Origin of the sequence: Streptomyces bicolor (assembly GCF_000719285.1) — a bacterium.
Taxonomy (GTDB): Bacteria; Actinomycetota; Actinomycetes; order Streptomycetales; family Streptomycetaceae; genus Streptomyces; species Streptomyces bicolor.
The window spans coordinates 229,753-280,080 of sequence record NZ_JOFS01000003.1; the positions used below are offsets into that span (position 1 = coordinate 229,753).

At 70.7% G+C, this 50,328-nt stretch carries 50 protein-coding genes (1 of these 50 only partly in view); 25 read left to right on the forward strand and 25 right to left on the reverse strand.

What is annotated here, in order from left to right:
- From IF78_RS0104955 to IF78_RS0104970, 4 genes are all read right to left on the reverse strand, one after another.
- Nucleotides 1–1,342, reverse strand: partial view of a glycoside hydrolase family 15 protein gene (locus tag IF78_RS0104955; RefSeq protein WP_031477267.1) — the 5' portion only. 446 nt of this gene lie to the left of the window's left edge; the window shows 1,342 of its 1,788 coding nt (coding positions 1–1,342); it begins with the start codon at nucleotides 1,340–1,342; its stop codon lies off the left edge, out of view.
- A gap of 117 nt (nucleotides 1,343–1,459) precedes the next feature.
- Nucleotides 1,460–1,771: a hypothetical protein gene (locus IF78_RS0104960; protein WP_031477266.1), complete on the reverse strand. Its 312-nt coding sequence runs from the start codon at nucleotides 1,769–1,771 to the stop codon at nucleotides 1,460–1,462.
- Nucleotides 1,768–2,304, reverse strand: a complete 537-nt coding sequence (locus IF78_RS0104965; protein ID WP_234439731.1) for a sigma-70 family RNA polymerase sigma factor — start codon at nucleotides 2,302–2,304, stop codon at nucleotides 1,768–1,770. The genes IF78_RS0104960 and IF78_RS0104965 overlap by 4 nt, the downstream gene beginning before the upstream one ends.
- 35 nt (nucleotides 2,305–2,339) lie before the next feature.
- Nucleotides 2,340–3,878 carry a sodium:solute symporter family protein gene (locus IF78_RS0104970; RefSeq protein ID WP_031477264.1) on the reverse strand — a complete coding sequence of 513 codons (1,539 nt, stop codon included), beginning with the start codon at nucleotides 3,876–3,878 and terminating at the stop codon, nucleotides 2,340–2,342.
- A 171-nt stretch (nucleotides 3,879–4,049) separates the two neighbouring features.
- Here IF78_RS0104970 and IF78_RS0104975 point away from each other — a divergent pair, with 171 nt between their 5' ends.
- The 4 genes from IF78_RS0104975 to IF78_RS0104990 all read left to right on the forward strand — a co-directional run bounded on the left by IF78_RS0104975 (nucleotide 4,050) and on the right by IF78_RS0104990 (nucleotide 7,866).
- Nucleotides 4,050–4,280: a DUF3311 domain-containing protein gene (locus IF78_RS0104975; protein ID WP_031477263.1), complete on the forward strand. Its 231-nt coding sequence runs from the start codon at nucleotides 4,050–4,052 to the stop codon at nucleotides 4,278–4,280.
- Between the two features lie 59 nt (nucleotides 4,281–4,339).
- Nucleotides 4,340–6,496 (forward strand): carbon starvation CstA family protein, encoded by a 2,157-nt coding sequence (locus tag IF78_RS0104980; protein ID WP_031477262.1) that lies wholly within the window; start codon nucleotides 4,340–4,342, stop codon nucleotides 6,494–6,496.
- Nucleotides 6,493–6,684, forward strand: a complete 192-nt coding sequence (locus IF78_RS0104985; RefSeq protein ID WP_031477261.1) for a YbdD/YjiX family protein — start codon at nucleotides 6,493–6,495, stop codon at nucleotides 6,682–6,684. The genes IF78_RS0104980 and IF78_RS0104985 overlap by 4 nt, the downstream gene beginning before the upstream one ends.
- Before the next feature lie 234 nt (nucleotides 6,685–6,918).
- Nucleotides 6,919–7,866 carry a hypothetical protein gene (locus IF78_RS0104990; RefSeq protein WP_031477260.1) on the forward strand — a complete coding sequence of 316 codons (948 nt, stop codon included), beginning with the start codon at nucleotides 6,919–6,921 and terminating at the stop codon, nucleotides 7,864–7,866.
- Nucleotides 7,867–7,898: 32 nt separating this feature from the next.
- On the opposite strand, the gene IF78_RS0104995 is transcribed toward IF78_RS0104990, so the two are convergent.
- The 3 genes from IF78_RS0104995 to IF78_RS0105005 form a co-directional block, all read right to left on the reverse strand.
- Nucleotides 7,899–8,690, reverse strand: a complete 792-nt coding sequence (locus IF78_RS0104995; RefSeq protein ID WP_031477259.1) for an SURF1 family cytochrome oxidase biogenesis protein — start codon at nucleotides 8,688–8,690, stop codon at nucleotides 7,899–7,901.
- Between the two features lie 49 nt (nucleotides 8,691–8,739).
- Nucleotides 8,740–8,973, reverse strand: coding sequence for a hypothetical protein (locus IF78_RS0105000; RefSeq protein ID WP_078662307.1), 234 nt, complete (start codon nucleotides 8,971–8,973; stop codon nucleotides 8,740–8,742).
- Nucleotides 8,974–9,052: 79 nt separating this feature from the next.
- On the reverse strand, nucleotides 9,053–10,066 hold the full coding sequence (locus IF78_RS0105005) for a DEDDh family exonuclease (protein WP_031477257.1): 1,014 nt from the start codon (nucleotides 10,064–10,066) through the stop codon (nucleotides 9,053–9,055).
- 196 nt (nucleotides 10,067–10,262) lie between these two features.
- Between IF78_RS0105005 and IF78_RS0105010 the strand changes: the two genes are divergently transcribed.
- Nucleotides 10,263–10,973, forward strand: coding sequence for a VIT1/CCC1 transporter family protein (locus tag IF78_RS0105010; protein ID WP_031477256.1), 711 nt, complete (start codon nucleotides 10,263–10,265; stop codon nucleotides 10,971–10,973).
- Between the two features lie 170 nt (nucleotides 10,974–11,143).
- Nucleotides 11,144–12,208 carry a zinc-dependent alcohol dehydrogenase family protein gene (locus IF78_RS0105015; protein WP_031477255.1) on the forward strand — a complete coding sequence of 355 codons (1,065 nt, stop codon included), beginning with the start codon at nucleotides 11,144–11,146 and terminating at the stop codon, nucleotides 12,206–12,208.
- Between the two features lie 49 nt (nucleotides 12,209–12,257).
- Here the strand turns inward: IF78_RS0105015 and IF78_RS0105020 are convergent, their stop codons facing one another.
- From IF78_RS0105020 to IF78_RS0105030, 3 genes are all read right to left on the reverse strand, one after another.
- On the reverse strand, nucleotides 12,258–13,265 hold the full coding sequence (locus IF78_RS0105020) for a CopD family protein (RefSeq protein ID WP_031477254.1): 1,008 nt from the start codon (nucleotides 13,263–13,265) through the stop codon (nucleotides 12,258–12,260).
- 118 nt (nucleotides 13,266–13,383) lie between these two features.
- Complete coding sequence (locus IF78_RS0105025) at nucleotides 13,384–14,811, reverse strand: CoA transferase (protein ID WP_031477253.1); 1,428 nt, start codon at nucleotides 14,809–14,811, stop codon at nucleotides 13,384–13,386.
- Between the two features lie 147 nt (nucleotides 14,812–14,958).
- Nucleotides 14,959–16,497, reverse strand: coding sequence for a S8 family peptidase (locus tag IF78_RS0105030; protein WP_031477252.1), 1,539 nt, complete (start codon nucleotides 16,495–16,497; stop codon nucleotides 14,959–14,961).
- A gap of 372 nt (nucleotides 16,498–16,869) precedes the next feature.
- Between IF78_RS0105030 and IF78_RS0105035 the strand changes: the two genes are divergently transcribed.
- The 3 genes from IF78_RS0105035 to moaA all read left to right on the forward strand — a co-directional run bounded on the left by IF78_RS0105035 (nucleotide 16,870) and on the right by moaA (nucleotide 19,989).
- Nucleotides 16,870–17,226: a DUF485 domain-containing protein gene (locus IF78_RS0105035; RefSeq protein ID WP_031477251.1), complete on the forward strand. Its 357-nt coding sequence runs from the start codon at nucleotides 16,870–16,872 to the stop codon at nucleotides 17,224–17,226.
- On the forward strand, nucleotides 17,223–18,851 hold the full coding sequence (locus IF78_RS0105040; RefSeq protein ID WP_031477250.1) for a solute symporter family protein: 1,629 nt from the start codon (nucleotides 17,223–17,225) through the stop codon (nucleotides 18,849–18,851). The genes IF78_RS0105035 and IF78_RS0105040 overlap by 4 nt, the downstream gene beginning before the upstream one ends.
- Before the next feature lie 148 nt (nucleotides 18,852–18,999).
- The gene (gene moaA / locus IF78_RS0105045; protein WP_031477249.1) at nucleotides 19,000–19,989 is read left to right on the forward strand and encodes a GTP 3',8-cyclase MoaA; all 990 of its coding nucleotides are present in this window, start codon (nucleotides 19,000–19,002) and stop codon (nucleotides 19,987–19,989) included.
- A 98-nt stretch (nucleotides 19,990–20,087) separates the two neighbouring features.
- On the opposite strand, the gene IF78_RS0105050 is transcribed toward moaA, so the two are convergent.
- Together IF78_RS0105050 and IF78_RS0105055 are read right to left on the reverse strand one after the other, a co-directional pair.
- Nucleotides 20,088–20,300, reverse strand: a complete 213-nt coding sequence (locus IF78_RS0105050) for a hypothetical protein (RefSeq protein ID WP_031498045.1) — start codon at nucleotides 20,298–20,300, stop codon at nucleotides 20,088–20,090.
- A 238-nt stretch (nucleotides 20,301–20,538) separates the two neighbouring features.
- Nucleotides 20,539–20,937 (reverse strand): DUF3099 domain-containing protein, encoded by a 399-nt coding sequence (locus IF78_RS0105055; RefSeq protein ID WP_031477248.1) that lies wholly within the window; start codon nucleotides 20,935–20,937, stop codon nucleotides 20,539–20,541.
- A 245-nt stretch (nucleotides 20,938–21,182) separates the two neighbouring features.
- Between IF78_RS0105055 and IF78_RS0105060 the strand changes: the two genes are divergently transcribed.
- Nucleotides 21,183–21,461, forward strand: a complete 279-nt coding sequence (locus IF78_RS0105060; RefSeq protein WP_031477247.1) for a GlsB/YeaQ/YmgE family stress response membrane protein — start codon at nucleotides 21,183–21,185, stop codon at nucleotides 21,459–21,461.
- A gap of 66 nt (nucleotides 21,462–21,527) precedes the next feature.
- Here the strand turns inward: IF78_RS0105060 and tyrS are convergent, their stop codons facing one another.
- From tyrS to IF78_RS0105075, 3 genes are read right to left on the reverse strand one after another with little or no spacing between them, the layout of a single operon-like run.
- The gene (tyrS, locus tag IF78_RS0105065; RefSeq protein ID WP_031477246.1) at nucleotides 21,528–22,796 is read right to left on the reverse strand and encodes a tyrosine--tRNA ligase; all 1,269 of its coding nucleotides are present in this window, start codon (nucleotides 22,794–22,796) and stop codon (nucleotides 21,528–21,530) included.
- Between the two features lie 55 nt (nucleotides 22,797–22,851).
- Nucleotides 22,852–24,246, reverse strand: a complete 1,395-nt coding sequence (locus IF78_RS0105070) for a metallopeptidase TldD-related protein (RefSeq protein WP_031477245.1) — start codon at nucleotides 24,244–24,246, stop codon at nucleotides 22,852–22,854.
- Entirely contained in the window at nucleotides 24,243–25,766 is a 1,524-nt protein-coding gene (locus IF78_RS0105075; protein ID WP_031477244.1) for a TldD/PmbA family protein, read from the reverse strand. The genes IF78_RS0105070 and IF78_RS0105075 overlap by 4 nt, the downstream gene beginning before the upstream one ends.
- 240 nt (nucleotides 25,767–26,006) lie before the next feature.
- On the opposite strand from IF78_RS0105075, the gene fabG reads away from it, so the two are divergent.
- The 3 genes from fabG (at nucleotide 26,007) to IF78_RS0105090 (ending at nucleotide 28,005) form a co-directional block, all read left to right on the forward strand.
- Nucleotides 26,007–26,711, forward strand: coding sequence for a 3-oxoacyl-[acyl-carrier-protein] reductase (fabG, locus tag IF78_RS0105080; RefSeq protein ID WP_031477243.1), 705 nt, complete (start codon nucleotides 26,007–26,009; stop codon nucleotides 26,709–26,711).
- Nucleotides 26,712–26,716: 5 nt separating this feature from the next.
- Complete coding sequence (gene fabI / locus IF78_RS0105085; protein ID WP_031477242.1) at nucleotides 26,717–27,493, forward strand: enoyl-ACP reductase FabI; 777 nt, start codon at nucleotides 26,717–26,719, stop codon at nucleotides 27,491–27,493.
- Nucleotides 27,494–27,654: 161 nt separating this feature from the next.
- On the forward strand, nucleotides 27,655–28,005 hold the full coding sequence (locus tag IF78_RS0105090) for a hypothetical protein (RefSeq protein ID WP_031477241.1): 351 nt from the start codon (nucleotides 27,655–27,657) through the stop codon (nucleotides 28,003–28,005).
- Here IF78_RS0105090 and IF78_RS0105095 read toward each other — a convergent pair.
- Nucleotides 27,983–28,675 carry a FadR/GntR family transcriptional regulator gene (locus IF78_RS0105095; protein WP_031477240.1) on the reverse strand — a complete coding sequence of 231 codons (693 nt, stop codon included), beginning with the start codon at nucleotides 28,673–28,675 and terminating at the stop codon, nucleotides 27,983–27,985. The genes IF78_RS0105090 and IF78_RS0105095 overlap by 23 nt on opposite strands.
- Before the next feature lie 70 nt (nucleotides 28,676–28,745).
- Here IF78_RS0105095 and IF78_RS0105100 point away from each other — a divergent pair, with 70 nt between their 5' ends.
- The 4 genes from IF78_RS0105100 to IF78_RS0105115 all read left to right on the forward strand — a co-directional run bounded on the left by IF78_RS0105100 (nucleotide 28,746) and on the right by IF78_RS0105115 (nucleotide 31,255).
- A complete protein-coding gene (locus IF78_RS0105100; RefSeq protein ID WP_031477239.1) occupies nucleotides 28,746–30,041 on the forward strand; it encodes a CynX/NimT family MFS transporter in 1,296 nt (431 codons plus the stop codon).
- A 50-nt stretch (nucleotides 30,042–30,091) separates the two neighbouring features.
- Complete coding sequence (locus IF78_RS50365) at nucleotides 30,092–30,208, forward strand: SGM_5486 family transporter-associated protein (RefSeq protein WP_086021381.1); 117 nt, start codon at nucleotides 30,092–30,094, stop codon at nucleotides 30,206–30,208.
- Between the two features lie 235 nt (nucleotides 30,209–30,443).
- Complete coding sequence (locus IF78_RS0105110) at nucleotides 30,444–30,650, forward strand: hypothetical protein (protein WP_031477238.1); 207 nt, start codon at nucleotides 30,444–30,446, stop codon at nucleotides 30,648–30,650.
- A gap of 86 nt (nucleotides 30,651–30,736) precedes the next feature.
- Nucleotides 30,737–31,255: a SixA phosphatase family protein gene (locus IF78_RS0105115; protein WP_031477237.1), complete on the forward strand. Its 519-nt coding sequence runs from the start codon at nucleotides 30,737–30,739 to the stop codon at nucleotides 31,253–31,255.
- 144 nt (nucleotides 31,256–31,399) lie between these two features.
- On the opposite strand, the gene serB is transcribed toward IF78_RS0105115, so the two are convergent.
- Together serB and IF78_RS0105125 are read right to left on the reverse strand one after the other, a co-directional pair.
- Nucleotides 31,400–32,608 carry a phosphoserine phosphatase SerB gene (gene serB, locus IF78_RS0105120; protein WP_031477236.1) on the reverse strand — a complete coding sequence of 403 codons (1,209 nt, stop codon included), beginning with the start codon at nucleotides 32,606–32,608 and terminating at the stop codon, nucleotides 31,400–31,402.
- A gap of 399 nt (nucleotides 32,609–33,007) precedes the next feature.
- A complete protein-coding gene (locus IF78_RS0105125) occupies nucleotides 33,008–35,131 on the reverse strand; it encodes a streptophobe family protein (RefSeq protein ID WP_031477235.1) in 2,124 nt (707 codons plus the stop codon).
- A gap of 251 nt (nucleotides 35,132–35,382) precedes the next feature.
- Between IF78_RS0105125 and IF78_RS0105130 the strand changes: the two genes are divergently transcribed.
- On the forward strand, nucleotides 35,383–37,983 hold the full coding sequence (locus IF78_RS0105130) for an ABC transporter ATP-binding protein/permease (protein WP_031477234.1): 2,601 nt from the start codon (nucleotides 35,383–35,385) through the stop codon (nucleotides 37,981–37,983).
- A 91-nt stretch (nucleotides 37,984–38,074) separates the two neighbouring features.
- On the opposite strand, the gene IF78_RS0105135 is transcribed toward IF78_RS0105130, so the two are convergent.
- The 3 genes from IF78_RS0105135 to IF78_RS0105145 form a co-directional block, all read right to left on the reverse strand.
- Entirely contained in the window at nucleotides 38,075–38,875 is an 801-nt protein-coding gene (locus IF78_RS0105135) for a transglycosylase SLT domain-containing protein (RefSeq protein ID WP_031477233.1), read from the reverse strand.
- Between the two features lie 306 nt (nucleotides 38,876–39,181).
- Nucleotides 39,182–40,309, reverse strand: coding sequence for an S-adenosylmethionine:tRNA ribosyltransferase-isomerase (locus IF78_RS0105140; RefSeq protein WP_031477232.1), 1,128 nt, complete (start codon nucleotides 40,307–40,309; stop codon nucleotides 39,182–39,184).
- Nucleotides 40,306–41,004, reverse strand: a complete 699-nt coding sequence (locus IF78_RS0105145) for an SDR family NAD(P)-dependent oxidoreductase (RefSeq protein ID WP_031477231.1) — start codon at nucleotides 41,002–41,004, stop codon at nucleotides 40,306–40,308. The genes IF78_RS0105140 and IF78_RS0105145 overlap by 4 nt, the downstream gene beginning before the upstream one ends.
- 270 nt (nucleotides 41,005–41,274) lie before the next feature.
- Here IF78_RS0105145 and IF78_RS0105150 point away from each other — a divergent pair, with 270 nt between their 5' ends.
- The 3 genes from IF78_RS0105150 (at nucleotide 41,275) to IF78_RS0105160 (ending at nucleotide 43,468) form a co-directional block, all read left to right on the forward strand.
- Nucleotides 41,275–42,420, forward strand: a complete 1,146-nt coding sequence (locus tag IF78_RS0105150) for a GAF domain-containing sensor histidine kinase (protein WP_031477230.1) — start codon at nucleotides 41,275–41,277, stop codon at nucleotides 42,418–42,420.
- A complete protein-coding gene (locus tag IF78_RS0105155; RefSeq protein WP_031477229.1) occupies nucleotides 42,413–43,054 on the forward strand; it encodes a response regulator in 642 nt (213 codons plus the stop codon). Before IF78_RS0105150 ends, IF78_RS0105155 begins: the two co-directional genes overlap by 8 nt.
- A gap of 168 nt (nucleotides 43,055–43,222) precedes the next feature.
- Nucleotides 43,223–43,468, forward strand: a complete 246-nt coding sequence (locus IF78_RS0105160) for a chaplin (protein ID WP_031477228.1) — start codon at nucleotides 43,223–43,225, stop codon at nucleotides 43,466–43,468.
- Nucleotides 43,469–43,648: 180 nt separating this feature from the next.
- On the opposite strand, the gene IF78_RS0105165 is transcribed toward IF78_RS0105160, so the two are convergent.
- Nucleotides 43,649–44,437 carry a hypothetical protein gene (locus tag IF78_RS0105165; protein WP_078662308.1) on the reverse strand — a complete coding sequence of 263 codons (789 nt, stop codon included), beginning with the start codon at nucleotides 44,435–44,437 and terminating at the stop codon, nucleotides 43,649–43,651.
- A 154-nt stretch (nucleotides 44,438–44,591) separates the two neighbouring features.
- On the opposite strand from IF78_RS0105165, the gene IF78_RS0105170 reads away from it, so the two are divergent.
- From IF78_RS0105170 to IF78_RS0105180, 3 genes are all read left to right on the forward strand, one after another.
- Nucleotides 44,592–45,389 (forward strand): ABC transporter ATP-binding protein, encoded by a 798-nt coding sequence (locus tag IF78_RS0105170; protein ID WP_031477226.1) that lies wholly within the window; start codon nucleotides 44,592–44,594, stop codon nucleotides 45,387–45,389.
- A 105-nt stretch (nucleotides 45,390–45,494) separates the two neighbouring features.
- The gene (locus IF78_RS0105175) at nucleotides 45,495–45,926 is read left to right on the forward strand and encodes an NfeD family protein (RefSeq protein ID WP_031477225.1); all 432 of its coding nucleotides are present in this window, start codon (nucleotides 45,495–45,497) and stop codon (nucleotides 45,924–45,926) included.
- Nucleotides 45,927–46,059: 133 nt separating this feature from the next.
- Nucleotides 46,060–47,010 carry an SPFH domain-containing protein gene (locus tag IF78_RS0105180; RefSeq protein WP_031477224.1) on the forward strand — a complete coding sequence of 317 codons (951 nt, stop codon included), beginning with the start codon at nucleotides 46,060–46,062 and terminating at the stop codon, nucleotides 47,008–47,010.
- A gap of 140 nt (nucleotides 47,011–47,150) precedes the next feature.
- On the opposite strand, the gene IF78_RS0105185 is transcribed toward IF78_RS0105180, so the two are convergent.
- From IF78_RS0105185 to IF78_RS0105195, 3 genes are all read right to left on the reverse strand, one after another.
- Nucleotides 47,151–47,657, reverse strand: a complete 507-nt coding sequence (locus IF78_RS0105185; protein ID WP_031477223.1) for an HNH endonuclease — start codon at nucleotides 47,655–47,657, stop codon at nucleotides 47,151–47,153.
- Nucleotides 47,658–47,803: 146 nt separating this feature from the next.
- The gene (locus tag IF78_RS0105190; RefSeq protein WP_031477222.1) at nucleotides 47,804–48,343 is read right to left on the reverse strand and encodes a YbhB/YbcL family Raf kinase inhibitor-like protein; all 540 of its coding nucleotides are present in this window, start codon (nucleotides 48,341–48,343) and stop codon (nucleotides 47,804–47,806) included.
- A gap of 43 nt (nucleotides 48,344–48,386) precedes the next feature.
- On the reverse strand, nucleotides 48,387–49,169 hold the full coding sequence (locus IF78_RS0105195; protein ID WP_031477221.1) for a sporulation protein: 783 nt from the start codon (nucleotides 49,167–49,169) through the stop codon (nucleotides 48,387–48,389).
- 140 nt (nucleotides 49,170–49,309) lie between these two features.
- Here IF78_RS0105195 and IF78_RS0105200 point away from each other — a divergent pair, with 140 nt between their 5' ends.
- Entirely contained in the window at nucleotides 49,310–49,960 is a 651-nt protein-coding gene (locus IF78_RS0105200; protein ID WP_031477220.1) for a DNA-3-methyladenine glycosylase, read from the forward strand.
- Nucleotides 49,961–50,328: the final 368 nt, after the last annotated feature.

Below are 50,328 nucleotides of genomic sequence, written 5' to 3' on the forward strand. Positions count from 1 at the left end.
CGTAGCCCTTCTCGCACACCTCGCGGTGCACCTCGTCGCGGAACTCCCGCCAGCCGTCGAGGTCGCCCTCCAGCTGCGGGTTCTTCTCCAGGGTGCGCACCGCCCGGTCCGCGGCCACCCACACCATCACCTTCGAGTGCACGAACTGCCGTCGGCCGCCGCGCACCTCCCACAGGCCCTCGTCCGGCCGGCGCCACTGCGTGCGCAGCCACTCCATGAGTGAGGACTGGATCGCCCACATGTGCGGCTTGATGGGCAGTCCCGCTTCCCGGGCCAGTGCCAGCGTGTCCATGACCTCGCCGTACACGTCCAACTGCAGTTGTTTCACCGCCTCGTTGCCGATGCGTACGGGAACGGAGCCGGCGAAGCCGGACAGCCACGGCAACTCGAGCTCGGGCAGGCGCCGCTCGCCCGCCAGGCCGTACATGATCTGCAGGTCGGCCGGGTCACCGGCGACGGCGCGCACCAGCCAGTTGCGCCAGGCCTCGGCCTCCTCGCGGTAGCCCGCCGACAGTCCCACGTTCAGCAGGAGGGTGGAGTCGCGCAGCCAGCAGTGGCGGTAGTCCCAGTTGCGGACACCGCCCAGTTCCTCGGGGAGCGAGGTGGTGGGGGCGGCGACGATGCCGCCGGTCGGCCGGTAGGTGAGGGCCTTGAGGGTGATCAGGGAGCGGACGACGGCGTCGCGGTACGGGCCGTCGTAGTGACAGCGCCCCGCCCACTTCCGCCAGTCGCGGACGCTGGCGCGCAGCGCCTTGTACGGGTCGACGAGCGGCGGGCGCGGCTCGTGCGAGGGGTGCCAGGTGAGGACGAACGCGACCTGCTCGCCCTCTTCGACCGTGAACTCCGAGTGCGTGCCGAAGTTCTCGCCCCAGGTGTGCACCGGGGGTTCGCTGCGCAGCCAGACCGAGTCCGGGCCGGCGACGGCCACCCGGTGGCCGCGGGACTTGCGCACCCAGGGGACGACCGAGCCGTAGTCGAAGCGGATCCGCAGGCTGCTGCGCACCGTGACCCGGCCGCTCAGTCCCTGCACGATGCGCACCAGGTCGGGGGCGCGGTCGCGTTGGGGCATCAGGTCGGTGACGCGGATCGCGCCCTCGGCGGTCTCCCACTCGGTGTCCAGCACCAGGGTGTCCGGGCGGTAGGCGCGGCGGGTGCAGGGGCCTTTCGTGTGCTTGGGGGCGATGCGCCAGTGGCCATTGTCCTTGTCGCCGAGGAGTTTGGCGAAGCAGGCGGCCGAGTCGAAGCGGGGCAGACACAGCCAGTCGACGGAGCCGTCCCTGCCGACCAGGGCGGCCGTCTGCTCGTCGCCGATGAGGGCGTAGTCCTCGATGCGCGGGTGCACGCAAGTGCGGGTTCCCCCAGGGGCGGTGGGCCAATCCGGGGTTGGGGCAGGGGAGTGATGGGGGAGACGGTGGGTCCGCAAGAGCGATGTGTCTGGGGTGGACCGGAGGGCAGCGCGTCAGGGGTTGGGTCCGGGGAGTGGGTCGCCCGCCGCGGAACCGGGGCCGGAGAAGATGACGCCGGGATCCGCCGGGGCCTGGTTGAGGACCCACAGCCCGATCAGCGTGGCCAGGGCGAACACGACCATGACGAGGACGGCGAGGACGAGCCGGCGCCGGCGTTCCCGGCGCAGCCACTCGCCGCGTGCCGTGCGATAGGCGTCGGGCGCCGCCCGCACGCCGTCGGCGAGGGCGGAGAGCGCCTCGCGCAGCTCCCGCTCCGTGCGGTCCGGACCGGTGCCACGCGACCCGGTCACATCTCGATGCGTCATCGCCGGGCCTCCATCGCCTGGGTCAGGGCGGCCAGGCCGCGTGCCGTATGGGTCTTGACGGAGCCGCAGGAGATGCCCATCGCCGCGGCGATCTCGCTCTCCTTCAGCCCGAGCCAGTGCCGCAGCACCAGCGCCTCGCGCTGGCGGGCCGGCAGTTGCTGGAGCGCGTCGATCAGGACGCGCTGGTCGTCGCGGAGGAGCGCGGTGCTCTCGGCGGAGGCGACGAGTTCGTCCGGCGTCGGCTTCTCGACGTGCTTGCGGGCCACTTGGAGGTGCCGTATCCGCATCCGCGTCAGATTGCAGACGGTGGAGCGCAGATACGCCTCCGCCGCCTCGGCGTCCCGCAGTCGCCGCCACTTCCGGTAGATCTGGTAGTAGGCCTCGGCGACCACGTTCTCCGGGTCGTCGGCGCCGAGCAGGACGGCGAGGCGCAGCATCGAGGAGTAGTGCAGCTCGAACAGGCGGGCCAGACCGGCCTCGCGCTCCAGGTCCGCCGGGTCGCTCACCGCGGGGGTGAGCGCAGCGGCCGGCACCGCGGCAGCTCCGCTCTCGCGTCTCAGGTGCTGTCTCACGGGTTGTTCGCTCCCGTCTCGGGGCGCCGCCTGACGCTCAGGCGTGACGGCAGGTCGGTGAGGTCGGCGCCGCGTGGGACGCCGAGGCGTTCGAGCACCGCGGTCCCGGCCACGGCGACGGTCAGATTGAGGAGCAGGGCGGCGATCCCGGCGTAGATCTCCGGGCCGGAGCCGATCGGCACGATCGACGAGAACCCTTCCCGTACGACCATGAAGGTCCCCGCCACCATGCCCACGCCCCACCCGGCGAGCAGCGCCCGCGGATGCAGCCGCCCGGTGAACAGGCCCACCGCGACGGCCGGGAAGATCTGCAGGATCCAGACCCCGCCGAGCAGCTGGAGGTTGATGGCGTCCTGGTCGCGCAGCCCGAACACGAACGCCACCGCACCCACCTTCGCCGTCAGCGACACCGCTTTGGCGATGCGCACCTGCCGCTTGGGCGTGGCCGTCGGATGGACGTACTCGACGTACACATTGCGTACGAAGCTGGTGGCGGCCGCGATCGACATCACCGCCGCCGGGACCAGCGCCCCCACGGTGATCGCCCCGAACACCAGCCCGGCAAGCGGCGCCGGCATCAGCCGGTCGACCAGCATCGGTACGGCCGCCTCGGCGCCGCCGTCGGGCGCGCGGACGCCCGTCGCGAGGGCCGCGATGCCGAGGAAGCCGAACAGGGCGAGCAGCCCGGTCCAGGCGGGCAGCGCCACGGACACCTTGCGCAGCGTCTGCGGGCCGTCGGCGGCGAACCCGGCGGTGAGCACATGCGGGTACATCAGCAGGGCGAGCGCGGAGCCGAAGGCGAGGGTCGCGTAGGCGGGCTGCTGCTCGGGGGTGAGGAGCAGCGCCGGGCCGCCGAGGCGCTCGGCCGCTCCGTCGAAGACGGCACCGGGGCCGCCGAGCCGGTCGAGGACCAGCCAGGTCACCGCGGTCAGCGAGACGAAGACGGCGACGGCCTTGAGGGCGGAGATGACGGTGGGTGCGCGCAGCCCGTGCCGGTAGGTCGCGACGGCCAGCCCCGCGAACAGCGCCACCATCACCAGATCACCGGCGGCGCCCCGCGGATACACGCCCCCGGCCGCCAGCACCGCGCGTATGCCGAGCAGCTGCAGTGCGAGATACGGCATCGTCGCGAGGATCCCGGTCAGCGCGACCACGAGGGCCAGCGGCGCCGAGCCGTACCGGCCGCGCACGAAGTCGGCCGCCGTGACATAGCCGTGCCGACGGGCCACGGTCCACAGCCGGGTCAGCAGCACGAAGGCGAGCGGGCAGACGATCACCGTGTACGGCACCGCGAAGAAGGCGGGGGCGCCGTTGCCGTAGGCCAGTCCCGGTATGGCGGCGAAGGTGTACGCGGTGAAGATCGTGCCGCCGAGCAGCAGCCAGGTCCACACCGGGCCGAGGCTGCGGTCGGCCAGCGCCCAGCCCTCCAGGGACGGCAGCCGGTCGCTCGGGTGCAGACGCCGCGCGGTGACGGCGAGCAGCGACGCCCCACCGATCACGGCGAGGAACGTCGCGGTCATGGCGCCGTCGGCCATGGGTCACCGTCCTTGGTGTGCCTGTGCTGCCCTCGCGCGTAAGTTGCGCGAGCTGTCGGATCGGAGGACACGGAACCGGCGGGAAATTTCCTGGAAATTCGCTGTCAACCGGTCTCGGGGGGTGGGCAACTCTTGCACAGACCGACAGCGAGCGGGAGAGGAGAGCAGTTCATGGCACAGACCGGTCATCACCGGCTACGGCGCGTCGCGATCGCCGTACTGCTTCTCGCGCCCGCCGCGGGCCTGCTGTGGGTCCCCTGGTACGCCGGTGCCGAGCCGCGGCTGGCCGGGACGCCGTTCTTCTACTGGTACCAGCTCGCCTGGGTGCCGGGGTGCGGCCTCTGCCTGCTCGCGGCGTACGCGCTGACGGACCGACATCGACGTCGACATCGCGATCGCTGAGCCGTACTGCCCTTTCTGCTTCACCCCTGCTTGCCCACCTGTTCAGGTCAGGAGCCGCCATGCCCACATCAGCCATGCCCGAATCCGGTCGCTCGGCGCCGGAAAAATCACGAATGTCGGCGAAGTCGGTGGCGATATGGAGCGCCGTCGCCCTGGTAGGTGCCCTCGGCTGGGCCGTGCTCGCCCTGTCCCGGGGCGAGGAGATCTCGGCCGTCTGGCTGGTCGTGGCGGCCCTCGGCTCGTATGCGATCGCCTACCGCTTCTACTCGCGGTTCATCGCCCGGCGGGTCCTCCAGGTCGACGACAGCCGTGCCACCCCGGCCGAACGCCTCGAGGACGGCGTCGACTACCACCCCACCGACAAGCGGGTGCTGTTCGGCCACCACTTCGCGGCGATCGCCGGCGCGGGACCGCTGGTCGGCCCGGTCCTGGCCGCGCAGATGGGCTATCTGCCCGGCACGGTCTGGATCATCGCGGGCGTGATCTTCGCCGGCGCGGTGCAGGACATGATCGTCCTGTTCCTCTCCATGCGCCGGGACGGCAAGAGCCTGGGGCAGATGGCCCGGGACGAGATCGGCAAGGTGGGCGGTGCCGCCGCGCTGATCGGCGTCTTCGCGATCATGATCATCCTGCTCGCGGTTCTCGCGATGGTCGTCGTCAACGCGCTGGCGGAGTCCGCGTGGGGCACCTTCTCGGTCTCCATGACCATCCCGATCGCCCTCTTCATGGGCTTCTACATGCGCTATCTGCGCCCCGGCCGGGTCGTGGAAACGAGCCTCATCGGCGTCGCCCTGCTGCTGCTCGCCATCCTCGGCGGCGGCTGGATCCAGGACTCCTCGCTCGCCGAGTACTTCGTCTGGAGCCCGGAGACCCTGGTCTTCTGCCTGGTCGGCTATGGCTTCTTCGCCTCGGTGCTGCCGGTGTGGATGCTGCTGGCGCCCCGTGACTACCTCTCGACCTTCATGAAGGTCGGCACCATCGCCCTGATGGCCGTCGGCGTGGTCATCGCCGCCCCGAACCTCAAGGCCGAGTCGGTGACCGACTTCGCCTCGACCGGCGCCGGACCGGTGTTCGCCGGTTCCCTCTTCCCCTTCCTCTTCATCACCATCGCCTGCGGCGCCCTGTCCGGTTTCCACGCCCTGGTCTCCTCCGGTACGACCCCGAAGCTGATCCAGAAGGAGTCCCAGGTCCGCCTGATCGGCTACGGCTCCATGCTCACGGAGTCCTTCGTCGCCGTGATGGCCCTGATCGCCGCCTGCGTGCTCGAACCCGGCCTGTTCTACGCCATGAACTCCCCGGCCGCGCTGCTCGGCCCGACCGTGGACACCGCCGCCGAGGCGGTGAAGAACCTCGGCTTCACCATCACCCCGGACCAGCTCACGGCGGCGGCCAAGGCGGTCGAGGAGGAGACACTGGTGGGCCGCTCCGGCGGGGCGCCCACGCTGGCCGTCGGCATGTCGGAGATCTTCGCCGGGGTGTTCGGCGGCGCCGGGATGAAGGCCTTCTGGTACCACTTCGCGATCATGTTCGAGGCGCTGTTCATCCTCACCACGGTGGACGCCGGCACCCGCGTCGGCCGCTTCATGCTCCAGGACATGCTCGGTAACGTCTGGAAGCCGATCGGCCGCGTCACCTGGAAGCCGGGCATCTGGATCACCAGCGCCCTGGTCGTCGGCGCCTGGGGCTACTTCCTCTACGCCGGTGTCACCGACCCCCTGGGCGGCATCAAGCAGCTCTTCCCGCTGTTCGGCATCGCCAACCAGCTCCTGGCCGCCGTGGCGCTGGCCGTCACCACCACCGTGCTGATCAAGTCCGGCAGGCTGCGCTGGGCCTGGGTCACCGGCATCCCGCTGGCCTGGGACGTGGCCGTCACCTTCACCGCCGGCTGGCAGAAGATCTTCTCGGACAACCCGGCGATCGGCTTCTTCGCCCTGCGCGACAAGTACGCGCACGCCATCGAGGACGGCCAGCTGCTGCCGGGCGCCACGGACATGGACGACATGCACACCATCGTGCTCAACAACACGGTCGACGGTGTGCTCATGGCGATCTTCCTGCTGCTGGTCCTCACCGTCCTGGTCAACTGCGCGGTGGTGTGCGTCCGCGCCGTCCGGGCCGGGGCTCCGCTGCCGACGACCGAGGCGCCGTACGTCGAGTCGCGTATCGACGTGCCGGAGCAGCGCGACTCCGAGCCGCTGGTGGGGGCGGGTTCATGAGGACCGTCCGCAAGGTGCTCGGGGTGGTGCGCTGGTACGCCCGGGAGGTGACCGGCGAGGCCGAGTACGACCGCTACTGCGAGCGCCACCGGCGCCGTCACCCCCAGGCCCCCGTACCGACCCGGCGGGAGTACGACGTACTGCGCACCCTGCGCCAGGAGGAGCACCCGCAGAGCCGCTGCTGCTGACGCGGTTGACGTTCCGCACACCCAACTGCCACTCCATGCCAGAGGGCGGCTGCGGGTGGTTCGTGGTTGCTCGCGCAGTTCCCCGCGCAGTTCCCCGCGCCCCTCAGGTACGTGCAGCGGACGTACCCAAGGGGCGCGGGGCCGTATCGACATGCGGCTCCGCCGCGTGGGCGCGACCAGCCCCCGACCATCCGCACCCGCCCGAAGACAGAACCCACCCACGGCGAGACACAGATGCTGAGACGCAGCTCCCTCCTGATCCGCCCCGAACTCGACGACGACCCCCTGCACAGGACCCTGCGCGAACTCCGGCCCACCCAGCAGCTCCACGGCCTCGGCGCCGGCCGTTCCAGCCCCGCATGGGAACCCGTGGCCGCACTGCTGCACACCACAGGACGCGACTGGGACCGCCGTACCCACCGGGTCTCCGTCCTCGCCCGGGGCCTACCGGCCGCGGTCGCCGAGAGATGGGCCACCGACCGCCCCGACGACGGCGACGCGCTCGTCCTGCGCGCCTACGTTCAGTCGGCCCGCGCCCCGGCCGAGGGGCACGACGCGGTCCGCCGCGCCGAGCAGCTGTGTCTGCGCGCCGCCGCGGCCTGCCCGGAGGATCCGACCCCCTGGCTGGCGCTGCTGTCCCTGATGCACTCCTGCGCCGTGCCGGTGCAGGACGCCGTGCCCGTGTGGACCCAGGCCGTCAACCGCGCCCCCTGGCATCGGACGGCCTACCACCTGATGCTGCGCTACCTGTCCCCGCGCGGGCACGGCGCGGTTCCCGACATGATGGACTTCGCCTGGCAGGTCGCCTTCCAGGCACCGCACGGCTCACCGATCGCCCTGCTGCCGGTGGCGGCCCGCGTGGAACTCGTCGCCCACCGCCAGGAGCAGCACGGCCTCGCCGCACTCGGCGTGAGCGGTCACTGGACCGAACCCCGGGCGGTACGGGAGATCGACACGGCCCTCTCCCGCTGGTTCCACACGTCCGCCGCCCCGCACGCCGAAGCCGTCACCGACCTCAACGTCCTCGCCTTCGCCCTGACCCGCGCCCACCGCCCGGCCGAGGCGGCCCCGGCGTTCCGGCGCATCGGCCGCCACATGACCCGCCACCCCTGGGACCTGCTGCCCGAGCCGGAACGCACGTTCCGCTACTGGCGGGACCAGCTGACCGGCCGCCGGACGTGAGAGCGACCCCTTGGCCGGCCCCGCTATACCCGCTATACCGGAGCCGGCGTCGTCTCCGTCTCCTCCGGCGCAGCCGCCTGCGCCCGTTCCCGGGCCTCGCGGCGGGCCAGGATGAACCAGCCGACGGGGACGCCCGCCGCGAACAGCCACCACTGGATGGCGTACGCGTAGTTCAGCGGAGCGTTCTCGTCACCGGGCTTCCCGATCAGCTCAGGTGTGTCGCCCTTCGGCTCGGGCGCCGTCTGCACGACGTAGCCGCCCAGCACCTGGGCGTCCAGCCGCCGCGCCTCCTGCTCGCTGTTGATCAGCATGACCTGCCGGTCGGGAAGGCCCTCGAGGTTCTTGATGCCGCTGGCCTCGGTCGTCTCGTCGGGCATCAGCCGCCCGGTGACGCTGATCCGGCCGCTCGGCGGCCCGGGGATCTTCGGGAAGGCCGTCTGGCTCGGCCCGTCGGCGGGGATCCAGCCGCGGTTGACCAGCAGCACCTTGCCGTCCGTCAGGACGAAGGGGGTCAGGACGTGGAAGCCGACCTCCTCGTCCGCGTTGACGCGCCGCCGGACGACGACTTCCCGGTCGGTGTCGAACCGCCCCTCCGCGGTCACGGTGCGGTACCGCTGCTTCGAGGTGACGGTGTGTCCCGGGGACGTCAGCTCCTCCACGGGCACCGGCTTCGCGCCCAGCGCGTCGGCGACCAGCTGGTTGCGGGCGCTGCGCTCCTCGTAGCGGTGCATCTGCCAGATGCCCAGCCTGATCATCGTGGGGATGAGAAGCAGGGCGACCAGCGTGAGGATCACCCACTGCCGGGACAACAGGAAGCGGTACACCCCACGACCGTACAACTCGGTCGTGGGGTGCTTTCAGGCGGGTACCGGGTCACACCTTGTCGACGATCCCCACCTTTCCCTCCTGGCGGGCGCAGTGGGCGCCGCAGTACCAGTGGCCCTCGACCTCGACGCCCTGCCCGATGATCTGGACACGGCAGTGCTCGCAGATGGGTGCCATGCGGTGGATCGCACAGGAGAAGCAGTCGAAGACGTGCACCGCGCCCTGCGCGTGCACCTCGAAGGTCATGCCGTAGTCGTTTCCGCATACTTCACATGTCGCCATGCGCCACAGGGTGAGCCGTCACCGCGGCCCGGGCGAGAGGGCTCCGGGCGAGTCGCGCGGCAATCACCCGTCCGTACGGTCACTGCTCCGACGCGGGTTCCACATCCCTGAGGAGTTGCCCGAAGGCCGCCTCGTCGATCACCGGCGTACCGTACTGCCGGGCCTTGACCACCTTCGAGGTGCCCGCGTCCGGGTCGTTCGTGACGAGCAGGCTGGTCAGCCGGGACAGGCTCGTCGACACATGCAGCCCGGCCTCGACCGCGCGGTCCTCCAGCAGGTCCCGCTCGACCGACGTGTCTCCGGAGAAGGCGACCCGCATGCCCTGCTTGAGCCTTTTGCCCTCTTCGTAGCGGCCCGGGTTGGGATAGGGGCAGGCGGGCCTCTTGCGGGACGGCCGCCAACTGGTCGGGCGGTAGCCGCCGGAGCCGTTGTAGCCGGCGTATCCACCCGCCTGCTGCCCGATCCGGGGCGTGGCGGTGTCCCGCCACTCGGTCAGCGGCCGGCACTCCTGCAGCGGCAGCCGCACGCTGTCCGCCGCCGCGGCCCGCAGGCTCGGTCGGAACGCCTCCGCCAGCACGCGCGCGTCGTCGAGCGCGTGGTGCGCGCGCTGCTGTACGACGCCGAAGTGCGCGGCCAGCGACTCCAGCTTGTGGTTGGGCAGCGGCAGGCCCAGCTCCTTGGACAGCGCGATGGTGCACAGCCGCTGCCGTACCGGCGCCTGCCGCTCCGCGCGCGCGTACTCCCGCGCGATCATCTGCCAGTCGAAGACGGCGTTGTGCGCGACGAGCACCCGGCCGTCGAGGCGGGCCGAGAACTCCTCGGCGATGTCCGTGAAGAGGGGCGCCGACTCGAGCACCTCGCTCGTCAGACCGTGGATCCAGACCGGGCCCGGATCGCGCTCGGGGTTGACCAGCGTGTACCAGTGGTCCTCGACCTCGCCGCGTGCGTCCAGCCGGTAGACGGCCGCGGAGATTATCCGGTCCTCCCGGGCCAGGCCGGTGGTCTCCACGTCAACGACCGCGTATCCCTGGGGATACGCGGCCGGCCACACTGTCGGGGAGGACGCCGCGGTCGTCGTACGGTCTTCGAGCATGGTCACTGAGGATACGGGCCGCCACTGACAGTCCTGACCGTCAGGTGCCTTGCCACGCCCGCCCGTTCGAGCGCGGCGAACGCACACGCGTCAACCGGTCGTCGCCCACGCCGTGTTGCCGCACTCCGGTGACCGCGGTGCCCCAACGTGAGCGTCGGTACGTCCCGGATGTCCCCCGTGGTGCGATCCTCCGCATGTGACCGGACCAACGCATGACGAAGCCCACGGTGGTGCGCTGGGCGAGCGGCTGAACTGGCTGCGGGCGGCCGTCCTCGGGGCGAACGACGGCATCGTGTCGACCGCGGGACTCGTAGTCGGCGTGGCCGGCGCGACGGACGACCGCTCGGCGCTGCTCACGGCCGGGCTGGCCGGGCTGCTCGCCGGGTCGATGTCGATGGCGGCGGGGGAGTACGTCTCGGTGTCCACGCAGCGTGACTCGGAGAAGGCCGCGCTGGCCGTGGAGAGACGGGAGTTGCGGGAGCGGCCCGAGGCGGAACTGGAGGAGCTGACGGAACTGCTGGAGCGACGGGGGCTGTCCCGGGAGGTCGCCCGGGAGGCGGCCGTGCAGTTGACGGAACGGGACGCGCTGAAGGCACACGCGCGCGTGGAGCTCGGTATCGACCCGGACCGGCTGACCAACCCGTGGCACGCGGCGTGGGCGAGCTTCGTGGCGTTCACGGCCGGGGCGCTGCTGCCGCTGCTCGCGATGGTGCTGCCGCCCGCGGACCGGCGGCTGGCGGTCACCGTCGTCTCCGTGCTGGCCGCCCTCGCCCTGACCGGCTGGAGCAGCGCCCGCCTGGGCGCCGCCGCCCCGGCCCGCGCGGTGCTGCGCAATGTGGCGGGCGGCGCGCTGGCCATGGGGGTCACCTACGCGGCCGGGTCGCTGCTGGACGTGGCCGGGGTGTAGCGGCGGCCTGCCGCCGGTGGGCGCCGATATTGCCGCGCGGTTCTCCCAGGCCACTGGCACACTCGGAGCCCTCGAAGCGCGCCGGGCGCCGACAGCGACGTACGGTGGGGTGCGCGCTCGACCACCCCACTCCAGCGCACGTACGACAACAGACGAGAAGGACCCTCGCCATGCGCGCCACCACCATCCACGCCCCCTTCGACATGCGCGTGGAGGACGTGCCCGACCCGGTGGTGCGGCAGCCCACCGACGCCGTGATCCGGGTGCTGCGCGCCTGCATCTGCGGCAGCGACCTGTGGGCGTACCGGGGCGAGGCGGCCCGGGAGCCGGGTCAGCGGATCGGCCACGAGTTCCTCGGCGTCGTCGAGGAGACCGGCTCCGAGGTCACGGGCGTCGCGCGGGGTGACCTCGTGGTCGTGCCCTTCATGTGGTCGGACGGCGTCTGCGACTACTGTCGCGAGGGTCTCACCACCTCCTGCGAACACGGCGGCTTCTGGGGCACCGTCGGCTCGGACGGCGGCCAGGGCGAGGCAGTACGCGTTCCCTTCGCCGACGCCACCCTCGTCCGGCTTCCCAAGGACGCGGCCGGCGACGACCGCCTGCTGTCCGCCCTGCTGACCCTGTCCGACGTCATGGGCACCGGCCACCACGCCGCCCTCGGAGCCGGAGCCCGCCCGGGCGCCACGGTCGCCGTCGTCGGGGACGGTGCCGTCGGCCTGTGCGCGGTGCTCGCCGCCAAGCGGCTCGGCGCGGAGCGGATCATCGCGCTGGGCCGCCACCAGGTCCGTACGGACATCGCGCGCCGCTTCGGCGCCACCGACGTCGTCGCCGAGCGCGGGGACGCGGCCGTCGAGGCCGTACGCGAACTCACGCGCGGGCAGGGCGCCCACGCCGTCGTCGAGGCCGTCGGTACCGAGCAGTCGATGCGTACGGCGGTCGGGATCGCCCGCGACGGCGGCACCGTCGGCTGGGTCGGTGTGCCGCACGGCAGCGGCACGGGTCTCGACCTCGGCGTCCTGTTCGACCGCAACATCGCGCTGCGCGGAGGAGTCGCGCCGGTCCGCACGTACATCCCGGAGCTGCTGCCCGACGTCCTGGACGGCACCATCGACCCGTCGCCCGTCTTCGACATGACCGTCGGCCTGGAGGACGTCCCCGCCGGCTACAAGGCGATGGACGAGCGCACCGCGCTCAAGGTCCTGGTCACCAACCGAGGCCGGGGAGAAGCCGGCTGAGGGCCAGTCGACCGACGCCGGGGAGAAGCCGGCCACGGGACCGACGGGCTCACCAGCGGATCGGTACCGGCAGCGCCGTCAGCAGCCCCGACAGCGCGACCACCACTCCCAGGGCGACGACCTCCGCGCGTGCGGGAGAGCAGGCGGTCAGCGGGTCGGTCGCGCGGCGCAGCCGGGCCCGGGCCCACAGGGCGAGCGCGGCCACGGCCACCACCAGGAGCACCTTGGCCAGCAGTGCACGCCCGTACGCCGTGTCCGTCACCTGCCCGAGGACGGTGTCCGACGGCATCCTGCGCAGCGAACTCCCCACCCCCGTCGCCGTGATGGCGGCGAGCAGTACGGCCGCCACGCGCGCGTAAAGGCCGAGCAGGGCCGCACCCGCGCGCGCGGCACTCCATCCGCGCAGGGTTCGCAGCGCGTACAGCAGCCCGCCGACCCAGAGTGACGCGCAGGTGAGGTGCACGAGCGTCAGGCCGGAGCCCAGCAGCGGGCTGTGCTCGGTCGTGGGGTGGGCGCGCAGGGCCTCGGCGACCACGACCGCGGCCAGTGGCCAGACCTGGCCGGTCGGCCGGCGCGAGAGGGCGCACAGCCCGGCCACGGCGAAGGCGTTGACCTCCAGCAGCGCCAGCTTGCCGTCACGCGACGCGTACAGGCCGCCGATGTCGAGGTCGGCGGGGCTGTCCGGCACGAGGTTGCCCGTGGAGACGACCGAGGCGAGGCCGAGGGCGGCGACGAAACCGGCGGCGGCCGCGTACGGCGCCCAGCTGCTGGGCAGTGCGGGGGGAGCGCCGGGCACGGACCTGGCCAGCCGGCTCACGAACAGCTCGCCCAGCGGGACGCACAGCGCCGCGAACAGCACCGTGCGCAGCAGTGCGATCCCACCGGTGCCGGGCGCGGCGGCCTCCCCGGTGCCGTGCAGCGCGGCCGACGGTCCGAGCAGCGGGATCAGCGCCGCCAGCCCCACCAGGACGAGAACGGCGACGGCGGGGCCGACGCCGGGGCGCGGTCTCGGCGCACTCCCGTCGGACGCGGCGGGGGAGGGTTCGGTCAATGTCACCTCATGATCTTCACAAAACATCACAGATTCGGGCAAGTGCCGGAAAACAAGTGGTGGTGCGGCATTCCGCCTAGGGGTACGGCTCGGGCGGCTCAAGCCCGACACGAACCCCCGGTCCTCACCCGCCCCACCCCGCCGTATCCGCGCCCCAACCCCCCGGCGGCCGCGCCCAGTCGAGGGGACCGCCCGCGAACGACACCGGTGACCGGGCGTACCGCAGCCGCCCCAGTGCGCTGTCCCGTTCGGTGAGCCAGGCGTCGGGTGACTCGTACGTCGCGTCCCCCTCCGGGCCCGGCCGGATGCCGTTCGTCAGCCACTGTGCCGTGCGCGCCAGGGCCGACCGTACGCACTGGCCGTACCCCCGCTCCCGCCGCTCGGTCAGGGCCCGCAGTACGGCCGCCGCCAGCAGATACCCCGTCCCGTGGTCGAGGGCCTGCGCGGGCAGCGCGCCGGGACGTCCGGCAGGTCCGTCAGCCCCGGCTCCCTCGATCGCGGCGATCCCGGTGGCGACCTGGACGAGGCTGTCGAACCCGCGCCGCTCGCGCCACGGGCCGTACGCCCCCCATGCCGACAACTGCGCCACGACCAGACCGGGCCGCCGCTCGGCCAGCTCCCGTGCCGAGAGCCCGAGCCTGTCGAGGGCGCCCGGCCGGTACCCGGTGACGACGACGTCCGCCGACTCGAGCAGCTCCTCGAAGGCGCGCCGGTCGGCTGCCAGGTCCAGGGTCGCCGAGCGCTTCCCGAAGCCCGTGTCGGCGTGCTGGTCGGGCAGTTCGGGCAGCTGCGGGGCGTCCAGGCGCAGTACGTCCGCGCCGAGCAGCGCGAGCGTGCGGGTGGCGACGGGGCCCGCGATGACCCGTGTCAGGTCCAGGACGCGTACGCCGGCGGCGGGCAGCAGGGGAGTGCCGTCGAGAGGCGGGAGTACGCGCGCGGGTGCCGTGTCGAGTCGTTCGCGCTCGACCAGCGGCCGCAGGGCCACCGCGGCAGCCTGTTCGTGCGCCGACCACTCCTTGGGCGTACGCAGGGCCACGGCCAGCCCGCCGGCCGCGTACACGGACTCCTCGACCTCGTGCGAGGACCGCTCGGCGAGCGCCGCGGCCACCGCGTCCGGATCCTCCTCCGGCACACCCAGCGCGGCCAGCAGCCGGGCCCGGTGGTGCGGATAGTTCGCATGCGTCCGCACCCAGCCGTCCGCCGTCCGCCAGAACCGCGACAGCGGTGCGAAGTTGACCGGCGCTCGCCCGTCGACCAGCAGATGCCGTTCACTCACGAACGCCGTGGCGACCGCCCCGTCGTCCAGCCGCACCTCGGGCACCTCGGCGAGCCCGGCCCGCCGCGCCCCCAGCTCGGCCGCGGCCAGCGCGCACGCCCCCACGCACGCGCGTGCCAACTCCCGCACGGGCAGGCGCGCTTCGAGAGCACCACGCCGGGGGACGAGCGACACGCGCGCGAGGAGCGCGGGATCGCCGCCCAGGGCGGACCAGGCGTACTCCAGGCTTGTCGTAGGGGCACTGGCTGCGTCTGTCGTGGGGCCGTTGTGTGTCATGACGCCACTATGCGCCGGAAAGGATGCGCCGGGCTCCTGGAGCGTGCCGTAGGGGAAAGGCGCGTGACGCCCCGCCGGCCGCCCCGACCTCGGAAGCGGACGCGCCTTCCCTGACTCCGGCGAACGGGAACTCTCAGAACCGCGCCGTCACTCGACCGCCTCCAGCGCGTCGACGATGCCGAACCCGTAGAAGCCGTTGAACAGTTCGCCGCCCTCGCACACCGCGTCCTGCTTGCCGTCGCCGTCCTGGTCGTACGACTCGGGACAGCCCGGGTTGTCCGCCTGGGCCTTCAGCAGCCCCTGGAGCTGGGCCGGGGTCGCCTTCGGGTACCGCGACTTCAGCAGCGCGGCCACGCCCGCCGCGTGCGGGGAGGCCATCGACGTGCCCTGCAGGAAGCCGTACTGGCCGTCCGGGAGGGTGGACAGGATGCGGCCGTTCTTCGACGGGGTGTCGGGGATCTGGTAGCGGCGGTCGCCGCCCGGGGCCGCGATGTCGATGACGCCGTAACCGTAGGTGGAGTAGTAGGACTTGAGGTTCTGTACGCCTGTCGCGGCGACCGTCACGACGCCCGGCAGCTGCGTCGGCACGTCGAAGCACGCGTGCGGGTCGACCGTGCGCGTGACCGGGGTCGAGTCGTCGGGGCTGCTGGCGTCGACGATCGCGTCGGAGGCCAGGTCGTGGTTGGAGTTGCCGGCCGAGGCGAGGTTGAGGGTGCCCTTGTTCCGGGCGTACAGCTGGGCCCGGTTGACCGCGTCGACGATCGCCCGCTGGTCCGGGTCGTCCAGGCAGTTGTAGAGCCACGGGTCGACGTAGTAGCTGTTGTTCGTGATCTCGACGCCGTGGTCGGCGGCGAACACGAAGGCGCACACCACGCTTTCCGGGTAGTAGAGGCCGTTGACCGGGTCGCTCACCTTGATGGCGGAGACCTTGACGCCGGGCGCGACGCCCGCGATGCCGATCCCGTTGCGGGGCGCCGCGATCTCACCGGCCACGTGCGTGCCGTGGGCGTCGGCGGTGGTGTACGGCCGCCAGGCGCCCGCGCTGGTGTCCGCCCTGCCGCCGGCGCAGTTCGCCGACTGGGCGGCGGAGAAGTTCGGCGCGAGGTCCGGGTGGGTGTCGTCGACGCCGTTGTCGATGACGGCGACGGTCACCCTGGCACTGCCCGGCTCGATGTCCGCGGCCCGGTCGGCGCCGATCGCGCGCAGGTTCCACTGGTCGGCCTCGAGGGGCTCGCCGTCACCCACCGCCGCGGACGCGCTCGCGGTCCTCGCGGCCTGCCGCTTCGTGAGTGGCTGGACGGGGCCCTCGTCCGTCGCCCCGGCGGCGGTCAGGGGCGCCGTACGTGTGGCGCCCGCCGAGCGCACGCCGTGCACCGCTCGCATCGCCTTGGCGAAGTCGGGGTTCGCCGAGTGGACGACGATCACGCCGATCTTCTCGTACGCGATCACGACGGTGCCGCCCTTCGCGGCGATCTCCTTCTTCACGGACTCGATCGTGCGGCGGTCCGTCCGGGTGTTGACGACATACGCCAGGTTGGGCGCGCCCGTGGCATCCGTGGCCCGCACTCCGGGCTCCGCGAACGGCGCGGCGGAGGCCGCCGTCGGCAGGAAGCCGAGCGAGGCGGTCAGCGACAGGGCGAGCGATGCGGCGAGGCCGAGTCGGCGTCTGGACCGCAGATGAGTCATGGGATCTCCACATCATCCGGAACGGCAACCGCCCGGAGCGCGGATGGGCGCCCGGGCAGGTACATGACGAGTGGTGCAGGAGCGAAGCTAACCCCGAACCTCCTGGCCAGCAATCGCTGGCCCGGGTGACTTCGGAAAAGAGCCATCGGAGTTGAACCGGTCCTCGCGTGGCGCCGTGACCTTGTGAAGGGGGCGCGAGCAGGATCGAGCCCTCTGTCGGATCACGCGCCGGGGCCCTAACATCGCCACCCGGCTCAAGTGATCCACGTCACCGCTAGGAACAGAGCCGCCATGCCCGTACCCGATTCGTCCCCAACCCCCCAACCGTCCCCGTCCATCGTCGCAACAGCGCCCGCAACGCGAGGAGACTCCGTGGCTACCGACGCACCGCCCCCCTCGAAAGAGCAACACAAACTCCCCTCCACCGAGGAGTTCGCCGAGGTGCAGCAGAGTGCGGAGTTCGGTGAACTGCGCCGCTCCTACCGCTCCTTCGCCTTTCCGCTGACCGTCGCCTTCATCGTCTGGTACCTGCTGTACGTCCTGCTGTCCAACTACGCGGGCGACTTCATGGGCACCAAGCTGTTCGGCAACATCAACATCGCGTTCGTCTTCGGTATCGCCCAGTTCGTCACCACGTTCCTCATCGCCTGGTGGTACGCGCGTCACGCCGGCGCCAAGCTCGACCCCAAGGCCGAGGCCATCAAGACCCGTATGGAGGGCGGCGCATGAGCCCCGCGATTGCCCAGGTCCAGCTCGCGGCCAACGAGGCCAGCGAGCACCGGCCGTTGATCATCTCCCTGTTCGCCGCGTTCGTGATCGCGACGCTCTTCATCACCGTGTGGGCGGGCCGGCAGACCAAGGACGCCGCCGACTTCTACGCGGGCGGCCGGTCGTTCAGCGCCTTCCAGAACGGCCTCGCCGTCTCCGGCGACTACATGTCCGCCGCGTCGTTCCTCGGCATCGCGGGCGCCATCGCCCTCTTCGGCTACGACGGCTTCCTGTACTCCATCGGCTTCCTGGTCGCCTGGCTGGTCGCCCTGCTCCTGGTGGCCGAGCCGCTGCGGAACTCCGGCCGCTACACGATGGGTGACGTGCTCGCGTACCGCATGCGCCAGCGCCCGGTCCGCACCGCGGCCGGCACCTCCACGATCGTCGTGTCGATCTTCTACCTGCTCGCCCAGATGGCGGGCGCCGGCGTCCTCGTCTCGCTGCTGCTCGGCATCACCACCGACGCCGGCAAGATCCTCATCGTCGCCCTCGTCGGCGTCCTGATGATCGTGTACGTCTCCATCGGCGGCATGAAGGGCACCACCTGGGTCCAGATGGTCAAGGCCGTGCTGCTCATCGGCGGCACCCTCCTGATCACCTTCCTGGTGCTGCTGAAGTTCAACTTCAACATCTCCGACCTGCTCGGCAAGGCCGCCGAGAACAGCGGCAAGGGCGCCGCCTTCCTGGAGCCCGGCCTCCAGTACGGCGCGACCGGCCTCTCCAAGCTGGACTTCATCTCCCTCGGCATCGCCCTGGTCCTCGGCACCGCCGGCCTGCCGCACATCCTGATCCGCTTCTACACGGTGCCCAACGCCAAGGCCGCCCGGAAGTCCGTGAACTGGGCGATCGGCATCATCGGCGGCTTCTACCTGATGACCATCGCGCTCGGCTTCGGCGCGGCCGCGCTGATCTCCCAGGAGGAGATCATCGCGTCCAACCCGTCCGGCAACACGGCGGCACCACTGCTCGCCCTGCACCTGGGCGGCGTCGACTCGGCCTGGGGCGCGATCCTGCTCGCCACCATCTCGGCCGTCGCCTTCGCGACCATCCTCGCGGTCGTCGCCGGCCTCACCCTGGCATCGTCCTCGTCGTTCGCCCACGACATCTACGCGAACGTCATCAGGAAGGGCCAGGCCACCGAGAAGGAGGAGGTCCGGGCCGCCCGCCTCGCCACCATCGGCATCGGCGCCGTCTCCATCCTGCTGGGCGCCCTCGCCCGCGACCTGAACGTCGCCGGCCTGGTCGCCCTGGCCTTCGCGGTCGCGGCCTCGGCCAACCTGCCGACGATCCTCTACAGCCTGTTCTGGAAGCGGTTCACCACGCAGGGTGCGCTGTGGTCGATCTACGGCGGTCTGATCGTCGCCGTCGGCCTGGTGCTGTTCTCGCCGGTCGTCTCCGGTGATCCGAAGGCGATGTTCCCGGACGTCGACTTCGCCTGGTTCCCGCTGAAGAACCCGGGCATCATCTCCATCCCGTTCGGCTTCCTCATGGGCTGGCTCGGCACGGTCCTGTCCAAGGAAGAGCCGGACGCCGGCAAGTACGCGGAGCTGGAGGTCCGGTCCCTGACCGGCACCGGCGCCCACTGAGCATCGCCCCTGAGCGGCCGCGTCGTAGGTCTCTACGACGCGGCCGCGTCTTACGTCGTGGGATCGGGCCTGTGTCACTGTCCGTGCGGTCACGTAGGCTCGCAGGTGACGGAAGTTGAATCTGGTCGTGACCAGGGAGGGGGCCCACGTGCTCATCGACACCTACGGCCGAGTGGCCACCGACCTGAGGGTCTCGCTGACCGACCGCTGCAACCTGCGGTGCACCTACTGCATGCCCGAGGAAGGCCTGCAATGGCTGGCCAAGCCGGACCTGCTCACGGACGACGAGATCGTCCGCCTGATCGACATCGCGGTCACCTCCCTCGGCATCGAGGAGGTCCGCTTCACCGGCGGCGAGCCCCTGCTGCGCCCCGGCCTGGTCGGCATAGTCGAGCGGGTCGCCGCCCTCGACCCCCGCCCCCAGATGTCGCTGACCACCAACGGCATCGGCCTCAAGCGCACGGCACCCGCCCTGAAGGCGGCCGGCCTGGACCGGGTCAACGTCTCCCTGGACACCCTGCGCCCCGACGTCTTCAAGACCCTCACCCGCCGCGACCGCCACAAGGACGTCATCGAGGGCCTGCACGCCGCCCGCGAGGCGGGCCTGACCCCGGTCAAGGTCAACTCGGTCCTGATGCCGGGCCTCAACGACGACGAGGCCCCCGACCTCCTCGCCTGGGCCGTGGAGCACGACTACGAACTGCGCTTCATCGAGCAGATGCCCCTGGACGCCCAGCACGGCTGGAAGCGCGACGGCATGATCACCGCCGGAGACATCCTGACCTCCCTGCGCACCCGCTTCGAGCTCACCGAGGAGGGCGCGGAGAAGCGCGGCTCGGCCCCGGCGGAGCGCTGGCTGGTGAACGGCGGCCCCCACGTGGTCGGCGTCATCGCCTCGGTCACCCGCCCGTTCTGCTCAGCCTGCGACCGCACCCGCCTGACAGCCGACGGCCAGGTCCGCACGTGCCTGTTCGCCCGCGAGGAAACCGACCTGCGCGCGGCGTTGCGCTCCGGCGCCCCGGACGAGGAGATCGCCCGCATCTGGCGGCTGGCGATGTGGGGCAAGAAGGCGGGAGCGGGCTTGGACGATCCGTCATTCGTCCAGCCGGACAGGCCGATGTCCGCTATCGGCGGGTAAGGGCAAGGCCTCTAAGGGGCGCGGGGAACTGCGCGACCAGCCACGATGGCGCCGCACACGCCATACAAACGCGTACATCCCGGACCGATGGTGCGCCCTCAAACTCCCGGAGTTTCCCACTCCTCCAGCAGCACGACGTCCTTCAGGAACCCCCGCACCCCGAGGAACTGCGACAAATGCTCGCGATGCTCCTCACAGGCAAGCCACGTCTTCCGCCGCTCCGGCGTATGAATCTTCGGGTTGTTCCACGCCAGCACCCACACGGCGTCGGCACGGCAGCCCTTGGCAGAACAGATAGGTGTGTCACTCACAGATTCGTCTCACCGTTGGCGTTGCAGAAACGTCGCACACAAAAGGCGACGCCGAGCAGCCACGGGGGGAGCTGCCCGGCGTCGGTCCGTCGCTCCGACGGGGGATGCGGAGCGTCCACGAAGTATGTCACGGGTAACCCGTCCCCCGGCACCGGAACAGCACTATTGATCTGAGCTTTTCCTGAGCTTGGCGCGGAGTCGACTCACGGAGACTTCCGGAGGACCCCACTCCGCAGGGTCACACCCCGTCGCCCGCTTTGCTTTGTGCGCCCGGCGCGGAGTCGTCCGCGACATCTTCCGGGACGGATTCCGCGGAGCCGTCATTCGTCCGGGGCGGCGTGAGCATGGGCCGCGTCGGCGCCACCACGAACGTCGACGGCAGGGACGGCGCGTTCTCCCGCCCCGCGTTGGCGATCACCACCGCGATGTACGGCAGGATCAACCCGAGCACCAACGCCACGATCGCGACGTGCCGTTCGACGTTCCACAGCGAGGCGGCGAGGATCACCGACACCGTACGGACCGACATCGAGATGACGTACCGGCGCTGCCGGGCGCGCACATCGTCCTGGAGACCTGCCCGTGCCCCGGTGATCCGGAACACCTGAGCGTTACCGCCGGCATGCAGCTTCCGCATCAGATTCCACCATCCGCCCGCATCGGACTCTCCCCCTGCCCGTACCCGTCCGCCCCCGGTCGGGGACCCGGGCCAGGACACCTCCCACGGTACGCCCCGTCTCCGCCGCCTACGAGACCGGGGCCCCTGCCACCTGGGGGAACGCCGTCGGCCGTAACACGTACGGCGGTACCCGGCATGCGGCGTACCGCCGCCGGACCAAGACTGGGCATGAGGCTCACCCCGAGTCGTAGGAGGAGGAAGCCATGGGCTGGTTGTGGGCGATCATCGTGGGATTCGTGCTGGGTCTGCTGGCCAAGGCGCTCATCCCGGGCAAGCAGCACAGCCCCCTCTGGCTGACCACCATCTTCGGCATGCTGGGCGCGATCGTCGGTAACGCCGTCGCCCGTGGGTTCGGCGTCGAGTCGACCCGCGGCATCGACTGGAGCCGGCACATCTTCCAGATCGTCGCGGCGGTGATCATCGTGTACGCGGGGGACATGCTGTACATGGCGACGCTGGGAAAGCGAAAGCAGCGCACCTGAAGCCGATCATGGCGAGGGGGCGGCCTCCTTTCCGGGAAGCCGCCCCCTCGCCGTGCGTACGTCCGCTCAGGCGCCCGTGACCTCGACAGCCGCCAGGTTCTTCTTTCCGCGCCGCAGCACCAGCCACCGCCCGTGCAGCAGCTCCTCCTTCGCGGGCACCGCGTCCTCGGAGGCGACCTTGACGTTGTTCACGTAGGCCCCGCCCTCCTTCACGGTCCGTCGCGCGGCGGACTTGCTGGCCACGAGACCGACCTCCGCGAAGAGGTCGACGACCGGACCGAGCTGCTCGACCTGGATGTGCGGCACCTCGGAGAGGGCCGCCGCAAGCGTCCGGTCGTCCAGCTCCGTCAGCTCGCCCTGCCCGAAGAGGGCCTTGGACGCGGCGATCACGGCGGCCGTCTGGTCGGCGCCGTGCACCAGCGTCGTCAGCTCCTCGGCCAGCGCACGCTGCGCGGCCCGCGCCTGGGGGCGCTCCTCGGTCTGCTTCTCAAGCTCCTCCAGCTCCGCACGGGGCTTGAAGGAGAGGATGCGCATGTAGGTCGAGATGTCCCGGTCGTCCGCGTTCAGCCAGAACTGGTAGAACGCGTACGGCGTCGTCATCTCCGGGTCGAGCCAGACGGCACCGCCCTCGGTCTTGCCGAACTTGGTGCCGTCCGCCTTGGTCATCAGCGGGGTCGCCAGAGCGTGCACCTGGGCGTGCGGCTCCAGCTTGTGGATCAGGTCCAGACCCGCCGTGAGGTTGCCCCACTGGTCGCTGCCGCCCTGCTGGAGCGTGCAGCCGTGCCGCCGGTACAGCTCCAGGAAGTCCATGCCCTGCAGCAGCTGGTAGCTGAACTCCGTGTAGCTGATGCCCTCTTCGGACTGCAGCCGGCGGGCGACCGAGTCCTTGGTGAGCATCTTGTTGACACGGAAGTGCTTGCCGATGTCCCGCAGGAACTCGATGGCCGACATCCCGGCCGTCCAGTCCAGGTTGTTCACCATCGTCGCGGCGTTGTCGCCCTCGAAGGAGAGGAACGGCTCGATCTGCGCACGCAGCCGGTTCACCCAGTTCGCGACCGTCTCCGGGTCGTTCAGCGTGCGCTCGGCCGTCGGGCGCGGGTCGCCGATCTGGCCCGTGGCACCGCCGACCAGCGCAAGCGGGCGCAGACCCGCCTGCTGCAGGCGCCGCATGGTGAGGACCTGGACCAGGTGGCCGACGTGCAGGCTGGCCGCGGTCGGGTCGAAACCGCAATAGAACGTGACGGGACCGTCCGCGAGCGCCTTGCGCAATGCGTCCTCGTCAGTGGACAGGGCGATCACGCCGCGCCACTTCAGCTCGTCGACGATGTCCGTCACGGTTCTCGTGTCTCCTTGATGATCTCGGGCAGTCGGGTGACAGCCGACTACGAGGTTATACGCCCTGACTGACAGAGCTCATGTTGAAATCGGGGACGCGCAGCGCCGGCATCGCCGCCCTGGTGAACCAGTCGCTCCACTCCCTGGGCAACGTCTTCTCCGTACGTCCCGCTTCCGTGGCCCGCCCCAGCAGGTCCACCGGCGACTCGTTGAACCGGAAGTTGTTGACCTCGCCGGTCACCTCGCCGTTCTCGACGAGGTAGACCCCGTCCCGGGTCAGGCCGGTGAGCAGCAGCGTCGCCGGGTCGACCTCGCGGATGTACCAGAGGCAGGTCAGCAGCAGCCCGCGCTCGGTGTTCGCGACCATCTCCTCGAGCGACCGGTCCTCGCCGCCGTCCAGGATCAGGTTGTCGATGCCGGGCGCCACGGGCAGACCGGTCAGTCCCGCACTGTGGCGGCTGGTGGTGAGGTGCTTCAGCTCGCCCTCGCGCATCCACTCGGTGGCCGCGAGTGGCAGCCCGTTGTCGAAGACGGACGTGTCGCCCCCGGAGGAGTGCGCGATCACGAACGGCGCCGACTCCAGACCCGGCTCGTTCGGATCGCTGCGCAGAGTCAGCGGCAGCTCGGTCAGCCGCTCGCCGACGCGCGTCTTGCCGCCGGGCTTGGAGAACACCGTCCGGCCCTCGACCGCGTCCCGCCCCGACGCCGACCACATCTGGTAGATCAGCAGGTCGGCAACGGCGGTCGGCGGCAGCAGCGTCTCGTACCGGCCCGCCGGCAGCTCGAGGCGCCGCTCGGCCCAGCCGAGACGTACGGCCAGCTCGGCATCCAGCGCCGTCGGGTCCACGTCCTTGAAGTCCCGCGTGGAGCGCCCCGCCCACGCCGAGCGGGTACGGTCCGGGGACTTGGCGTTCAGCTCCAGCGTCCCGTTGGGCTGGTCGTGCCGCAGCCGCAGCCCCGTGGACGTGCCCACATACGTCGACACCAGCTCGTGGTTGGCGAACCCGTACAGCTCCCGCCCGCCCGCACGCGCGCGTGCGAACGCCTCACCGAGCGCCGGGGCGAAGTCGGCGAACACGGTGGACGAGGTCTCGGCCGGGACGTCCGTGAAGTCCGGCGACGCCGGTGCGTCCGTCACCAGCGGCTGCGCGTCCTCGGCGGGCCCGGCACCGCGCGCGGCGGCCTCGGCGGCCCGCACCAGCGGCTCCAGATCGTCGGCGGTCACCGCGGACCGGGAGACGACCCCGGAGGCCGTGCCCTCCTTGCCGTCCACGGTCGCGACCACGGTGAGCGTCCGCCCGCGCGTGACGCCGTTCGTGGTCAGCGCGTTGCCCGCCCAGCGCAGATTGGCGGTCGACTGCTCGTCGGCGATGACGACGCAGCCGTCCGCCCGGGAAAGCTCCAGGGCCCGCTCGACGATCTCGTGCGGCTTGTTCGTACGGGCGCTCATCGACCGGCCTCCTGCGTGGTGTTCAGAATGTTGACTCCCTTGAAGAGGGCCGACGGGCAGCCGTGCGAGACCGCCGCGACCTGCCCCGGCTGCGCCTTGCCGCAGTTGAAGGCACCGCCCAGGACGTAGGTCTGCGGCCCGCCCACCGCGGCCATCGAGCCCCAGAAGTCGGTGGTCGTCGCCTGGTAGGCGACGTCCCGCAGCTGCCCGGTGATCCGCCCGTTCTCGATCTTGAAGAACCGCTGCCCGGTGAACTGGAAGTTGTAGCGCTGCATGTCGATCGACCAGGAACGGTCGCCGACCACATAAATCCCGCGGTCCACGCTCCCGATCAGATCCTCGGTCGACATCCCGGCCGGATCCGGCTGCAGCGACACATTGGCCATGCGCTGCACCGGCACATGCCCGGGGGAGTCGGCGAACGCGCACCCGTTGGACCGCTGGAACCCGGTCAGCTTCGCGATCCGCCGGTCCAGCTGGTAGCCGACGAGGGTGCCGTCCTTCACCAGGTCCCAGGACTGGCCTTCGACGCCCTCGTCGTCGTATCCGATGGTCGCCAGGCCGTGCTCGGCGGTGCGGTCACCGGTGACGTTCATCAGGTCCGAGCCGTACCTGAGCCTGCCGAGCTGGTCGAAGGTGGCGAAGGAGGTGCCGGCGTAGGCGGCCTCGTAGCCGAGCGCGCGGTCCAGTTCGGTGGCGTGGCCGATGGACTCGTGGATGGTCAGCCACAGGTTGGAGGGGTCGACGACGAGGTCGTACGGCCCCGCCTCGACGCTCGGCGCCCGCATCTTCTCGGCGAGCAGCTCGGGGATGCGCGCCAGTTCGTCGTCCCAGTCCCAGCCGGTGCCGGTCAGGTACTCCCAGCCGCGTCCGACGGGCGGCGCGATGGTGCGCATCGAGTCGAACTCGCCGCTCGATTCGTCGACCGACACCGCGGTCAGCTGCGGGTGCAGCCGTACGCGCTGCTGGGTGGTCACGGTCCCGGCGGTGTCGGCGTAGAACTTGTTCTCATGGACGGTGAGCAGCGAGGCGTCGACGTGGTTGACCCCGTCCGCCGCCAGCAGGCGCGCGCTCCAGTCCGCCAGCAGGGCCGACTTCTCCTCGTCGGGCACGGTGAACGGATCGATCTCGTACGACGAGATCCATGTCTTCTCGGAGTGCACGGGCTCGTCGGCGAGCTCCACCCGCTCGTCCGACCCGGCGGCCTTGATCACCTGGGCGGACAGCTTCGCCATCGCCACCGCCTGCGAGGCGACCTTGGCGGCGGCGTCCAGGGTCAGATCGACCCCGGAGGCGAAGCCCCAGGTCCCGCCGTGCACGACCCGCACCGCGTACCCGAGGTCGGTGGTGTCCGACGACCCGGCGAGCTTGGCGTCCCGCAGCCGCCAGGACGCGCTGCGCACCCGCTCGAACCGGAAGTCCGCGTGCTCGGCACCCAGCGCACGCGCGCGTGCCAGCGCCGCGTCGGCCAGGGCGCGTAGCGGAAGCGCCGTGAAGGCTTCATCGATCGTATGGGGCACGGAGGTCTCCCTGCTGTCGTGGCCAGTCGGCACCGATCATGTCGCGCGGGCGTGGCCCCGGACCACACGTTTCCGGCTGGAGTCGGCATCTTTCTGTAGGGACCCGACAGCGACGCCGGTAAGCCACTGTCGGTGCCCGAATGTCCGAGGCCGGGACGGGACCGATAGGTTTTCGGAGAAGCCGCCTGTCAACCAGCTGTTCGGGCGGGTGTGTCAGACCCCTATCGAAAGGGTGATCCGTTGAGCCGCTCGGTTCTCGTCACCGGAGGCAACCGGGGCATCGGCCTCGCCATCGCCCGCGCTTTCGCCGACGCCGGCGACAAGGTCGCGATCACATACCGCTCGGGTGAGCCGCCGGCAGGCTTCCTCGCCGTCAAGTGCGACATCACCGACACCGAGCAGGTGGAGCAGGCCTACAAGGAGATCGAGGCGGAGCACGGCCCCGTCGAGGTTCTGATCGCCAATGCCGGGATCACCAAGGACCAGCTCCTGATGCGCATGTCCGAGGAGGACTTCACCTCGGTCATCGACACCAACCTCACCGGCACCTTCCGCGTGGTCAAGCGGGCCAACCGCGGCATGCTGCGCGCCAAGAAGGGCCGCGTCGTGCTGATCTCGTCGGTGGTCGGGCTGTACGGCGGTCCCGGCCAGGCGAACTACGCCGCCTCCAAGGCCGCCCTGGTCGGCTTCGCGCGCTCCCTCGCCCGTGAGCTGGGCTCGCGCAACATCACCTTCAACGTCGTCGCGCCCGGCTTCGTCGACACCGACATGACCAAGGTGCTCACCGACGAGCAGCGCGCGAACATCGTGCAGCAGGTCCCGCTCGGCCGGTACGCGCAGCCGGAGGAGATCGCCGCGACGGTGCGGTTCCTCGCCTCGGACGACGCCTCGTACATCACTGGAGCCGTCATCCCCGTTGACGGCGGACTGGGAATGGGTCACTGATCACCATGGCTGGAATCCTCGAGGGCAAGAAGATCCTCATCACCGGTGTGCTGATGGAGTCCTCCATCGCCTTCCACGCCGCCAAGCTGGCCCAGGAGCAGGGCGCGGAGATCATCCTCACCGCCTGGCCGCGTCCGACGCTCACCGAGCGCATCGCCAAGAAGCTCCCCCAGCCGGAGAAGGTCAAGGTCCTGGAGCTCGACGTCTCCAACGACGAGCACCTCGCCCGCCTGGAGAGCCAGGTCCGCGAGCACCTGGGCGACCGGCTCGACGGCGTCGTGCACTCCATCGGCTTCGCGCCCCAGGACGCGCTCGGCGGCAACTTCCTGAACACGCCGTTCGAGTCCGTGGCCACCGCCATGCACGTCTCCGCCTTCTCCCTGAAGTCGCTGACCATGGCGCTGCTGCCGCTGATGACCGAGGGCGGCGCCGTCGTCGGCCTCACCTTCGACGCGCAGTTCGCCTGGCCGCAGTACGACTGGATGGGCCCCACCAAGGCCGCCCTGGAGGCCACGAACCGCTACATGGCGCGTGACCTGGGCAAGCACGACATCCGCTGCAACCTGGTCTCGGCGGGCCCGCTCGGCTCCATGGCCGCGAAGTCCATCCCCGGCTTCGCCGAGCTGGCGTCCGTGTGGGACAGCCGCTCCCCGCTGGAGTGGAAGCTGGAGGACCCGGAGCCGGCGGGCAAGGCCATCGTCGCCCTGCTGTCGGACTGGTTCCCGAAGACCACCGGCGAGATCGTCCACGTGGACGGCGGCCTGCACGCCATCGGCGCCTGATCCTTCGTACGTCGTGGACGCCCCGTTTCCCGCCGCGCGCGGGGAGCGGGGCGTCACTCGTTCGGCCTATCCGGCCGGGCGGGGGAGACCCGCGACCGCGCACTCTGGAGTACGCGTTCACCACGCCAGCCCCTCCCCCGTACGGCCGAGGAGGTCCCCTTGTGCGCTTGTCCCGCCGCCTGGCCTCAACGACCGTCGCCGTCGCACTCGTACTGCCCCTGCCGTACGCGGCGATGGCCCACGCGCGCGTGCCCGCCGCCGAAGCCGAGCCTCAGGAACTGTTCGGCGCCGAGTGCCGGGTACGCGTCACCGGTTCCCATGTGACCGTGTACTGCCACAACCCGTATCCGGAGACCGACCGTGTGAGCCTGCACGTCGAGTGCGCCCGCTGGTGGGACCTCGACAGCGACGGCTCCTCGGTGGACGCCGAGCCGGCGCAGACCGTGCGGATGACCGCGCGGTGCTGGAAAGAGGTCGGCTCGGTGTGGGTCAGTCACCGGCGGGAGAGCTGATGCGCCCTGGACGGCACAGGAACGGGTAGCTCGCGGCCTCGGCCGCTGCCGCCGTCGCGTCGCCCGCGCGGATCGCGTCGACCAGCCGCGCGTGGTCCATGTGGGTCTCCGGCGTCAGCTCCTCGCCCACGTCCTCACGCAGCCAGTCCCGCAGCACCTCGCCGAGGTCCGCGTACATCGCGGTCATGACGTCGTTGTGGGAGGCCGCCACCACGGCCAGATGGAAGGTCGAGTCGGCCACCACGAACGCCTCCGCGTCACCGGACGCCCAGGCCTCCTCGCGCCGCACCAGCAGCGCGTCCAGCTGCTTGAGGTCCCTCTCCGTGCGCCGCTCGGCGGCCAGCTTCGCGGCGGCCGACTCCAGCGTGGCCCGCAGCTCGGCGATGTGCCGGGGGTCGGCGTCGGCGAACCGGCGGTGCATCACACCGGCCAGCTCGCTGGTCGCCACCACGTAGGTGCCGGAGCCCTGCCGGATGTCCAGCAGGCCGTTGTGCGCGAGCGCGCGGACCGCCTCGCGGACCGTGTTGCGGGCCACGCCGAGTTGCTCGACCAGTTCGGGCTCCGTCGGGATACGGGAGCCGACCGGCCATTCGCCCGAGGCGATCTGGTTCCGCAACGCCGCGATGACCTGCTCGGACAGCGCCGAGCGGCGGGGGTGGCTCAGGGGCATGGCACACCTTCGCACGGGAGGGCCGGGACCGGGCGGCCCGGGGGTGGACAACCAATCATCCCATGATTCTATGATGGTCCACATGGCAAGCGAGGACACCCGGACCACGACGGCGACATCCATACGAACTTCGGAGACGAGCGAGCCCAGGACGCCCTCCACGCGCGCGTGGACGACACGACTGCTCGTGCTCGGCATCGTGCTGTCGGCGCTGAACCTCCGCCCCGCCATCACCAGCCTCGGCGCCCTCCTCGAAGAGGTCCGCGACGGGCTCGGCATGAGCGGCACCGTGGCCGGAGTGCTCACCTCCGTGCCCCCGCTCTGCTTCGCCGTCTTCGGCGTCATGGCCCCACGGCTCGCCCGCCGCTTCGGCCCCGGCGCCGTGGTGTGCGCCGGCATGGCCGCCATCACCGCCGGACTGCTGCTGCGCCCGTACGCCGGCAGCACGGCCGGCTTCCTGGCCGCCAGCGCCCTCGCCCTCATGGGCATCGCCGTCAGCAACGTCCTGATGCCGGTCATCGTCAAGCGCTGGTTCCCGGACCGGGTCGGCTCCATGACCGGCCTGTACTCGATGGCCCTCGCCCTCGGCACCGCGTCGGCGGCCGCCGTGACGGTGCCCATGACCGAGACGCTGGGCGGCAGTTGGCAGACCGGCCTCGCGGTGTGGGCGGGGCTGGCCGCGGCGGCCGTACTGCCGTGGATTCCGTTCGTACGACGGCGGGGCGCGGGGCCGGCCGAGCCGTCGGCGGCGAGGCGGGAGCACGCGCGCGAGGAGGCGCCCCTGCGTATCACCCGGAGCCGCACCGCCTGGGCGCTCGCCGTCTTCTTCGGGCTCCAGGCCACCGCCGCCTACATCACCATGGGCTGGATGGCGCAGATCTTCCGGGACGCCGGTGTCCCCGCGTCCACGGCCGGGCTGCTGCTCGCCGTCACGATGGTGATGGGCGTGCCGCTGGCCTTCGTCATCCCACGCGTCGCCACCCGGCTGCCGCACCAGGGCCCGATCGTCATCGCCCTCGGCGTCTGCGGTCTCGCCGGCTACGCCGGCCTGTACTTCGCGCCGGCCGCCGGAGCGTGGGCCTGGGCGCTGCTGCTCGGCGTCTCCAACTGCGCCTTCCCGCTGGCCCTCACGATGGTCGGGATGCGGGCGAGGACCGGTGCGGGCGTCGCCCAGCTGTCCGCCTTCGCGCAGAGCACCGGCTATCTGCTCTCCATCCCCGGCCCGCTCCTGGTGGGCGTGCTCTACCAGCACAGCGGCGGCTGGGGGCTGCCCATCGCGCTCATGACCGCACTGATGATCCCGCAGATGCTGGTGGGCGTCCTCGCGGGACGGAACCGCACGGTGGAGGACGAGGCGATCCGCTGAGCCCTCACCCCGGCGCGCCCGGTGCGGGCGGGGGGTGCGAGACTTGCCGTATGCCAGTGCTCGACCCGAACCCCCAGAACGGCCAGAAGAAGATGCTGCTCGTCTTCGGCGCGTTCTTCGCCATCTTCGTGATCATCGGCATCATCGCGACGATCGCCTCTCCCTGACTCGCCTCTCCTGATGCATCTCGCTTGACGCGCGGCGCCCTCGTGGGCGCCCTCGCCCGCCTCCCCGACACACCGCGTCGGGCCGATGGTGGGGCTAGCACCACCATCCCCTAGGGGGTGAGTGTCAGGGTCAACTGGGTGGATCACCGGATGGGTTGAGGGCCGCGACTTCCGTAGCTTCGGAGTGTGACCGCGAGAGGCGGACACGGACCACTCGAAGACCCACGGAGGCATCATGTCGGCCCGTACGCACACCCCGCCCCACCCGGCGTCCACGGGCCGTGCCGACATCCGGCTGCCCTGGTGGGCCCTCGCCCTGCCGACACTCGCCTTCATCACGCTGTTGACGCTGATACTCAACCCGTCCGACGCCCAGGCGGCGACCGCCGAGCCCGCGATCACCCAGCTCTTCGAGCGCATTCAGCAGCTGATCATGCGCTGAACACGGCTGATCGCGCGCTGAGCACGGCCGAAGCTGCCCGTCAACTACCTGCGCCCCGTGGCCTGTTTCATGCGAAGCTGGGACCCATGAGCGTCGCAGAACTCCGCAGGATTGTCCTCTTCCGGCATGCGAAAGCCGACTGGCCACAGGTGACCGACCACGAGCGGCCCCTCGCAGAGCGCGGCCGACTGGACGCAGCAGAGGCCGGCCGCAGGCTGACCGACACCGGTATCCCCTTCGATCTGGCCCTGTGCTCCACTGCGGTCCGGACCCGGGAGACCTGGAAGCTGGCCGTCCACGAGTTCCCGCACCGGCCGAAAACCGTCTACGAAGAGCGGATCTACGAGGCTTCCCCCGGCGAGCTGATCGCCGTGCTCAACGAGACACCCGACGACGCGCAGAACGTCCTGCTGATCGGCCACAACCCCGGCGTACAGGGCCTCGCCGAGATTCTGTCCGGCTCGGCCGAGGGCGACGCGCGCGAGCGCATGAGCCGCCGCGGCTTCCCGGCCGCCGCCTTCGCCGTCCTCTCCTTCAGCGGCACCTGGAAGACGCTGGAGCCCGGCGTGGCCACGCTGCTGGACTACTGGGCACCGTCGGAGTGACCGACCCACGCGAAAAGGGCCCGGCACCGTCGCGGTGCCGGGCCCCTTGTGTTCAGGACAGCGGGTGCAGGACCGCGGGTGTAGCCCATCGAGGGCACGACAGCGCATGCCTACTCGCCCTTGCGGCGATCCACCCGCGGCGCGTCAGACCTCGTCGTGCATGTCCGCGGCCTCGACCTCTTCGCGAGTGACGCCCAGCAGATACAGGACCGTGTCCAGGAACGGCACGTTCACGGCCGTGTGCGCCGCCTCCCGTACCACCGGCTTGGCGTTGAAGGCGACGCCCAGGCCGGCCGCGTTGAGCATGTCGAGGTCGTTGGCGCCGTCGCCGATCGCCACCGTCTGGGACAGCGGCACACCCGCCTCGGCGGCGAACCGGCGCAGCAGTCGCGCCTTGCCGGCCCGGTCGACGATCTCGCCGGTGACCTTGCCCGTCAGCTTCCCGTCGACGATCTCCAGCGTGTTCGCCTGGGCGAAGTCGAGCCCGAGCCGCTCCTTCAGGTCATCGGTGACCTGGGTGAACCCGCCCGAGACCACCCCCACTTGGTAGCCGAGCCGCTTCAGCGTACGGATCAGCGTGCGCGCGCCCGGCGTCAGCCGTACCTCGCTGCGCACCTTCTCCACCACCGAGGCGTCCAGACCCTCCAGCAACGCCACGCGCGCGTGCAGCGACTGCTCGAAGTCCAGCTCTCCGCGCATCGCGGCCGCCGTCACCTCGGCCACCTTGTCCTCGCAGCCGGCGTGGGCGGCGAAGAGCTCGATCACCTCGTCCTGGATGAGCGTGGAGTCCACGTCCATGACGACGAGCCGCTGGGCGCGCCGATGCAGACCCGCGGCGACCACGGCGATGTCGACACCCAGTGCCGCCGCGTCGGTCACCAGGGCGGTGCGCAGGGGCTCGGTCTCCACGCCGGACACCGCGAACTCCACCGCGGTCACGGGGTACTTGGCGAGCCGGAAGATACGGTCGATGTTGCCGCCGGACTTGGTGATCCTGGCGGCGATCGCGGCGGTCGCCTCGGCGGTGAGCGGGTGCCCGAGCACGGTCACGAGGGACCGTCCGAGCCCACGGGGCCGGTTGTCACCGCGGCCGGAGATGATCTCCGCCTGCATCTTCATCGACTCCGCCCAGCTGTGGACGGTCGCCCGCAGATCCCCCTCCGAGCCGGCGGGAGGAGGCGTCACGAGTGCGCACAGCGTGATCCGGCCACGGGTGACGACCTGCTCGATGTCGACCACGTCGACGGAGTAGGCGGCCAGCGTGTCGAAGAGGCCGGCCGTGATTCCCGGCCTGTCCTTCCCGAAGATCTTGACGAGAAGTGTGGGGATGTCGGAGGTCTGCGAAGCGCTCATGGTGCTTCCACCGTATCCGGCACTCAGTGCCTGCCGCCGCCGAGGTCCGCCTAGCGGACACGGAACAATGGGTGTCGCTCGGATGGCGCGAGTCTTACATCCGGGCCACGGTCGCACCAGTGCCTGTGGATCGGCACAGGTGTCCCTGTGAGCTGGGGCACCGACTCGCGCCGGGTGCCTGCGGGGCGTATGGCGGCGCTCCGGGGGGAGGGGCGGGGGGCTTGCGGCGAGGTGTGCGGGCCCTGCTCGCGGTTCGTGAGTGGCGTTTCGGCTGAGCCTGGGTTGTCGGGTCGCGCCGGACGCCACCGGGATGTGCGGCGGCTGCGCCCAGGCCGATCACCGCACGGCTTGTCGGCCCGTCCGCAGGTCACGAGGGTCGTTTCGGCTCCCCGGCGCCGATCACGGGCGCCCCTTCGGCTTCCTCGGGGGCGGGGGAGGAGGCGGCGGTGGCGGTGGCGGAGGTCCTTCGTCCGCTCCGGACGACGGTCGGTTCCCAGGCCGCCGGGGTGGCCGGGGCGACCTCGGCGGCGGCTCGATCGGCCGGGCGACGGTGGGTGCGCCGTACACGTCGTCGCCGGTGGCGGGGGGTGGCGGGTCGCTGGCCGGTTCGCTGGGCTGTGGATCACCAGGCCGCCGCGCATCGGCATGCCCCGACCTCGCGCCGTGTCCCGGCCCGGCGTCGCGGCCCCAGCTCGCGTCACCTCCTGGTCCCGCGACGGGCCCCGGCCCCGCACGGCCGTCCCAGCCCGCGTCGCGTCCGGACCTCGCATCGGTTCCGCGCGCCTGGTCGGACGACCACGCACCTGCGGAAGGCAGTTCCGTGCCCGGCGGCCGTGCGTCCTCCGGTTCGCGCAGCTCCTCCGGCACACGCAGGTACGGGTTCGTCGCCGGGTTCGGCGGCCGATAGGGCGTGCCCGGCGTGTACGGCCCCGACCGGCTGCCGTACGGCAAAGCCCCCGTACCCTCCGTCGCCGTGGCCCCGGCCCCCGCGGCTCCCCCTACTCCCGCTGCACCCGGCCTCGCATCCCCCGCTGCACCCGGCCTCCCACCGGCCGCCGCACCCGGCCTCGAACCCGCCGCCGCATCCTCCGCCGCCCCCAGAGCCAGCGGCGCCGTCCGCTGCCCCGCCGCCCCCGTAGCCCAGGCCAGCAGCGCTCCCACCGCACCGGCCACCGCGCCCCAAGCCGCGCCGAGGGCCAGCGCCATGCCGAGGTTTCCCCGCAACTCCACCCCGGCGCCGAACGCGTCGAAGCCCAGCACCGACAGCGAGGCGTCCACGGACAGTTCCGTCAGCCACGCCAGCAACGGCAGCGTCAACGCCGTCGCGATCCCGAGCCGCAGCGCACACCGCCCGGCGAAACCGAGGGCCTCTGGACCTCGTACGCCCCCGCCGACTCCGCCCGCGGTGCCGCCCCGCACCCCCACAGGTGTCCGCACCGCGGCCCAAACCCCCGCCAGCAGCAGCATCACCGCCGCCGCGACCCCCAGCAGCCACACGCGCCCGTCCAGTTCCGCCAGCTCGCTCAGCGTCACGGACTGATCGGATCCGCTGTTCAGCAGGTCGTCCAGCGGGTCCGGCAGCAGGCTGACCAGGGCTCCCGTCGCCCTGCCGTCGAACGGGACGAACAGGCCGATCGGGATGCCGAGCCACACGCCGTTCGGAGCGCCGAGCAGGGCCGCGCCCGCGATGCGCCTGGGGTTGGCGTCGCCGATCGCCGCGTACGCCGCCGCCGTGAGCCCGGCCGCGACCGCGACGAGCAGCACCGTGACGAGGGCGGACACTGCGGGGCGTACGACGCGGTGCACGGCGTCCCAGCCGCGCGGCAGCGGGGTACGGCGCGAGGCCAGCAGGGCGATCAGCAGGATGCCGGCAGACCAGCCCAGGCCGCCGAGGAGGGTCGGCGCCGTGTCCACCGTGAAGCCCACCGACCCCTCCGCGTCGATGAGGTCGCCGATCTGGTCGGGCAGTACCCCCCCGATGTCCCCGATGTCACCCACCCCGGGTATCTCGACACCCCCGCCCCCGCCCGGCAGGTCGTCGAGCCCCAGCGAGCTCCCGTCGATCGTGATGACGTCGTGCCCCGCCCAGGCCAGCCCGCCCAGCGTCGCCACGAACAGCACGACCACCGCGCCCGCACGCGCGAGGAGTTCGGTCGGCGCGATCACAACTCCCGCACCGCGCAAGGACCGTAGGAAGAACCACGACAGCAGCACCGCGCCGACCAGGCTCACACCGAGTGGCGTGATCTCGATGGCGGTCGCCGCCTCCGCGCCCGTCAAACCGAAAGCGGACACGTCACCGGACGGTGTGACGGAACCACCCGCCCCAAGGGCCACCACCGCCGCGGTCATCGGCCCCAACGAGCTTGCCCTGTCCGCCTCCAGCAGATGCAGACCCAGCGCCGCCGTGCCCGCCATCCCGATCAACGCCCAGCTCACGGCGGCGATCGCGGACAACAGGAGGTGCCCCCACGGCAGTCGCGTGCCGTGCCTCGCATTCTCGACGTTCGTGGACGCGCTCATGCAGACCCCCCGATCCGCGGCGCGGCCGGCTCGCCGCGCATGTCCCCCTCGCGTGGATTACCACTCTCCGGGCTGGTTTCAACCCCGTCAACGGAACCAGTCGAAGCACGCGCGCGTGGTCTTCATCATGGTCTTCATAAGGCCCGACTTTCAGTCAGGGGGCGGAGCCTGAAATAGTTCCCGACGATGTTCGACATCCCTAGACTCCCTGTGTTGGGGGTAACTCGGGGGACTACTCAGTGGGGCATGGAGTGCCGGAACTCGTACTGGAATTGAATGGACGGACGTGGACGCTCGACCCGTCCAGGTCCTACGCACTCGGACGCGATCCGCAGGGCGACATCGTGTTCGACGACGCCAGGGTGTCCTGGCGGCACGCCACGATCAGCTGGAGCGGCCGCAGTTGGGTCCTGGAGGATCACGGCAGCACCAACGGCACGTTCGTGCAGGGTCAGCGAATCCATCAGCTGGAGATCGGTCCCGGCTCGTCCGTTCACCTGGGCAACGCGACCGACGGACCGCGCCTGAACCTCTCCGGCACCGCGGCCTCCGTCGCCTCTCCGCCGGCCCAGCCGCAGCAACAGCCGTACGCCGCGCAGGGCGCGCAGGCGGGCTGGGCTCAGCAAACACCGGTTCAGCAGACACCGGTTCAGCAGACACCGGTTCAAAAGACACCGGCCCAGCAAGTCCCGCAGCAGCAGGTCCCACAGCAGCAAGTCCCGCAGCAGGCACCGCAGCCCGGCTGGCAGCAGCCGCAGCAGGCCGCGGCGCACGTCCCGGCGCAGCACGGCCCCGGTGGTGGCGCGGGGGCGCCGCCGGTCTACGGCGACCGCAGCCCCACCACGTTCCACCAGTTCTCGATCGGCCGCGTGATGCGCATCGGCCGTGCCCTGGAGAACGAGCTGGTTGTCTCCGACCTGCAGGTCTCCCGGCACCACGCCGAGTTCCACTCGACGCCCGACGGCCGTATGGAGATCCGCGACCTCGGCTCCCACAACGGCACGTACGTCAACGGCCAGCCGATCGCCAAGGGCGGCTCGGCGATGCTCGGCCCCACCGACATCGTGGGCGTCGGCCACTCCACGTTCCGTATCGTCGGCGACCGCCTCGAGGAGTTCGTCGACACCGGTGAGGTCTCCTTCTCCGCCCGCCATCTGACCGTCACGGTCGACGGCGGCAAGCAGATCCTCAAGGACGTCTCGTTCGGCGTCCCGGAGAAGTCGCTGATCGCGGTCATCGGCCCGTCCGGCTCCGGCAAGTCGACCCTGCTCAAGGCGCTCACCGGCTACCGCCCCGCCAACCAGGGCGACGTCCTCTACGACAACCGGAACCTCTACAAGCAGTTCGCCGAGCTGCGCCAGCGCATCGGTCTGGTCCCGCAGGACGACATCCTGCACAAGGAGCTGACCGTCAAGAAGGCCCTCAAGTACGCGGCCAAGCTCCGCTTCCCGGCCGACACCACGGCCAAGGAGCGCGAGGCCCGCATCGACGAGGTGCTGCGCGAGCTGAAGCTGGACATCCACAAGGAGAAGAAGGTCACCTCCCTCTCCGGCGGCCAGCGCAAGCGCGTCTCGGTGGCCCTCGAGCTGCTGACCAAGCCGTCGCTGATCTTCCTCGACGAGCCCACCTCAGGCCTCGACCCGGGCATGGACCGGGACGTCATGCAGCTGCTGCGCGGCCTCGCCGACGACGGCCGTACGGTCCTCGTCGTCACCCACTCCGTCGCCGAGCTGGCGCTGTGCGACAAGCTCCTGGTGATGGCGCCGGGCGGTGCCGTGGCGTACTTCGGTCCGCCCGAGGAGGCGCTGAACTTCTTCGGCTACGACACCTGGGCCGACGTCTTCTCCGCCTTCGAGAACTACCGCGACTACGACTGGGCGGGACGCTGGAAGGGCTCGCAGCACTACCAGATGTACGCCGCGGACATCGACGCGATCGCTCCGCAGTCCGTACAGATGCCCCCGATGCAGGCGATGAAGCCGCCGAAGCCGCAGGGCTGGATGTCGCAGTTCCTGACGCTGGTGCGCCGCTACGTCTCGGTGATCGCCTCCGACAAGGGCTTCCTGGCCCTGATGGTGATCCTGCCCGCCGTCCTCGGCGCGGTGAGCCTGCTCATCGACGCGGACAAGGACCTGCTGGTGAACACGGAGGTGAACCCGAAGACCGGCCTGCCCGTACCGAACGGCACGGCCACGACCGTCCTGCTGATCCTCGCGGTGGGGGCGTGCTTCGCCGGCGCCGCCAACTCCGTGCGTGAGCTGATCAAGGAACGGGTCATCTACGAGCGGGAGCGCGCGACCGGCCTGTCCCGGTCCGCGTACCTGATGTCCAAGGTGTTCGTGCTCGGGTTCATCACCGTGCTGCAGGGCCTGATGGTCGGTGTCATCGGCTTCTCCAGCCGCGTGATCCCCGACGAGGGCCTGGTCCTCGGCAACCTGACGCTCCTGGAGCTGTCGCTGCCGATCATGGCGCTGGGCTTCTCCTCGATGATGTTCGGCCTGATCATCTCGGCGCTGGTGAAGACGGCCGAGAAGACGATGCCGCTGCTGGTCATGTTCGCGATCATCCAGGTCGTCTTCACCGGCTGCTTGTTCGCCCTGCACGGCTCGATCGGCGTCAACCAGTTCTCGTATCTGATGCCGTCGCGCTGGGCGGTGGGCGCCGCGGGCGCCACGCTGGACTTCAACAGGATCAGCCCGCCCGCCAAGGGCGAGAGCAACGACCCGCTCTGGGAGCACAGCGTCGGCGCCTGGACCATGGACATGCTCGCCCTGATCGCCCTCGGTGTGATCTGCGGCTTCTTCGTCGCGCGCTTCCTGCGCCGGCACGAGCCCGAGGTCATGCGCAAGTAGTCAGTCCGTACGACGTCCGAAGGGCGGCACCCCGTCAGGAGGGTGCCGCCCTTCGGCGTATGCGATGGCAGGCTGCCTGGGCCTACCTCACTCAGTACGCGCTGTTGACGTTGTCGATCGAGCCGTACCGGTCGGCCGCGTAGTTGGCGGCGGCGGTGAGGTTGGCGACCGGGTCGTACTGGCTCCAGGCCGTGCCCGGGACGTGGTAGGCGTCGAAGGTCGGCTTGATGACCTGCAGCAGACCGATCGACGGGACGCCGTTCTGGGCGTTGATGTCCCAGTTGTTGATGGCGTTCGGGTTGCCCGAGGACTCCCGCATGGTGTTGCGGTACAGGCCGTCGTAGGTGCCCGGGATGTTGTGCTTCTTCATGATGTCCAGGGCCTCACGGATCCAGCCGTCGAGGTTGTTGGCGTAGGCCTTGGCGGCGACCGGCTTGACCTGGACGCGCTTGGCGGACCGGCTGGCGGCCTCCTTGGCCTCGCGCGCGGCCTCGGCCTTCTTCTTGGCGGCAGCCTCGGCCGCCTTCTTCTTGGTGGCAGCCTCGTGGGCCCGGTGCTTGGCGGCAGCCTCGGCGGCCCGGTGCTTGGCGGCGGCCACGGCGGCCCGGTGCTTGGCGGCAGCGACGGCGGCCTTGTGCTTGGCCGACATCTCCTCGGCCTTCACACCGGCGGACGCGAGCTGGTCGGTGACGCTGCCCTTGACGTCCTTGATCTGCTCACTGCTGTACGCCACCTGGCCCGTGGGGGCCTCGGCCGTGGTCGCCTGGGCGTTGCCGGGGACGGCGGAGAAGGCGAGGGCGGCGGCGCCGAGGGTGGCGACACCGGCGATCGCGATCTTGTGCCGCTGGGTCAGCGCACGTATGGGACCGCGGTTCTTGGTGTTCTTGAGCATGGCAGATTGACCTCTTCGAATAGCGCAGGAGGTCGCTCGCTGTCCGTCGGGGGACACGGGTGCTTCCGGCACAAACGCCGCGGGCGGAACCCGCGGCGCTGAGCGACGAGAGCAATTCTTAGCGGCCGCAAAATTGCGTGGCAAAGGTGTGACGTACGATGCTCGATAGTGGAGCCGGGAAGGGCAAATCGGGACAGACGGGACCGTCTGTCCCGCTCAAATAGGACGCATCTACCTACTACGGACTTTCGTACGTGACGTGCGCCCTATGCGCGGCCTCACATCGGCCAGGTAACGGTCTCACCATCAGTTGCTGGCGCAATGCTCTGAGTGAGGGTTCTCCGCCGGGAGGACGAGGTGCACGTCGCCGAACTCGTGCCAGAGGTAGAGCCCCCGCAGCGCCGCCTCGTAGCCACGGTCGACAGCGGCCCGCCCCGCGACCGCCTCCAGCATCAGCAGATGCGAGGCCTCCGGCTCGTGCAGCCCGGTCAGCAGCCCGTCCACCACCCGCACCCCGCGCTCGGGGGTGATGACGAGGTCCGTCCACCCCTCACGCGCGCGTACGGCCCCGTCGGCGTCCGCCGCCGACTCCACGGCCCGCACCGCCGTGGTGCCGACCGCGACGACCCTCCCGTTCCCTGCCTTCACCGCGTTGATCAACCGAGCCGACGCCTCCGGCACCGCGAACCGCTCCGGATACGGCGGCTCATGCGCCTCCGGCGAGGCCACCCCGGTATGCAGTGTGATCGGCGCGAACTGCACGCCCCGGCTCACCAGATCCGTCACCATCCGCACCGTGAAGGGCCGCGCCGCGCTCGGCATCTCCGCGCTGCCCGCCCCGTCGGCCGACGGCAGCGCGAACACCGTCTGGTAGACGGACAAGGGCTGGTCCCGCTCCGTATAGGAGTAGCGAATCGGCCGCCCGTGCGCACGCATCAGCCCGAGAACCCCCGCGCCGCTGCCTTCCGCCCCCTCAGGGCCCTCCTGCTCCCTCCTATGGCTGCCGACGACCCGCGCCCACCACAGCCGCCCGCTCCCCGCGCTCAGCGGCTCCTCCAGCACCAGCCGCAGCCCACCGGGCAGCCGCACCTCAGTCCCCGCGGGCCCGCCCGCACGCGCGCGTGTGGTGCCCTTCCGGTCGGGATCCCGCAGCTCGACCGCCCACCGCCCGTCGTCCCCGCACGTCGAGAAGTGCACCACCACGCGCGCGTGCCCGATCCGCCCGTCCACGGCGGCGGCCAGCGTCCGCGACGTGTTGACGACCAGCAGGTCCCCGGCCCGCAGCAGCCGCGGCAGCTCACCGAACGCGTGGTGCGACACCTCGACGCCGCGCGACACCAGCAGCCGTACGGCATCCCGGTCCAGCCCCGGCCCACGCTGCTCGGCCGGCACCCGGGCCGACAACTCCTCCGGCACCCTCACCGCCAGCGTCATCGCCGCCCCTCCAGCAGAGACGGCGCCCCATAGCGCCCGCTCGCCGGACGCTCGTCCAGCAGCCGCAGGAAAGCGGGCACCACACTGCCCGGCGCCGGCCGCGGATCGTCGTCGTCCGGTACGGCCGCCGCGTACAGGTCCGTGGCCATGTCCCCGGGATCGACCGCCCACACCCGCAGCCCGGGCTCCTCCGCGCCCAGCACCGCAGCGAGATGGTCCAGCGCGGCCTTCGACGCCCCGTACCCACCCCACGTCTCGTACGCCTCGGCGGCCGCGTCCGAGCTGACCGTGATCACCGTGCCCGCCCCGGACGCCCGAAGCAGCGGCAACGCCTCCTGGACAAGGGCCAGCGCGGCGACCACGTTCACCTCCAGCGCCCTGCGCAGCCCCTCCAAGGGCAGCTCGTCGAGCCGTACAAGCGGCTCGGCGCCGAGCGCGCTGGCGTTGCTCACCAGCAGATCGACGCCGCCCAGCTGCCAGGCGGCGGCCACCAGCCCGGCGCGGTGCCCGGCGTCCGTGACGTCCCCAGGCACGGCCGTCACGCGCGTGCCGTACGCCCGCAGCCCGGCCGCCGTCTCCTGCAGGACCTCCGCCGTCCTGGCGTCGAGCACCAGATCCCAGCCGCGCCCCGCCAGCGCCTCGGCGAGCGCCCGGCCCAGTCCCTTCGAGGCCCCCGTGATGATCGCTACGGGCATGACAACCGTCCCCTCGTCCCAGTCCGCCACCGGTCGGCGGTGCCCTCAACGTAGGAACCGGAACGCCCGCACCGCCTCGGACGCGGGCCGCAAAGCCCCGGGGCCCTTCGTCCTACGCCGAGCACCGGGGGCCTTTCGCCCTACGCCGCCGGGTCTGGGACGGCGGCCGTACGCCGCGGAGCCTGCGACCGCAGCCCTAGGTCCCGCGCCGCAGCCGGCCGCCACCACAGGTCCGATCCGCCTGTCACACCCCGCCGGTACCGTGAGGGCATGAGTCAAGGCCCCAGGTCCGGCCTGTCCGCGGTGAGCTCCGCGTTGCTGGCCATGAGCAGGCATCTAGAGGTGCGCGACGTCCTCAAGACGATCGTCGCCTCGGCCCGCGAACTGCTCGACGCGCAGTACGCCGCCCTCGGCGTCCCGGACGACCACGGCGGCTTCGCCCAGTTCGTGGTCGACGGGGTCAGCGACCAGGAGTGGAAGGCCATCGGCCCGCTGCCCCGCCAGCACGGCATCCTCGCCGCGATGCTCAAGGAGGCCAAGGTCGAGCGCTTGGCGGACGTGCGCAAGGACCCCCGCTTCGAGGGCTGGCCGTCCGCGCACCCCGACATGTCCGACTTCCTGGGCCTGCCCATCCGCGACGGCGACGAAGTCATCGGCGCGCTCTTCCTCGCGAACAAGAACTGTCCAAAGCCGGAAGGCAGTTGCGGCTTCACCGAAGAGGACGAGGAACTGCTGGGTATCCTCGCCCAGCACGCCGCGATAGCCCTGACCAACGCCCGCCTCTACGAGCGCAGCCGCGAACTGACGATCGCCGAGGAACGCTCGCGCCTGGCCCACGAACTGCACGACGCGGTCAGCCAGAAGCTGTTCTCCCTGCGCCTGACGGCCCAGGCGGCAGCCGCCCTGATCGACCGCGACCCCTCCCGCGCCAAGGGCGAGCTGCACCAGGTGGCCGCGCTCGCCGCCGAGGCAGCCGACGAACTGCGCGCCGCGGTCGTCGAGTTGCGCCCGGCGGCGCTGGACGAGGACGGCCTCGTGGCCACCCTGCGCACCCAGATCCAGGTCCTCGACCGCGCCCATACCGCGCGCGTGACCTTCGCCGGCCGCGGTGTGAAGGCCCTGCCCGCCGCCCAGGAGGAGGCCGTGCTGCGGGTGGCCCAGGAGGCCCTGCACAACGCCCTGCGGCACTCCGGGGCCGAGCACGTCGACGTGACGCTGGACCGGCGCGGCAGCGGAGCCGTCCTGCGGGTCACGGACAACGGCAGCGGGTTCGACCCGAAGGCGATACGCCGCGCCGGACGCCACCTCGGCCTGGTCTCCATGCGGGACCGGGCGAGCGGGGTCGGCGGCACGCTGACCGTGGAATCGGCGCCCGGCAAGGGCACCACGATCGAGATGGAGGTACCCGGTGGCTGACGCGATCAAGGTGCTGCTCGTCGACGACCACCAGGTGGTCCGCCGGGGCCTGCGCACCTTCCTCGAAGTGCAGGACGACATCGAGGTCGTGGGCGAGGCCGCCGACGGCGCCGAAGGAGTGGCCCGCGCCGAGGAACTGAAGCCGGACGTCGTGCTGATGGACGTCAAGATGCCCGGCATGGACGGCGTCGAGGCCCTGCGCAGGCTCCGCGAACTGGACAACCCCGCGCGCGTGCTGATCGTCACCAGCTTCACCGAACAGCGCACGGTGATCCCGGCCCTGCGCGCGGGCGCCGCCGGGTACGTCTACAAGGACGTCGACCCGGACGCACTCGCCGGAGCGATCCGCTCGGTCCACGCCGGCCACATCCTGCTCCAACCCGAGGTCGCGGGCGCCCTCCTGTCCCAGGAGGAGGCCAACTCCGGGCAGGGGAGAGCGGGTTCGCTGACGGAGCGGGAGCGCGAGGTGCTCGGCCTCATCGCCGACGGCCGCTCCAACCGCGAGATAGCCAGAGCCCTGGTCCTCTCGGAGAAGACCGTCAAGACCCACGTCTCGAACATCCTGATGAAGCTCGATCTCGCGGACCGCACCCAGGCCGCGCTGTGGGCCGTACGCCATGGCGTGACCGGCTGAAACGCTCTGCGCAGGACCTCACGGACGGCAATACGGAGGACTCCGCTCCGGACTGAGATTCATACCGTCGTGGGAATGTCCCCCAGATGGCGCATCCTTCGCGGATCTCCGCCGTTCTCCAGTGCGTGCTGCGGCGACTGCCGCGGCAACCGCAAGGAGGGCTTAGAAGTGAAGAACCTGAAGAAGGCAGCGGCTGTGACGATGGTGGCGGGTGGCCTGCTGGCCGCCGGTGCCGGAGTGGCCTCCGCCACCGGCGGCGCGCACGCCGACGGCGACGCCGTGGGCTCCCCGGGCATCGGCTCCGGCAACGTCGTCCAGGCCCCGGTCAACGTCCCCGTCAATGTCTCGGGCAACAGCGTGAACGTCGTCGGCATCCTGAACCCTGCCTTCGGCAACCAGGCCGTCAACCACTGACGACCCCCGAAGCAAGCAGTGACCTCCGGCCTCCCGGGCATTCCCGGGAGGCCGGTCTGTCTGCCGGCGATCTCAGCTCCGGCCGGTGCAGCCCGTCAGTCTCACTGGAGGCACCCCGCGCGCCGGGCCGCGCGCCCCACACCGCCCAGCCCCCACATCGGGCACCAGCACAACCACCGCTCAGCGCACGCCCCGCTCCCGCTCCTCCACATACGCGTTGTACGCAGCCACCTGCGCCCGCCGAGCCACCCGCTCCACCGGCCGCAACGCCTCCGCCCGAGCCCCCATCTCAGCGGAGCTCACCGCACCCCCGTGGCCGTTCTCATACGCCAGCGAAACCAGCAACCCCACCCGCTGCGCCAGCTCCAGCACCCGCACCGCCCGCGGCGGATACCCCGGTGCCAACACCTCCCGCCCCCGCTCGGCCCGCGCCCGATACGCGTCGATCGCCGCCTCGGCCACCGGCCCCGACCCGGCGACATCAAGCCGCGACAACACCTCGGTGGCCTCCCGCAGCGCCTCCGCCAGCTCCCGCTCGGCCTCACCCAGCGACGGCACATCGGCAGGCGGCGCCTCCCGTACGGCCAGGCAGTGCCAGACGACCTCGACATGCACATCACCGTCGGGCCCCGCCTCGTACACCTCAGGCACCAGCCCGAACGCGGCCCCGTGACAGACCACGGCCTCCTCGGCCTCCATCGCCCGCGCGTTGAACTCCGGCGGCCCACTCAACCCCAGCGGATGCCCCGGCGCGGGCAGCGCGACCCGCAGCCCACTCACCCCGAGCGCCCGCAGCCGCCCCAGCGCCAGCGTGAGCCCGACCGGTGCCGACTCACCCGGCAGGCCCTCCACCCGGTGCACGGCATCGTCCCCGACGATCTCCAGCACAGCGTCATCCGGCGAGACAAGTCCGGCCAAAAGGGCATTTCCCCAAGCCGTAAGACGTCCTGAACGTGGTTCCGAGAGCATGCCCCCACCCTAAGGACCGGACCGATGGAATGAAGCGGTGGACCGGTGGCGTAGATTTCGTTGAGGGCTGCGCCCACCGGCGCACGCGACCACCGAGACGCCTAGCCGCCGAGACGCCGACACCGGTCACACTGCAAGGGGAGACAACGCGCTCATGAGCGATGTTCTGGAGCTTCAGGACGTATCCGTGGTCCGTGAGGGCCGGGCTCTGGTGGACCAGGTCTCCTGGTCGGTCAAGGAGGGCGAGCGCTGGGTCATCCTCGGCCCCAACGGCGCCGGCAAGACCACGCTCCTGAACCTCGCCTCCAGCTACCTGTTCCCGACCACGGGCACCGCCACCATCCTCGGCGAGACCCTCGGCCGGCCCGGCACCGACGTCTTCGAGCTGCGCCCGCGCATCGGCATGGCCGGCGTCGCCATGATCGACAAGCTCCCCAAGCGCCAGACCGTCTTCCAGACCGTCCTGACCGCCGCGTACGGCATGACCGCGGGCTGGCAGGAAGAGTACGACGAGATCGACGAGCAGCGCGCCCGCGCCTTCCTCGACCGCCTCGGCATGAGCGACTACGTCGACCGCAGGTTCGGCACCCTCTCCGAGGGCGAGCGCAAGCGCACCCTCATCGCCCGCGCCCTGATGACCGACCCCGAGCTGCTCCTCCTCGACGAGCCCGCCGCCGGCCTCGACCTCGGTGGCCGCGAGGACCTCGTACGCCGCCTCGGCCGGCTCGCCCGCGACCCGATCGCCCCGTCCATGCTCATGGTCACCCACCATGTCGAGGAGATCGCCCCCGGCTTCACCCACGTCCTGATGATCCGTCAGGGCAAGGTCCTCGCCGCCGGCCCGCTGGAGCTCGAACTCACCTCCCGCAACCTCTCCCTCTGCTTCGGCCTCCCGCTCGTCGTCGAACAGGTCGGCGACCGCTGGACCGCACAGGGCCTCCCTCTGTCCTGACCCCGCCCTTCACCCCGCGAAACCTCGGCGAAGCCCCGGTAAGAAGGCCCTTCAAACTGATCGGCGCCCTGTCCGTGACAGGGCCCGCGGTCATACCATGACCATGTGGAAATCGACGCGTGGGTTTGGTGGTTGATCGGCGCGGCAGCGCTCGGCATCGGGCTCGTGATCACCGCGATGCCCGAACTCGGCATGCTGGCGGTGGGCGCCGTCGCGGCCGCGGTGGTCGCCGGCATCTTCGGCGGCGACGCCGTCATCCAGGTCGTGGCCTTCGTCGTCATCTCGACCGCACTCATCGCCGTCGTACGGCCCATCGCGAACCGGCATCGCGCACAGCGACCCCAACTCGCCACCGGCATCGAGGCGTTGAAGGGAAAACAGGCCGTCGTACTGGAGCGCGTCGACGCCTCCGGCGGCCGGATCAAGCTCGCCGGTGAGATCTGGTCGGCACGCTCCCTCGACACCGACCGCGCCTACGAAGTAGGCCAGGAAGTGGACGTCGTGGACATCGAGGGAGCCACGGCGATCGTCATGTGACCTCGCACGACGTAACTGGCGCGAACGCGCCACGAGGTACGCGACGGTCTGTCAGACTCGATCAGCAAGATCTTCAACAAGCATAAGATCTGCCGAAGTTGCCGCAGCGGAGAAGGGGTACGGGGAAACGACGATGGAACCGGTCATCATCGTCCTGATCATTCTGGTGGTGTTGGTCTTCATCGCCCTGATCAAGACGATCCAGGTCATCCCACAGGCGAGCGCGGCCATCGTCGAACGCTTCGGCCGCTACACGCGGACACTCAACGCGGGCCTCAACATCGTGGTCCCGTTCATCGACACCATCCGCAACCGCATCGACCTGCGCGAACAGGTCGTACCGTTCCCGCCGCAGCCGGTGATCACCCAGGACAACCTGGTCGTGAACATCGACACGGTCATCTACTACCAGGTCACCGACGCCCGCGCCGCCACCTACGAAGTCGCCAGCTACATCCAGGCGATCGAGCAACTGACGGTCACCACCCTCCGCAACATCATCGGCGGCATGGACCTCGAGCGCACCCTGACCTCCCGCGAGGAGATCAACGCGGCCCTGCGCGGCGTCCTCGACGAGGCAACGGGCAAGTGGGGCATCCGAGTCAACCGCGTCGAGCTGAAGGCGATCGAACCCCCCACCTCCATCCAGGACTCGATGGAGAAGCAGATGCGCGCCGACCGCGACAAGCGCGCCGCGATCCTCACCGCCGAAGGTACGCGCCAGGCCGCGATCCTCACCGCCGAAGGTGAGAAGCAGTCCCAGATCCTGCGCGCCGAGGGTGAAGCCAAGGCAGCCGCCCTGCGCGCGGAAGGCGAAGCCCAGGCAGTCCGCACGGTCTTCGAAGCGATCCACGCCGGCGACCCCGACCAGAAGCTCCTCTCCTACCAGTACCTCCAGATGCTCCCGAAGATCGCCGAAGGCGACGCCAACAAGCTCTGGATCGTCCCCAGCGAAATCGGCGACGCCCTCAAGGGCCTTTCGGGCGCGATGGGCAACTTGGGCGGCCTGGGCGGCGGTTCGGGCGGCAACGGCTCCTCCGGCAACACCGGCACGGAACGCCGAGAGAAGCCGTCGATCGACTGACGGCGAGTCTCTCGTACGACAAAGGGCCCGCCTTCCAGATGAGGGCGGGCCCTGACGCGCCCCTAAGGGGCGCGGGGAACTGCGCGACCAGCCACGAACCACCCGCGGCCAACGAACAACCAAAGTCCTACGGCGATAAGTTACGCGGCGTCCCGAGCCAACCAGTCTGGCAGCGCCTCAAACTCGTCGGCCCCCAGCGCCAGCAACATCGCATCAGCAGGAGTCGGCTCAAACGGCTCCCGAAGCAACGGCATCCCCGCCTCCGCAGGCGTCCGGTCGGCCTTCCGATGATTGTCCTCCGCGCAAGAGGCCACCGTATTCAGCCACGTGTCCTGCCCACCCCGCGACCGAGGCACCACATGGTCCACAGTCGTAGCCCTGCGCCCGCAGTACGCGCACCTGTGCCGGTCCCGCACCAGAACACCCCGCCTCGACCACGGCGCTTGTCTTCGGAACGGCACCCGTACGTACCTGCACAGCCGGATCACCCGAGGCGCGGGTATGTCGACCGCGGCTCCACGCATGCGCAGTTCGGGGTGGGCCTGCTCGACGACGGCCTTGTCCTGAAGCACCAGAACGACGGCTCGGTTCAACGTCACCGTCGACAGCGGCTCGAAGCTCGCATTCAGCACCAGCGTGTCCCGCATGACCAGCCCACCTCCCGTGTGCACCTGCCCACCCCCTGGCGGGCTGGGATCAACTCTGGCCGGGCACACCGAGATGGACAACGAAATAAAAAATGCCCGCCCCTGATCACTTCCAAGACCAGGGGCGGGCAAACGTTCCATGAACGTCAGGCTTCGGCAGGCGCCTCGTACTCACCGATCACATGGGCGCGCGCGATCGTGTGGAACCGCAGATTGAAGCCGACGACGGCCGGACTGGCGTCCGAGTCCGGACCGAGCTTCTCCTGGCCCACGGCGTACACCGTGAACACATACCGATGCGGCCCGTCCCCGGGCGGCGGCGCGGCACCACCGAAGTCCTTGGACCCGTAGTCGTTCCGCGCCTGTACGGCACCCTCCGGCAGCCCCTCGAACTTGCCGCTGCCCGCACCCGCCGGCAGCTCGGTCACCGAGGCCGGGATGTCGAAGACGACCCAGTGCCAGAACCCGCTGCCCGTAGGGGCGTCGGGGTCGTAGCAAGTCACGGCGAAGCTCTTGGTCTCGGCCGGGAACCCCTCCCAGCGCAGCTGCGGCGAGGTGTTACCGGCCGCGTAGACCTGAGCGTCCCTGAGGGTCCCGCCGTGCTCGACGTCCTCGCTCGCGACCGTGAAGGACGGCACGGGCGGATGGAAGTCGTGGGGCAGCGGCCGCCTCTTCAGCTCGGTCACTTCGATACCTCCTGACGAACCAGTGGAATCAGCAGTTCCGAGCCTAGGACCAGTTGCGCTTGCTGCCGACCTCGGACAGCCAATGGTTGAGATACGCCGCCCAGTCGGTCCCGTGGAAGTCGTTGAGACCCACCTGGAACGACCGGAAGGTGTCGCTGCCGGCGCTGAACAGCCCCGGCTTCTTGTCCATTTCGAGAACGACGTCCATGGCGTTCTCGTCCGCGACGAAGCTCAACTCGACCTGGTTGATGCCACGGTACTGCTGCGGCGGGAAGAACTCGATCTCCTGGTAGAACGGCAGCTTCTGCCGCGTACCGCGGATGTGGCCGCGCTCCATGTCCGCGTTCTTGAAGCGGAAGCCCAGCTGGATGAAGGCGTCGAGGATCGCCTTCTGCGCGGGCAGCGGGTGCACGTTGATCGGGTCCAGGTCGGTGGAGTCCACGGCCCGCGCGATCGACAGCTCCGTCGTCACACCGATGTTCATGCCGCGCAGCGGCTGCCCGTCGATCGTCGTGACCGGAGTCTCCCACGGGATCTCCAGCCCGAAAGGCACCGCGTGCACGGCCTGGGCCTGCAGCTCGAAGGCGCCACCGAGCGGCAGCTTCGTGAACTCGATGTCCTGCTTGTACTCCGAGTCCTGGCCCTCGACCTCGACGCGCGCCTGCAGCCCGACGGCCAGGCCCTCGATGTCCTGGTTGACGGACCCGCCCTGAATCCGCACCTCACCCTGGACGACACCGCCCGGGACGACGTTGACCTCCGTCAGCACCGTCTCGACCGAAGCACCGCCGGCCCCCAGGCTCGCGAGCAGCTTCTTGAACGCCATGACTCTCCTCTTCTCAGAGTGGATCCTTGATCCCTACAAACGCGATCCGGCCGTGGCCGGTTCCGCGTCCTCACCCTGGCAAGGTGCACGCCCCCTGACCACCCCGTTGCGACCACCCGTCTGCACTACCCTCGGACGGCATGATCGCGACCCCCGACCGTACGCCCCTTCCCCGGGACTTCTTCGACCGGCCCGTCCTGGAAGTCGCCCCCGACCTCCTGGGCCGTCTCCTCGTACGCACGACACCGGACGGTCCGATCACCCTCCGCCTCACGGAGGTCGAGGCCTATGACGGCCCGAACGACCCCGGCTCCCATGCCTATCGCGGCCGAACACCCCGCAATGACGTGATGTTCGGTCCCCCCGGACACGTCTACGTCTACTTCACCTACGGCATGTGGCACTGCATGAACCTGGTGTGCGGCCCCGATGGCCAGGCGAGCGCGGTCCTTCTCCGGGCCGGCGAGATCGTCGAGGGCGCCGAGCTCGCCCGCAAACGTCGACTCTCGGCCCGCAACGACAAGGAACTGGCCAAAGGCCCGGCCCGTCTGGCCACCGCTCTGGACGTGGACCGGGCCCTGGACGGCACGGACGCGTGCGCCGTCGGCGAGACACCGCTGAGGATCCTCGCCGGCACCCCGATCCCCTCCGACCAGGTACGCAACGGCCCACGCACCGGCGTGGCAGGCGACGGCGGCAACGGCGACGTCCACCCCTGGCGCTACTGGGTAGCGAACGACCCCACCGTGAGCCCCTATCGGGCCCACGTGCCGAGGCGCCGCTCGAGTTGACTCGCCTTGGCGAGGCGCGTAACGTAGCCCGAGCCGCTGAACCGGGTACTGCGTAGTCAGCAGCCGGAGCGGCCAACCCACTACCTACGAATACCCTCAACGGGGTCGATTTTCGGCGTGCCCGCATGCCCGAATTCGAATCCACCGGGCCCGATTATGAATCGGGCGGGGGAATCGGTTAACGTAGTGAATGTCGAAAGGCCGCCGGGCGAAAGCCCAAAGCCTCCCGACATCCCGCCGACAGGGAATCGGATCGAGAAAAGATCTGGTAGAGTCGGAAACGCAAGACCGAAGGGAAGCGCCCGGAGGAAAGCCCGAGAGGGTGAGTACAAAGGAAGCGTCCGTTCCTTGAGAACTCAACAGCGTGC

Coding starts and splice junctions, on each gene's coding strand:
- IF78_RS0104960 (WP_031477266.1), bottom strand. CDS start 1,771: ATGACGCATCGAGATGTGACCGGGTCGCGTGGCACCGGTCCGGACCGC.
- IF78_RS0104970 (WP_031477264.1), bottom strand. CDS start 3,878: ATGGCCGACGGCGCCATGACCGCGACGTTCCTCGCCGTGATCGGTGGG.
- IF78_RS0104975 (WP_031477263.1), top strand. CDS start 4,050: ATGGCACAGACCGGTCATCACCGGCTACGGCGCGTCGCGATCGCCGTA.
- IF78_RS0104980 (WP_031477262.1), top strand. CDS start 4,340: ATGCCCACATCAGCCATGCCCGAATCCGGTCGCTCGGCGCCGGAAAAA.
- IF78_RS0104985 (WP_031477261.1), top strand. CDS start 6,493: ATGAGGACCGTCCGCAAGGTGCTCGGGGTGGTGCGCTGGTACGCCCGG.
- IF78_RS0104990 (WP_031477260.1), top strand. CDS start 6,919: ATGCTGAGACGCAGCTCCCTCCTGATCCGCCCCGAACTCGACGACGAC.
- IF78_RS0105000 (WP_078662307.1), bottom strand. CDS start 8,973: ATGGCGACATGTGAAGTATGCGGAAACGACTACGGCATGACCTTCGAG.
- IF78_RS0105005 (WP_031477257.1), bottom strand. CDS start 10,066: ATGCTCGAAGACCGTACGACGACCGCGGCGTCCTCCCCGACAGTGTGG.
- IF78_RS0105015 (WP_031477255.1), top strand. CDS start 11,144: ATGCGCGCCACCACCATCCACGCCCCCTTCGACATGCGCGTGGAGGAC.
- IF78_RS0105025 (WP_031477253.1), bottom strand. CDS start 14,811: ATGACACACAACGGCCCCACGACAGACGCAGCCAGTGCCCCTACGACA.
- IF78_RS0105030 (WP_031477252.1), bottom strand. CDS start 16,497: ATGACTCATCTGCGGTCCAGACGCCGACTCGGCCTCGCCGCATCGCTC.
- IF78_RS0105040 (WP_031477250.1), top strand. CDS start 17,223: ATGAGCCCCGCGATTGCCCAGGTCCAGCTCGCGGCCAACGAGGCCAGC.
- IF78_RS0105055 (WP_031477248.1), bottom strand. CDS start 20,937: ATGCGGAAGCTGCATGCCGGCGGTAACGCTCAGGTGTTCCGGATCACC.
- IF78_RS0105060 (WP_031477247.1), top strand. CDS start 21,183: ATGGGCTGGTTGTGGGCGATCATCGTGGGATTCGTGCTGGGTCTGCTG.
- IF78_RS0105070 (WP_031477245.1), bottom strand. CDS start 24,246: ATGAGCGCCCGTACGAACAAGCCGCACGAGATCGTCGAGCGGGCCCTG.
- fabI (WP_031477242.1), top strand. CDS start 26,717: ATGGCTGGAATCCTCGAGGGCAAGAAGATCCTCATCACCGGTGTGCTG.
- IF78_RS0105095 (WP_031477240.1), bottom strand. CDS start 28,675: ATGCCCCTGAGCCACCCCCGCCGCTCGGCGCTGTCCGAGCAGGTCATC.
- IF78_RS0105100 (WP_031477239.1), top strand. CDS start 28,746: ATGATGGTCCACATGGCAAGCGAGGACACCCGGACCACGACGGCGACA.
- IF78_RS50365 (WP_086021381.1), top strand. CDS start 30,092: ATGCCAGTGCTCGACCCGAACCCCCAGAACGGCCAGAAGAAGATGCTG.
- IF78_RS0105110 (WP_031477238.1), top strand. CDS start 30,444: ATGTCGGCCCGTACGCACACCCCGCCCCACCCGGCGTCCACGGGCCGT.
- IF78_RS0105115 (WP_031477237.1), top strand. CDS start 30,737: ATGAGCGTCGCAGAACTCCGCAGGATTGTCCTCTTCCGGCATGCGAAA.
- serB (WP_031477236.1), bottom strand. CDS start 32,608: ATGAGCGCTTCGCAGACCTCCGACATCCCCACACTTCTCGTCAAGATC.
- IF78_RS0105125 (WP_031477235.1), bottom strand. CDS start 35,131: ATGAGCGCGTCCACGAACGTCGAGAATGCGAGGCACGGCACGCGACTG.
- IF78_RS0105135 (WP_031477233.1), bottom strand. CDS start 38,875: ATGCTCAAGAACACCAAGAACCGCGGTCCCATACGTGCGCTGACCCAG.
- IF78_RS0105140 (WP_031477232.1), bottom strand. CDS start 40,309: ATGACGCTGGCGGTGAGGGTGCCGGAGGAGTTGTCGGCCCGGGTGCCG.
- IF78_RS0105145 (WP_031477231.1), bottom strand. CDS start 41,004: ATGCCCGTAGCGATCATCACGGGGGCCTCGAAGGGACTGGGCCGGGCG.
- IF78_RS0105150 (WP_031477230.1), top strand. CDS start 41,275: ATGAGTCAAGGCCCCAGGTCCGGCCTGTCCGCGGTGAGCTCCGCGTTG.
- IF78_RS0105165 (WP_078662308.1), bottom strand. CDS start 44,437: ATGCTCTCGGAACCACGTTCAGGACGTCTTACGGCTTGGGGAAATGCC.
- IF78_RS0105170 (WP_031477226.1), top strand. CDS start 44,592: ATGAGCGATGTTCTGGAGCTTCAGGACGTATCCGTGGTCCGTGAGGGC.
- IF78_RS0105180 (WP_031477224.1), top strand. CDS start 46,060: ATGGAACCGGTCATCATCGTCCTGATCATTCTGGTGGTGTTGGTCTTC.
- IF78_RS0105185 (WP_031477223.1), bottom strand. CDS start 47,657: ATGCGGGACACGCTGGTGCTGAATGCGAGCTTCGAGCCGCTGTCGACG.
- IF78_RS0105195 (WP_031477221.1), bottom strand. CDS start 49,169: ATGGCGTTCAAGAAGCTGCTCGCGAGCCTGGGGGCCGGCGGTGCTTCG.
- IF78_RS0105200 (WP_031477220.1), top strand. CDS start 49,310: ATGATCGCGACCCCCGACCGTACGCCCCTTCCCCGGGACTTCTTCGAC.